General features: G+C 40.6%; 53 protein-coding genes and 1 other RNA gene (1 of these 54 running past the window's edge). 10 read left to right on the forward strand and 44 right to left on the reverse strand.

Translation table 11 applies throughout. The features are described 5' to 3' along the window. Positions 1–416: 416 nt before the first annotated feature. From hpf to K5Q22_RS07510, 3 genes are all read right to left on the reverse strand, one after another. A complete protein-coding gene (hpf, locus tag K5Q22_RS07500) occupies positions 417–959 on the reverse strand; it encodes a ribosome hibernation-promoting factor, HPF/YfiA family (RefSeq protein ID WP_014637536.1) in 543 nt (180 codons plus the stop codon). Positions 960–1,035: 76 nt separating this feature from the next. Then, entirely contained in the window at positions 1,036–1,701 is a 666-nt protein-coding gene (locus K5Q22_RS07505) for a ComF family protein (RefSeq protein ID WP_205014363.1), read from the reverse strand. Next, on the reverse strand, positions 1,694–2,986 hold the full coding sequence (locus K5Q22_RS07510; protein ID WP_205014362.1) for a DEAD/DEAH box helicase: 1,293 nt from the start codon (positions 2,984–2,986) through the stop codon (positions 1,694–1,696). Before K5Q22_RS07510 ends, K5Q22_RS07505 begins: the two co-directional genes overlap by 8 nt. Before the next feature lie 56 nt (positions 2,987–3,042). On the opposite strand from K5Q22_RS07510, the gene K5Q22_RS07515 reads away from it, so the two are divergent. Then, positions 3,043–3,675: a YigZ family protein gene (locus tag K5Q22_RS07515; protein ID WP_024406393.1), complete on the forward strand. Its 633-nt coding sequence runs from the start codon at positions 3,043–3,045 to the stop codon at positions 3,673–3,675. 90 nt (positions 3,676–3,765) lie between these two features. After that, the gene (cysK, locus tag K5Q22_RS07520) at positions 3,766–4,692 is read left to right on the forward strand and encodes a cysteine synthase A (RefSeq protein ID WP_002937015.1); all 927 of its coding nucleotides are present in this window, start codon (positions 3,766–3,768) and stop codon (positions 4,690–4,692) included. Positions 4,693–4,717: 25 nt separating this feature from the next. Here the strand turns inward: cysK and K5Q22_RS07525 are convergent, their stop codons facing one another. The 9 genes from K5Q22_RS07525 to fmt form a co-directional block, all read right to left on the reverse strand. After that, positions 4,718–5,089 (reverse strand): S1 RNA-binding domain-containing protein, encoded by a 372-nt coding sequence (locus K5Q22_RS07525; protein ID WP_205014361.1) that lies wholly within the window; start codon positions 5,087–5,089, stop codon positions 4,718–4,720. A 1-nt stretch (position 5,090) separates the two neighbouring features. Next, the gene (locus tag K5Q22_RS07530) at positions 5,091–6,491 is read right to left on the reverse strand and encodes a bifunctional Cof-type HAD-IIB family hydrolase/peptidylprolyl isomerase (RefSeq protein WP_024377222.1); all 1,401 of its coding nucleotides are present in this window, start codon (positions 6,489–6,491) and stop codon (positions 5,091–5,093) included. 49 nt (positions 6,492–6,540) lie between these two features. Next, complete coding sequence (locus K5Q22_RS07535; RefSeq protein WP_002937025.1) at positions 6,541–7,182, reverse strand: response regulator transcription factor; 642 nt, start codon at positions 7,180–7,182, stop codon at positions 6,541–6,543. Next, on the reverse strand, positions 7,154–8,170 hold the full coding sequence (locus K5Q22_RS07540) for a sensor histidine kinase (RefSeq protein ID WP_024384078.1): 1,017 nt from the start codon (positions 8,168–8,170) through the stop codon (positions 7,154–7,156). Before K5Q22_RS07540 ends, K5Q22_RS07535 begins: the two co-directional genes overlap by 29 nt. Beyond that, a complete protein-coding gene (liaF, locus tag K5Q22_RS07545; RefSeq protein WP_238138947.1) occupies positions 8,167–8,826 on the reverse strand; it encodes a cell wall-active antibiotics response protein LiaF in 660 nt (219 codons plus the stop codon). The genes K5Q22_RS07540 and liaF overlap by 4 nt, the downstream gene beginning before the upstream one ends. Before the next feature lie 323 nt (positions 8,827–9,149). Further along, positions 9,150–11,144 carry a Stk1 family PASTA domain-containing Ser/Thr kinase gene (pknB, locus tag K5Q22_RS07550; RefSeq protein WP_024406397.1) on the reverse strand — a complete coding sequence of 665 codons (1,995 nt, stop codon included), beginning with the start codon at positions 11,142–11,144 and terminating at the stop codon, positions 9,150–9,152. After that, on the reverse strand, positions 11,144–11,881 hold the full coding sequence (locus K5Q22_RS07555) for a Stp1/IreP family PP2C-type Ser/Thr phosphatase (RefSeq protein WP_004194145.1): 738 nt from the start codon (positions 11,879–11,881) through the stop codon (positions 11,144–11,146). Before K5Q22_RS07555 ends, pknB begins: the two co-directional genes overlap by 1 nt. A gap of 37 nt (positions 11,882–11,918) precedes the next feature. Then, positions 11,919–13,232 carry a 16S rRNA (cytosine(967)-C(5))-methyltransferase RsmB gene (gene rsmB, locus K5Q22_RS07560; protein WP_205014360.1) on the reverse strand — a complete coding sequence of 438 codons (1,314 nt, stop codon included), beginning with the start codon at positions 13,230–13,232 and terminating at the stop codon, positions 11,919–11,921. Further along, the gene (gene fmt / locus K5Q22_RS07565; RefSeq protein WP_205014359.1) at positions 13,219–14,157 is read right to left on the reverse strand and encodes a methionyl-tRNA formyltransferase; all 939 of its coding nucleotides are present in this window, start codon (positions 14,155–14,157) and stop codon (positions 13,219–13,221) included. The genes rsmB and fmt overlap by 14 nt, the downstream gene beginning before the upstream one ends. Before the next feature lie 219 nt (positions 14,158–14,376). On the opposite strand from fmt, the gene K5Q22_RS07570 reads away from it, so the two are divergent. Then, the gene (locus K5Q22_RS07570) at positions 14,377–15,210 is read left to right on the forward strand and encodes a LysR family transcriptional regulator (RefSeq protein ID WP_105133948.1); all 834 of its coding nucleotides are present in this window, start codon (positions 14,377–14,379) and stop codon (positions 15,208–15,210) included. A 19-nt stretch (positions 15,211–15,229) separates the two neighbouring features. On the opposite strand, the gene K5Q22_RS07575 is transcribed toward K5Q22_RS07570, so the two are convergent. From K5Q22_RS07575 to K5Q22_RS07615, 7 genes are all read right to left on the reverse strand, one after another. Continuing rightward, a complete protein-coding gene (locus K5Q22_RS07575) occupies positions 15,230–15,634 on the reverse strand; it encodes a flavodoxin family protein (RefSeq protein WP_205014358.1) in 405 nt (134 codons plus the stop codon). 77 nt (positions 15,635–15,711) lie between these two features. Then, positions 15,712–16,584, reverse strand: a complete 873-nt coding sequence (locus K5Q22_RS07580) for an aldo/keto reductase (protein ID WP_105133949.1) — start codon at positions 16,582–16,584, stop codon at positions 15,712–15,714. Between the two features lie 176 nt (positions 16,585–16,760). Continuing rightward, positions 16,761–17,306 carry a MerR family DNA-binding transcriptional regulator gene (locus K5Q22_RS09800; protein ID WP_239514874.1) on the reverse strand — a complete coding sequence of 182 codons (546 nt, stop codon included), beginning with the start codon at positions 17,304–17,306 and terminating at the stop codon, positions 16,761–16,763. Between the two features lie 22 nt (positions 17,307–17,328). Further along, entirely contained in the window at positions 17,329–19,719 is a 2,391-nt protein-coding gene (locus K5Q22_RS07600) for a primosomal protein N' (RefSeq protein WP_205014357.1), read from the reverse strand. 192 nt (positions 19,720–19,911) lie between these two features. Further along, positions 19,912–20,226, reverse strand: a complete 315-nt coding sequence (rpoZ, locus tag K5Q22_RS07605) for a DNA-directed RNA polymerase subunit omega (RefSeq protein ID WP_004194153.1) — start codon at positions 20,224–20,226, stop codon at positions 19,912–19,914. A 23-nt stretch (positions 20,227–20,249) separates the two neighbouring features. Then, positions 20,250–20,876, reverse strand: coding sequence for a guanylate kinase (gmk, locus tag K5Q22_RS07610; protein ID WP_024384084.1), 627 nt, complete (start codon positions 20,874–20,876; stop codon positions 20,250–20,252). A 147-nt stretch (positions 20,877–21,023) separates the two neighbouring features. Beyond that, a complete protein-coding gene (locus K5Q22_RS07615) occupies positions 21,024–22,637 on the reverse strand; it encodes a ribonuclease Y (RefSeq protein ID WP_024384085.1) in 1,614 nt (537 codons plus the stop codon). Positions 22,638–22,765: 128 nt separating this feature from the next. Here K5Q22_RS07615 and K5Q22_RS07620 point away from each other — a divergent pair, with 128 nt between their 5' ends. Continuing rightward, positions 22,766–23,248 (forward strand): S-ribosylhomocysteine lyase, encoded by a 483-nt coding sequence (locus tag K5Q22_RS07620; protein WP_004194159.1) that lies wholly within the window; start codon positions 22,766–22,768, stop codon positions 23,246–23,248. 221 nt (positions 23,249–23,469) lie between these two features. Here the strand turns inward: K5Q22_RS07620 and K5Q22_RS07625 are convergent, their stop codons facing one another. From K5Q22_RS07625 to K5Q22_RS07645, 5 genes are all read right to left on the reverse strand, one after another. Beyond that, on the reverse strand, positions 23,470–24,924 hold the full coding sequence (locus K5Q22_RS07625) for a cell division site-positioning protein MapZ family protein (RefSeq protein WP_205014356.1): 1,455 nt from the start codon (positions 24,922–24,924) through the stop codon (positions 23,470–23,472). 24 nt (positions 24,925–24,948) lie between these two features. Next, the gene (locus K5Q22_RS07630) at positions 24,949–26,100 is read right to left on the reverse strand and encodes a class I SAM-dependent RNA methyltransferase (protein WP_205014355.1); all 1,152 of its coding nucleotides are present in this window, start codon (positions 26,098–26,100) and stop codon (positions 24,949–24,951) included. Between the two features lie 53 nt (positions 26,101–26,153). Then, positions 26,154–26,518, reverse strand: an RNA gene (gene rnpB, locus K5Q22_RS07635) — RNase P RNA component class B. 138 nt (positions 26,519–26,656) lie between these two features. Further along, on the reverse strand, positions 26,657–26,992 hold the full coding sequence (gpsB, locus tag K5Q22_RS07640) for a cell division regulator GpsB (protein WP_004194167.1): 336 nt from the start codon (positions 26,990–26,992) through the stop codon (positions 26,657–26,659). Positions 26,993–27,062: 70 nt separating this feature from the next. Next, positions 27,063–27,602, reverse strand: a complete 540-nt coding sequence (locus tag K5Q22_RS07645; RefSeq protein ID WP_205014354.1) for a DUF1273 domain-containing protein — start codon at positions 27,600–27,602, stop codon at positions 27,063–27,065. Between the two features lie 65 nt (positions 27,603–27,667). Between K5Q22_RS07645 and recU the strand changes: the two genes are divergently transcribed. Genes recU through rsmG form a run of 3 tightly spaced genes read left to right on the forward strand, consistent with a single transcriptional unit; the run spans position 27,668 to position 31,212 of the window. Continuing rightward, positions 27,668–28,285, forward strand: a complete 618-nt coding sequence (gene recU, locus K5Q22_RS07650; RefSeq protein WP_024384089.1) for a Holliday junction resolvase RecU — start codon at positions 27,668–27,670, stop codon at positions 28,283–28,285. Beyond that, entirely contained in the window at positions 28,266–30,440 is a 2,175-nt protein-coding gene (gene pbp1a / locus K5Q22_RS07655; RefSeq protein WP_239514873.1) for a penicillin-binding protein PBP1A, read from the forward strand. The genes recU and pbp1a overlap by 20 nt, the downstream gene beginning before the upstream one ends. Before the next feature lie 58 nt (positions 30,441–30,498). Continuing rightward, positions 30,499–31,212, forward strand: coding sequence for a 16S rRNA (guanine(527)-N(7))-methyltransferase RsmG (gene rsmG, locus K5Q22_RS07660; protein WP_004195222.1), 714 nt, complete (start codon positions 30,499–30,501; stop codon positions 31,210–31,212). Positions 31,213–31,253: 41 nt separating this feature from the next. Here the strand turns inward: rsmG and K5Q22_RS07665 are convergent, their stop codons facing one another. The 9 genes from K5Q22_RS07665 to K5Q22_RS07705 all read right to left on the reverse strand — a co-directional run bounded on the left by K5Q22_RS07665 (position 31,254) and on the right by K5Q22_RS07705 (position 39,895). Then, positions 31,254–31,457, reverse strand: a complete 204-nt coding sequence (locus K5Q22_RS07665) for a cold-shock protein (protein ID WP_004195223.1) — start codon at positions 31,455–31,457, stop codon at positions 31,254–31,256. A gap of 159 nt (positions 31,458–31,616) precedes the next feature. Continuing rightward, positions 31,617–32,450, reverse strand: coding sequence for an energy-coupling factor transporter transmembrane protein EcfT (locus K5Q22_RS07670; RefSeq protein ID WP_024381722.1), 834 nt, complete (start codon positions 32,448–32,450; stop codon positions 31,617–31,619). Beyond that, positions 32,447–34,120, reverse strand: a complete 1,674-nt coding sequence (locus K5Q22_RS07675) for an ABC transporter ATP-binding protein (protein WP_205014352.1) — start codon at positions 34,118–34,120, stop codon at positions 32,447–32,449. The genes K5Q22_RS07670 and K5Q22_RS07675 overlap by 4 nt, the downstream gene beginning before the upstream one ends. Positions 34,121–34,237: 117 nt before the next feature. Beyond that, positions 34,238–34,390 (reverse strand): hypothetical protein, encoded by a 153-nt coding sequence (locus tag K5Q22_RS07680; protein WP_228380465.1) that lies wholly within the window; start codon positions 34,388–34,390, stop codon positions 34,238–34,240. 119 nt (positions 34,391–34,509) lie between these two features. Next, positions 34,510–35,493 (reverse strand): rhodanese-related sulfurtransferase, encoded by a 984-nt coding sequence (locus tag K5Q22_RS07685; RefSeq protein ID WP_024415006.1) that lies wholly within the window; start codon positions 35,491–35,493, stop codon positions 34,510–34,512. Between the two features lie 354 nt (positions 35,494–35,847). Then, on the reverse strand, positions 35,848–36,768 hold the full coding sequence (locus K5Q22_RS07690) for a hypothetical protein (protein WP_205014351.1): 921 nt from the start codon (positions 36,766–36,768) through the stop codon (positions 35,848–35,850). A 100-nt stretch (positions 36,769–36,868) separates the two neighbouring features. Further along, a complete protein-coding gene (locus tag K5Q22_RS07695; protein WP_024413688.1) occupies positions 36,869–37,414 on the reverse strand; it encodes an ECF-type riboflavin transporter substrate-binding protein in 546 nt (181 codons plus the stop codon). Positions 37,415–37,434: 20 nt separating this feature from the next. Further along, on the reverse strand, positions 37,435–38,283 hold the full coding sequence (locus K5Q22_RS07700) for an S-adenosyl-l-methionine hydroxide adenosyltransferase family protein (protein WP_004194192.1): 849 nt from the start codon (positions 38,281–38,283) through the stop codon (positions 37,435–37,437). An 895-nt stretch (positions 38,284–39,178) separates the two neighbouring features. Beyond that, the gene (locus K5Q22_RS07705) at positions 39,179–39,895 is read right to left on the reverse strand and encodes a YebC/PmpR family DNA-binding transcriptional regulator (RefSeq protein WP_205014350.1); all 717 of its coding nucleotides are present in this window, start codon (positions 39,893–39,895) and stop codon (positions 39,179–39,181) included. 160 nt (positions 39,896–40,055) lie between these two features. On the opposite strand from K5Q22_RS07705, the gene K5Q22_RS07710 reads away from it, so the two are divergent. Both K5Q22_RS07710 and K5Q22_RS07715 read left to right on the forward strand, forming a co-directional pair. Then, positions 40,056–40,367 (forward strand): PadR family transcriptional regulator, encoded by a 312-nt coding sequence (locus K5Q22_RS07710; RefSeq protein WP_004194196.1) that lies wholly within the window; start codon positions 40,056–40,058, stop codon positions 40,365–40,367. A 10-nt stretch (positions 40,368–40,377) separates the two neighbouring features. Next, positions 40,378–41,004, forward strand: a complete 627-nt coding sequence (locus K5Q22_RS07715) for a DUF2812 domain-containing protein (protein WP_024379995.1) — start codon at positions 40,378–40,380, stop codon at positions 41,002–41,004. Between the two features lie 71 nt (positions 41,005–41,075). On the opposite strand, the gene K5Q22_RS07720 is transcribed toward K5Q22_RS07715, so the two are convergent. After that, positions 41,076–43,244 carry a PTS transporter subunit IIBC gene (locus K5Q22_RS07720; RefSeq protein WP_205014349.1) on the reverse strand — a complete coding sequence of 723 codons (2,169 nt, stop codon included), beginning with the start codon at positions 43,242–43,244 and terminating at the stop codon, positions 41,076–41,078. A gap of 33 nt (positions 43,245–43,277) precedes the next feature. Next, positions 43,278–44,069 carry an endonuclease/exonuclease/phosphatase family protein gene (locus K5Q22_RS07725; RefSeq protein ID WP_205014348.1) on the reverse strand — a complete coding sequence of 264 codons (792 nt, stop codon included), beginning with the start codon at positions 44,067–44,069 and terminating at the stop codon, positions 43,278–43,280. A gap of 198 nt (positions 44,070–44,267) precedes the next feature. On the opposite strand from K5Q22_RS07725, the gene K5Q22_RS07730 reads away from it, so the two are divergent. Beyond that, positions 44,268–44,975: a UTRA domain-containing protein gene (locus K5Q22_RS07730; RefSeq protein WP_029186820.1), complete on the forward strand. Its 708-nt coding sequence runs from the start codon at positions 44,268–44,270 to the stop codon at positions 44,973–44,975. Positions 44,976–45,205: 230 nt separating this feature from the next. Here the strand turns inward: K5Q22_RS07730 and glgP are convergent, their stop codons facing one another. The 9 genes from glgP to K5Q22_RS07775 all read right to left on the reverse strand — a co-directional run. Beyond that, positions 45,206–47,470: a glycogen/starch/alpha-glucan family phosphorylase gene (gene glgP / locus K5Q22_RS07735; protein WP_205014347.1), complete on the reverse strand. Its 2,265-nt coding sequence runs from the start codon at positions 47,468–47,470 to the stop codon at positions 45,206–45,208. Next, positions 47,463–48,971 (reverse strand): 4-alpha-glucanotransferase, encoded by a 1,509-nt coding sequence (gene malQ, locus K5Q22_RS07740; RefSeq protein ID WP_024384099.1) that lies wholly within the window; start codon positions 48,969–48,971, stop codon positions 47,463–47,465. Before malQ ends, glgP begins: the two co-directional genes overlap by 8 nt. Positions 48,972–49,153: 182 nt before the next feature. Beyond that, positions 49,154–51,253 (reverse strand): ATP-dependent Clp protease ATP-binding subunit, encoded by a 2,100-nt coding sequence (locus K5Q22_RS07745; RefSeq protein ID WP_205014346.1) that lies wholly within the window; start codon positions 51,251–51,253, stop codon positions 49,154–49,156. Between the two features lie 414 nt (positions 51,254–51,667). After that, positions 51,668–52,078, reverse strand: coding sequence for a peptide deformylase (locus K5Q22_RS07750; protein WP_205014344.1), 411 nt, complete (start codon positions 52,076–52,078; stop codon positions 51,668–51,670). A 29-nt stretch (positions 52,079–52,107) separates the two neighbouring features. After that, on the reverse strand, positions 52,108–53,280 hold the full coding sequence (locus tag K5Q22_RS07755) for a peptidoglycan bridge formation glycyltransferase FemA/FemB family protein (RefSeq protein ID WP_205014342.1): 1,173 nt from the start codon (positions 53,278–53,280) through the stop codon (positions 52,108–52,110). Further along, on the reverse strand, positions 53,280–54,506 hold the full coding sequence (locus K5Q22_RS07760; RefSeq protein ID WP_105119935.1) for a peptidoglycan bridge formation glycyltransferase FemA/FemB family protein: 1,227 nt from the start codon (positions 54,504–54,506) through the stop codon (positions 53,280–53,282). The genes K5Q22_RS07755 and K5Q22_RS07760 overlap by 1 nt, the downstream gene beginning before the upstream one ends. A 294-nt stretch (positions 54,507–54,800) precedes the next feature. After that, the gene (locus tag K5Q22_RS07765; RefSeq protein ID WP_205014340.1) at positions 54,801–55,529 is read right to left on the reverse strand and encodes a MerR family transcriptional regulator; all 729 of its coding nucleotides are present in this window, start codon (positions 55,527–55,529) and stop codon (positions 54,801–54,803) included. 78 nt (positions 55,530–55,607) lie between these two features. Further along, positions 55,608–56,699: a nucleotidyltransferase gene (locus tag K5Q22_RS07770; protein ID WP_205014337.1), complete on the reverse strand. Its 1,092-nt coding sequence runs from the start codon at positions 56,697–56,699 to the stop codon at positions 55,608–55,610. 57 nt (positions 56,700–56,756) lie between these two features. Continuing rightward, a protein-coding gene (locus tag K5Q22_RS07775) for a hypothetical protein (protein WP_205014335.1) crosses the window boundary here: on the reverse strand, positions 56,757–57,671 show its end. It continues 3,156 nt past the right edge of the window; the window shows 915 of its 4,071 coding nt (coding positions 3,157–4,071); the start codon falls outside the window, past its right edge; the stop codon is at positions 56,757–56,759.

Consider the following 57,671-nt stretch of genomic DNA (forward strand, 5'->3'; position numbering starts at 1 on the left):
GATTCAAACTCAAGCTATCACTAGCTTTCCGTTTTATTGTTTTGTTTTGTCATTGACGATTTATCCTTAGATAAATCACCCTGCACGTTTGGTTCGTCTTCTTTAATTTTCAAAGGTCTTGTTCGTTGTCACGCTCTCGCGACAACTATTTTAGTTTATCATTTCTTAGAAACTTTGTCAACACTTTTTTGAAACTTTTTTTCGTTTCGCTGTTGACTAGTTCTTCAAGAGACAACTCAATTATTCTATCATCTTCTACTGAACTTGTCAACACTTTTTCGAAACTTTTTTTCATTCCGCTATTGACTAGCCCCTCAAGAGACAACTCAATTATTCTATCACGACTTATACACATTGTCAACCGGTTTTTTGAAAATGATAAAACAGCTGCAAAAACTGCAACTGTTTTATTATCTTTATTGACGTACCTCTAGAAGACCCAAATCTCCATCTTCACGTCTATACAATACATTTGTTGTACCGTCATTAGCATCTGTATAGATAAAGAAATCATGTCCGAGCAACTCCAATTGGAGGACTGCTTCTTCCATATCCATTGGTTTCAAGTCTACTTGCTTAGTACGAACCACTTTTACTTCCTCACCTGTTTGCTCAACAAGTTCATCTGTAAAGACTTGACCAGTTGCCACTTTTTGACGATGTTTTCGTTCAATCTTGGTTTTGTTACGACGAATTTGGCGTTCAATCTTATCTACTACAAGATCGATAGAGCCATACATTTCTTGTGAAATATCTTCTGCGCGAAGTGTAACTGCTCCAACTGGAATTGTTACTTCTACTTTTGCGCGCTTGTCACGGTAAACTTTTAGATTTACTTTAGCATTCAACTCTTGTTCTTCATTGAAATATTTCTCAATCTTAGCCACTTTCTCTTCTACATAGGTGCGAAGTGCATCTGTAACTTCAAGGTTTTCTCCACGAATACTGAATTTAATCATATTAGTACCTCTTTCTTGGCTTTCGCCTTTCTTCACTATTATTATACCACATTATAGGAATATTGCAACCGTTTTCTTATCGTGTTAGTGAAAATGTTTTGATTTCTTTCCTACCGATTTTCATGAAAAGTTTTACAGCAAGTTGGATTGTGGCTCCTGTTGTGTATATATCGTCGAATAATAATATCTTTTCTGGCACTTCTTTTTCATCTAATAGATAGAACATCTGTTTTGCTTCTAGTCTCTCTGCTCGATTTTTAGACGATTGTTTTTGGCTTTCATACTTTCCAAGAAGGGACTGATAGGGAATATTTGTAGCATCCAAAAGTCCTTCCACTTGATTAAACCCACGTTCTGATAGTCGTTTTTGACTAATTGGTATGGGAACAATTGTGTAATCAGAAAATTGGCTTAACGCTATTCTAAGCTTTTTAGCAAAAATATTTCTTAAAACATAGTCTCCTTGAAATTTGTAGCGACTAAAATAATGTGCCATCGCTTGATTATATTGGTACAAAGCTGTGTGGACAACTGGTTTCCCTTGATTCTGCCAGTACTGACAATCCTTGCAACTTTCCGATTCTCCATTTTTATAACAATGTGGACAGTGTTGCTCTGCTATTTCCTCAAAAGTCGAAAAACATTCTTCACAGGTGCCCGATTTTTCTTTACTAAAGAAGATGAGATCTGAAAATCTTGTTTTATTTTTCATAGCTTGATCGCACAATAGACAATTAGACATAACCAGCCTCCTTGTTCATCTGTTTAATTTCAGCGATTGCCTTTTCAATGGCTCCTGTACTTCCTTCATGATAAAACTGGAGTAACCCAGTCGGACGTTCCATACCCCTGCCGACCCGGCCTGCAATCTGAACAAGACTTGACGCTGTGTAGAGGTAATGATTGGCTTGAACAACAAAGACATCTACACATGGGAAGGTTACCCCACGTTCAAGAATAGTAGTCGAGATTAATACTGTGATTTCTCTCTTTCGAAACCCCTCAACGATTTCAAGGCGATTTTCTGTTTGACTGGATACAAAGCCAATTGTTTCTTCTGGGAATGTTTTTTTCATTATCTTGGTAAATTCTTGACCTTTGGAGATTTCTGGGACAAAAATGAGTAAGGGAAAGCTCGACTTTCTCTGTTCTTCAATCGCTTTTTTCAACTTTGGGACTAGTCTATTTTTCTTTAGAGTATCATCGAATTTACTAAACCAGACTTTTTGCGGGACAACAAGCGGATTGCCATGAAAGCGCCTTGGCAAACTAAGACGGCTTAATTTGCCCGTTCTGACTTTTTTATCCAATTCATCTGTTGAAGTCGCCGTCAGAAAAACTTGAACACCGGCTTCCTTGACCGCATTGTCTGCTGCTCGATAGAGCATGGGATTATCTGCATAGGGAAAGGCGTCTACTTCATCAATCAAAACCAAATCAAAGGCCTGATAAAATTTTAATAACTGATGTGTGGTTGCTACAACTAATGGAGTTCGGAAATAGGGTTCAGACTCTCCATGTAGTAAACTAATTGGAACTGAAAAATCATTTTGCAGACGTTTATAGAGTTCGATACAAACATCGATTCGAGGACTGGCTAAGCAAACCGCTCCGCCTTTATCAATCACTGAGGCAACGGTGTGGTAAATCATTTCTGTCTTACCTGCTCCTGTTACTGCATGAACCAATGTCGCACGATTATTTTCCACGTTTGCAACTAGTCCATCTGAAATTCTTTGTTGCCAATCAGTTAGTTGACCTTTCCACTTTAAACACTTAGTGATTGGAAAATCTTTCTGAGGAAAATGATAGAGTTTTTCGTCTGACCGCACTCTGCCTAGAAGCAAGCAGGCTCGACAGTAATAAGCATCGTTTGGCAATTTGTTTTCTTCTTCAAAAGTTGTTCCACAGCGAAAGCAGTTATTCTTTTTTGTAATACTTGGCACTTTTTCTGCTATTTCTCTTTCTTTTGCTGTCAATTGGTATTTGGTAAATAATCTTCCATAATAATTTTCTAATTCTTTCATCGCTTATTTATTCGGAATTTCTTGTCAGTTTTAAAAAAAATTAGTACAATTTGGTTATGAAAGAATTTAAAACAATTAGAGAAGATGGTATTGTTGAAGAAGAAATTAAAAAGTCACGATTTATCTGCTTTATGAAACGAGTGACCAGCGAGGAGGAAGCTCGCGACTTTATCAACAAGATCAAGAAAGAACATTACAAGGCTACTCATAACTGCTCTGCTTTTGTCCTTGGAGAAAATATGGAAATCAAGCGTTCCTCAGATGATGGGGAGCCGTCTGGTACTGCTGGTGTGCCAATGCTGACGGTTTTAGAAAATCACGATCTGACCAATGTCGCAACGGTGGTTACCCGCTATTTTGGAGGTATCAAACTAGGGGCAGGCGGACTTATTCGTGCTTACGCTGGAGCAGTGGCTAATGCAGTCAAGGAGATCGGTGTTGTGGAAGTCAAGGAGCAGGAAGGTATTTCCATTAGTATGTCCTACGCCCAATACCAAGAGTTTGCCAATTGGCGAGCTGAGCAAGGTCTGGAAGAATTTGATACCCAGTTTACTACTGAAGTTTCAACCATGATTTTTGTCGATAAAGAATTCCTTGAACAAACATTAGCAAGTCTTACTGACTTTTACCACGGAAAAGTATTCGCGGAAAAAGCTAACTCTCGAATCGTTGAGGTACCTGTCTATTAAAAAAAAGCTATCGGCGAGATAGTTTTTTTATATTATCCTTTTTTGACTTTCTACTATATAATGTATAATAACATTATTTGGAGGTGCCATATGGCTATTTATCAAAACATTACTCAATTAGTTGGAAAAACACCTGTTATTAAACTCAATAATATCGTTCCAGAGGGAGCAGCGGAAGTTTATGTGAAATTAGAGGCCTTTAACCCAGGTTCTTCTGTAAAAGACCGGATCGCCTTGGCTATGATTGAAGATGCTGAAAAGGCTGGTACCATCAAACCTGGAGATACTATTGTTGAGCCAACAAGTGGTAACACTGGTATCGGTCTTGCTTGGGTTGGAGCAGCAAAAGGTTATAAGGTGATTATCGTCATGCCTGAAACCATGAGTGTTGAGCGTCGTAAGATTATCCAAGCTTATGGAGCTGAACTCGTCTTGACTCCTGGTAGCGAAGGGATGAAGGGGGCTATCGCCAAAGCAAAAGAGATTGCTGAAGAAAAAAATGGCTGGGTTCCTTTCCAGTTTGCTAATCCATCCAATCCAAAAGTTCACGAAGATACAACAGGACAGGAAATTTTGGAAGACTTTGGAACAACTGGTTTAGATGCCTTTGTATCTGGCGTTGGTACTGGTGGTACCGTTTCAGGTGTTTCGCATGTTTTGAAGACAGCAAATCCAGATATTGCTATCTATGCTGTCGAAGCTGATGAATCAGCTGTCTTATCTGGTGAAGCACCTGGGCCGCACAAGATCCAAGGTATTTCAGCAGGTTTTATTCCAGATACTTTGGACACTAGCGCCTATGATGGCATTATTCGTGTCAAATCCGATGATGCCTTAGCTACAGGTCGTGCTATCGGTGGAAAAGAAGGATTCTTAGTTGGTATTTCTTCAGGTGCAGCAATTCACGCTGCTATCGAAGTCGCTAAGGAGTTGGGAACTGGAAAAAAAGTGTTGGCAATCTTGCCTGATAACGGAGAACGTTACTTGTCAACAGCTCTTTACGAGTTTAATGATTAAAAAGAAAGAAGGTTAGGAATGCATCCTATACCTTCTTTTCTTTGTGTTCTTTGAGATAGCCTTTAGCTTCCTCAATCCATTTCGGAAGTTGTTTTGCTAAAGGGGAAAAACCAATTTTATTCCGTTCATTTGTAAAACGATGATGACGCGGAATTTTTTGTTGTTCTTCTTCTAAGGTCCGGATTGATAAACTAGCCTTTTCAGTATATTCATCAAAGTCAACTACCTGTACCAAAACCTCTTGCCCCAATTTTAAATGATCATAAATATTATCAACAAAACCTGTTTTGATTTCCGAGATATGGATTAGGCCCGTCGTCCCATTCTCTAATTGTACAAAGGCTCCATACGGCTGAATGCCCGTTACCGTCCCCTTGAGTTTATCTCCGATTCTCATCTTAATCCTCTATTTCGATGGTCTCAATTACAACATCTTCATGTGGACGATCTGCTGAATCTGTTGCAACCGCTGCGATAGCATCCAAGACGACGAAGGATTCTTCATCAACTAGATGACCAAACACTGTGTGGCGTTGGTCTAGATGTGGTGTTCCGCCATTTTTGACATAGGCTTCTGCAACTTCTTTAGGCCAACCGCCTCGTTCTAATTCTTTCGCATTGTATGGGAAGTTTTGGTTTTGAACGATAAAGAATTGGCTTCCATTTGTATTTGGTCCTGCATTGGCCATTGACAAGGCTCCTCTGAGATTAAAAGCTTCCATTGAAAATTCATCTTCAAACGCAGTACCATAAATAGATTCACCACCCATGCCTGTTCCGGTTGGATCGCCACCTTGAATCATAAAGTCTTTGATAATACGATGGAAGATAATTCCATCATAATAGCCATCTTTAGAAAGAGCTACGAAATTTGCTACAGTTTTGGGTGCAATTTCAGGGAAGAGCTTTACTGTTAACTTACCGTGGTTAGTCTTGATATGCGCAACTGGCCCTGTAACATTTTCCAAATCTAATTGCGGGAAATATTTTTCTTTTTCTACCATACCTAATTTCTCCAAGGCATCAAAAATGCCATCTTCTTCTACTTTTTTTGTGATATAATCTGCATGCTTTTGCAGTTCTGGATGCGAATGCCCCATAGCGATACTAATTCCTGCATAATCGAATAACTCAATATCGTTGAGTCCATCTCCGAACACTAGGACATTTTCAGGTTTCAGGCCTAGTTTTTCAACAACCTTAGCAACACCAGTTGCTTTGGAAGAGCCTTTTAGCACAATGTCCGATGAAATAGCATCCCAGCGAACACTACGCAATTCCGCTTGCAACTCTTCTGGAAGTTCTACTTCGTGACCATCTTTCTCGAAAGTTAACAATTGATAGATGTCATTTTCTTTATAAAAAGTTGGGTTTGTTTCCAAACCTTCATAAATCAAGTCAATTACTTGACTAATGCGGTCAGTTCGTGCAGAAAGTGTCCCTTTTTGACTACCAAGCATACCATATTCGATTCCAATTTCTTTAGCCCAATTTAATACAGATTCTACTAAATTTTGGGGCATTGGCTGATGGTACACTACCTGACCTTTGGCATCTTCTACGTAAGAGCCGTTAATCATAGCGAAAAAGTCTGGCTTTAAGGCCTTGATTTCTGGCACTAAACCATAAGGCGTTCGTCCTGACGCAATTCCTGTTAAAATTCCCTTTTCTTTCAGTGATTTGAAAACCTGCTGAATTGATTCAGGAATGTAGCCTGTATTCTTCACACGTAGCGTGTCGTCAATGTCAAAAAAGACTATTTTTATTTTTTTTGCCTTATATCTGAGTTTTGCATCCATATAATTCCACTATCCTTTGGTTGAAAATTAACTAATTTTCATTATACCACTATTGGTCCTCTTGCGCCACCAAACCATGCTGGAAAGCATAAACAACTGCTTGAGTACGGTCGCTCACAGCTAGTTTGGATAAGATATTGGAAACATGGGTTTTAACAGTTTTTAAGGAAATGAAGGACTCATCTGCAATTCGTTGATTATCATATCCCTTGGCTAACAGCGTCAAGATTTCACGTTCACGAGCTGTTAAGTCATCATGTAAATCTGGGTGGCGTTTATGGTGCTCTACTTTTTTCTCTACTTCTGTCTCAATAGCATATTCTCCAAGAGCTACCTTGCGGATGGCTGCTAAGATTTCGTCAGCACTTGACGTTTTCAACATATAGCCACGAGCTCCTGCTTCCAGCACAGGATAGATTTTTTCATTATCTAGGTAGGAGGTCAGGATGACAATCTGCGCTTGCGGCCATTCCTTCAGCAAGGCCAGGGTTGCTTCCACGCCAGTCATCTTGGGCATAACCAAGTCCATCACTACAACATCGGGTTTAACTTCTAATGCTTTAGCCAAACCTTCCTCGCCATCACTAGCTTCTGCAACTACTTCAACATCTGGCTGTAAATTTAAGTAACTTTTCAATCCTAGACGAACCATCTCATGGTCGTCAACTAGCATCACTCGAATCGTATTCATCTTCTTTTCCTTTCAATAGTGGGATACGAATATCGATCGCCACTCCCTTATTTGGGGCTGTGCGAATTTTTATCGTTCCAGCCATGTCTTCAACCCGCTCACGTATGTTTTGAAGACCGTAACTTAATTCATCATCTGCACCTTGTTGGAAGCCGATACCATCGTCTGTCATTTTCAACTGCAGTTCTGTTTCCTTCTGCAAGAGGTAAACATCCAAATGCTTGGCCTTGGCATGTCGCAAGGTATTACTGATAATTTCTTGCGCAATGCGGAAGAGATGTTCTTCAATTAGTTTCGGTAGCTCCTCTACTTCATGTTGGAAATGAACGATAATATTACTTTTGTCGCTAACTTCACGCAAAATCAGCTCAAATCCTTCAACCAAGGTTTTACTTTCAAGTTCACTTGGGCGTAGATGTAATAATAGGATGCGTAGATCTCTTTGGGCAGACTCAATCATGTCTTTCACGAGCATCAGCTGTTCCTGCAAGGTTTCCTGCGGAAGAGTGGATAGATTGGACGATAATCCTGACAAAATCATGCTCGTTGCAAATAACTCTTGACTAACCGTATCATGCAAATCCCTGGCAATCCGTTTCCGTTCTCCCTCAACAATCTCTTCTTTCTTGACTAAATCTTGATTGTCAACCAGCTGCACCTGACGCGTGAGATTTCTGACCTTATCAGACAGCTGGAGCAAGAGTTGATCACTTTCGGTATCTGTTCGAATACTTTTATTCTTCAAGATAGCTTGTAACTTCGTCCGCATAACCTGAGTGGAGGCTAGGCTGACAGTTTGTACCATTACAGCTAGAAAAAGGGTCAAAACAATAACTAGTAGAATGAGAGTAAACACGAGCTGCTCCGTTGAAATCCAGAGCGTAACATCTAGCAACGAATAATTTAAAAGTGGGAGGGTGGAAGCAATCACCACAAAAACAATAAGACAGGCAAACCAGGCGAGGAGTAGGTAGGTACGTTTTCTCATACGCGAACCACCTCCACGTCTCCCAGTATATTGTTGGTAACGACTTTTACACGTTTGTGTGATTCTTGATAATCGGGACTATTGACCGCTATACTTTCATTCCGCAAATCCCAGTATGATTCACCCAGGAAACTTACTCGTCCATAGATACTAGTTGCTGAAAGTGCAACCTCAACATCAATTGGAACAATAATTTTTGTCCGTCCAAACGTTTTACGAATTACAACAATATTATCTCTGCCAACTAATACAGTCTTATCCAAATCAACTACATCATTGCCAAACAAGCGTACAATGTTAATATCTTCAAAACCAAACCTATCTTGAGAGTGGTCGTGATTGCCAAACCATCTATTTTTCTCTTTTTGAACCTGTAGAGAATAGTCATTAAAAACAATGTGGGTATATTGGTTTCTCTTTTCATAACGTGAAAAGAAATTAATCAGCATGTAGACGACTAATAGCATAATCCCAATAATGAAGAAGGGATTTAAAACAAAGACCAAAAATAATAGAGATAAGGAGCTGACCAGTAAAACACTGTTGACTTTTCTTCCTAGGAAGTACCAAATGATGAGTAATAAGGCAGAGAAAAGTAGCAGGGTCCGACTGGCCTCATTGGCTACCACATCAAAGGCTGCCATCGTAAAAATCATACTTTCTATTAGTAGAAAAAATTGAACTTTCCGCATCTTCTCCATCCTTTCTATACTATTGTAACAAAAAATAAGTAAAAGAACTCCATCCAAAGTAGGAAATATTAGTTCAAAGCAACGAGATGCAGGCTGTACTTGGGTACGGCAAAGTAAATTAACAAGACAAGCAAAATAAACTAAACATACTACAAACTATGCAAATCACTCCTAGCCCATCACCCTTGATGGACAGAAGGAAACAATTTTGGCATAGGGGACCGCTCACAAGCTACGCTCTCTAATCAAGAGAAAAAGGTTCGGCATCTGCCCAACCTTATTCATCTTTATTGTCCGCTATCTGTTGAAGTACTTGTGCTAGTGGAACTTCCTGTTGAGGAATCGCTACTGGTACCGGTTGATGCAACGGAGACATACAAGGTAACTGTTCCATCAATTGTTGCGCCAGCAGCAGGATATTGTCCAATGACGATGTCACTTGTCGTTGAATAATAGCTTCTATCTTCTTGTTTTTCAATACTTTCCACATTGACACCCAGTGCTTGTAATTGACTACGTGCCTGTGAATAGGTGTAATTGCCAGATGTTAAATCAGGCATAATCAATTCTTTTCCTTTTGAAACAACTAGATTGATGATAGAACCTTTTGTCAACTCTGTATTGGCAACAGGATCTGTACTGATAACCTGACCCGCAGTAACAGATGAGCTATATTCCTGAGTAATAGTTCCAATACTGAAGCCTGCTGTCTGAAGAATTTGAGTAGCATTCTCCTGAGTTTTTCCAACAACGTTTGGAACAACTTGTGGCGCTACTCCTTTGGAAACATAAAGGGTAATTTTCGCCCCCTTCTCAGCAGAACTATTTGCTCCTGGATCTGTTTTGATAACGAGACCTTGGGCAACTTTTTCGCTATATTCTTCTTTTATTGTCACTTGGAAACCAAGAGCCTCCAATTCCTGCCGTGCAGTATCAGAATCCTTATCTGTCACATCTGGAATAGATACCATCGCAGCCGTTGCTACTACAATATCAATCTTACTTCCTTGACGTCTGGTCGTCTTTGCAGCCGGAGAGGTCCGTATTACCAAGCCTTCATCTACAGTCGCTGTCGCTTCTTCTGTGATGTTTCCAACTTCCAATCCTGCCACTTCAATCATTTCTGTAGCTTTTTCAACGGTTTGACCAGATACATCAGGAACGGTAACTGTTCGTGGAGTGTTGAAAAATATGAGTCCAGCCGCTATGACTGTTAACAAAATAGCCCCTATCAAGACTTTGTAGCGTGTACGCATACCTGACCTTGGTTTTGAAACAGGCTTATTTCCCGACTTCGCCACTTCTTTCTTACCAGCCCCCTTATCCGTCGCAGAAGTTTGGGCAGAACTATTTGTATGCGGTACTTTCGTTTCAACATTGGCTTGGGAGAGTTTCGGCAAGGTTTTTGTATCAACCTTGTTCCCTTCTAGTTCAACCCTGGGTTCATTCCGACGATCCATGGATAGAGCCGAAGCTAAATCTGCGTACATTTCTGCAACCGACTTATAGCGCTCGTTTAATTTTTTAGCCGTTGCTTTTAGTACAACATTTTCTAAAGCCTGAGGTACGTTGGCATTCTCTTCTCTAACAGATGGGAGAGGTTTTTGGAAATGCTGAAGAGCGATCGTCACAGCACTATCTCCATCATAGGGAATGCGACCCGTCAACATTTCAAAAAGGATGATTCCCATCGCATAAATGTCACTTTGAATGGTAGCTTTCGAACCACGCGCTTGCTCAGGTGAAAGATAGTGAACAGAACCCAACATGGAGTTGGTTTGTGTCAAACTCGTTTCAGCGAAGGCAACTGCAATACCAAAGTCTGTTACTTTAGCGACTCCATTGGAAGTCAAAAGGACGTTCTGAGGTTTCAAATCTCGATGGACAATTCCTCTCGTGTGCGCCATTCGCATAGCAAGGAGAATCTGTCCCATAATTCGCACCGCAACATCGTTGGAGAGTGGTGCATTTTCTTTTATATAACGTTTTAAATCGAGGCCATTGACATATTCCATAGCCAGATACTGTTGACCATCTTCTTCGCCGATGTCCGAAATACGAACGATATTGGGATGGTCAAGTTCTGCCATGGCACGCGCTTCACGTTGAAAACGCTGGATAGCAATTTGATCTGTCTGATAGTTGGTCCGAAGAACTTTAACAGCAACCTCTTCTCCATCTAAAATCAAATCTCTTGCTAGGTAAACATCTGCCATACCGCCTCGACCAATTTGCCGAACGATTCGATACCGACCGGCAAAGATCTTACCGATTTGAATCATTACCTAGCCTCCTCCGTAATGTGAAGCAAACCTACTGTAATATTATCTAGACCGCCTGCATTATTAGCAAAACGTACAAGTGTTTCTACCTTGCTTTCAATCGAAACATCACTCAATACAATATCACGAATGTCCTCGGTTGGTACCATATTGGTTAAGCCATCGCTGTTAATAAGGACGTAATCTCCAACCTCAAGAGTTTTCAAGGCAATGTCTGGTTCAATTGGTTCGGCTTGTCCGATGGACTGCGTTACAATATTTTTTTGAGGATGACGCTGTGCTTCTTCTTCTGTGAGCTGACCAGCTCGAACAAGGGCACCTACCAGCGAATGGTCGTTTGTTAGACGTGTATATTCACCATCTCTAATCAATCCAACTCGTGAATCTCCAACATGGGCATAGATCATTTGGTTGTCGATGACAACAACTGCTTCAAGCGTTGTTCCCATCCCCTTGTATTCTTCTGTCTGTCCAAGTTCATGAATCTTTTGGTTTTCAGCGTCAATGATTGCAACCATCCATTCACGGACATCATTTAAGGTCACTAATTGAGTATCAACCCAAGCAGCTCCCAAATCTGTTGCTGCCATTTCACTGGCAATATGGCCGGCACGGTGACCACCCATTCCATCAGCTAACACGACCAAATCAATCCCTGCACGGTTTTTGTAGCGATTGATATAGTCTTGGTTGTTCGAACGTTTCTGTCCTACATCAGTAAGTAATGCAATTTCCATAATTTTTATCGTTGCTAAGCAACTTCCTCCTCTTATTCTAGGATTTTCGTCTAAGTTGACCGATGAAAAATCCATCTGTCTTATACTGTTCAGGGGTTATCAACAAGCAGCCATCCACCATAATATCTGTTTGAGGGTGTTCTAGTGTCACCTGCTCAAAATTGGGATGGTTTTGCAGAAATTCTTGAATAACCTCTTGGTTTTCCTTAGCAATAATCGTACATGTGCTATAGGTTATTATACCACCAATTTTCAAGCTTTGGCAAACACTGTCCAGTATCTGCAACTGGATAGTCTTTAGAGAATCAAAGTCCATCGCTGCCTTGTTATAACGAATATCTGGCTTACGGCGGATAAGTCCAATACCTGAACAAGGAGCGTCTACCAATATCTTATCAAAGGTATCAGGGCCAAATGTTTCATGAACACGACTGGCGTCCAGACGTTTGGTCTCAATCTTATCTTCTAGACCTAAACGAAGTGCGTTTTCTTCAATCAGGTTTAGTTTATGATCATATAAATCCAACGCATAAACTTTTCCATCCGTAAGATAGCTTGCCATATGACAGGTCTTTCCACCCGGAGCTGCACAGGCATCCAAGATGATTTCATCTCCTTGAATATCCAAAGTCGGAGCTACCAATTGACTGGTCTCGTCTTGAATAGTGATAAGCCCTTCCTTGAAATAATCTGTCCCCGCAAAGTGTCCATGAGATTTAACCAACCCAACTGGTGATAACTGCGAGCGTTGGGCGCCTAGCTCCTCTGCCAATCGCTCCACTTGTTGACCATCTGTCACGCGTACGCTGGCCTTATTCCGATCATGTAAGCTTTGGAAAATCTTCTCTGCACGTTCATCGCCATATTCTGCAATCAGGGTTTGGATCAACCAAACTGGCACAGAATACTGAACAGATAGACGTTTGTTCTTTCTTTTAATATCTGCTGGTTTCGGCAACGAATCCTGACTAAGCTTGCGCAAAATAGCATTGACAAATTTGTCAGTTCCAGGCTTTCGCTTGGCAACATTAACTGCCTCATTGACAACTGCGTGGGGGGGCAATTTGTCCAAATATACCAACTGGTAGAGGCTCAACATGAGGAGATAGTAGACCCAAGTGTCCAACTTTTCTCTATCTTCGATAAAATATGCCAAATACCACTCTAGGGTAATTTTACGAGAAACCGTCCCATAAACCAACTCGGTCGCCAAGCCCTTGTCCTGTGCCGATAAACGAGAAGATTCTAGGGCCTTATTGAGAGCGATGTTCGAGTAAGCACCTTGATCAAAGACTTGTTCCAATACAGATAAGGCTAGACTTCTTGCTGTTTCATGTTTATTGACCACCAAATTGATCTCCTACTGCAATATCTCGACCTGCACCATTTAAAAAGTCTGCAATGGTCATTTTTGGCTTACCAGCTGGCTGGACAGTTTTCAGAGAAAGGGCTCCCTGACCTGTCGCAATGATCAATTCTTTCTTGCTTCGAGCAATGACTTGACCGACTGGTCCTTCACCTTCTGTTTCTACAGCTTCTTGAATTTTAAACCGTTCCCCTTGCCAATAGGTGTGGGCAACGGGCCACGGATACATACCGCGAATGTGATTGAAGAGTTGACGAGCTGTCTTATTCCAATCCAGTACCTCTTCTTCTGGCTGGATATTTGGTGAGAAGGTTACCTGTTCTGGATTTTGAGCGACTGGTTTCAAGTCACCAGCAATATAGGCTGGTAAGGTTTGTAATAATAAATCCCGACCAACAACAGCCAACTTTTCAAACAAGGTACCGACATTGTCGCTTTCTTCAATAGCAATGCTATCGCTGGAAATCATGTCACCGGCATCCATTTCCTTGACCATTTCCATGATGGTTACGCCGGCACGTTCATCACCGTTAATCAAAGCGTAATGGATAGGAGCACCGCCACGGTATTTAGGAAGAAGAGAAGCATGAACATTGACTGCAAAATCAACTGAGTTCAATAATTTGGTTGGTAGGAATTGCCCAAAAGCTGCCGTCACAATCCCATCTGCTCCTAAATTCATCAGCTCATCCATTTCTTGGCTACCAGATAGCTTTTCAGGTTGAAAGACTGGTAAATGGTATTCCAAGGCTACTTCTTTCACAGGTGTCATTTGGATGACTTTTTTTCGTCCAACAGCTCGGTCTGGCTGGGTTACAACTGCCAGTATGTTATAATTTCCATCAGCTAAGAGCCCTCTTAAGACCGTCGCTGAAAACGCTGGCGTTCCCATAAAAATCAACTTTGTCATATTCGTGTTCTCATCTCCTTTTCATTTTCTGATTCATATCAATTATACTATCCCCTAATTATATCATTTTTGCTTATTTTTTCCTTAATTAAAGGTTTTCCAGCTGGAAAAAAGTAAGTACAAAGATACCCTTCTTCCATTTTACACACGTTAGAAAAAGTAGTAGAATATGTAGCAAGCAACTAGTATTCAAATATCGAATAGTGAAAAGGAGACCAGATGTTACAACTTCAACAATTAGAACAGCTCATCGCCTTTGCAGATCAGGGGACCTTGTCCAAAGCAGCAGAAGTTTTATTGATTTCTCAGCCCTCGCTAACGCGCAATATGCAGAGCTTGGAAGATGAATTAGGAGTTCAACTCTTTCAACGAAGTAAAAATAAGCTTGTCTTGACAGAAACAGGGGAATACACTGTCAAACAGGCAAGAAAATTGTTGAAGCAAGGTCAAACCTTTCTCGAAAATGTCCAACGCTTTTCGATGCAGGCAACTACCTTGTTTGGCGGCATCTGTGCTCCCGGGGTTGAATGGGAACTACGGTCCAGACTTGCTGAACAAAAAATCAACCAAGAAATTCATCTGGATTTACAAGAAAATGAAGCATTAATTTCTGGCCTGTTGGACGAACACTATCAATTCATCGTAACAGATTTTCTTCTAAATGAAGACGGTATCCTATCAACTGGGTTCTTCATGGAGCAACTCTACCTCTCTGTACCTCCTGCTCATCCATTTGCTTTGCGAGAAGAGATACAACTTTCTGATCTTGCTGATTTGACCATGCTATTACGGTCTGATTTGGGAATTTGGCAACCACTCGTTGATAGTTTGACTGAGACAAAATTCATTGTTCAAAAAGATTGGGATGCCTTTGAAGAATTGGTTTCAGCTTCTGCTCTGCCAAGTTTCTCTACAAACATCACCCAACAATCGTCAGAAAATGATAGTCAGAGGGTCCATGTTCCCATTTCTGATAAGGAAGCCACAAAAACTTTCTATATCTCTGTCTTAAAGAAAAACAAAGCTATTTTGTCACAATTAACAGAAAACTAGACACTTCCGTCTAGTTTTTTTAGCTATTCACCATTCCCTGATAATCCATTCCATAAAGTCCAGCATAGCGACTCATAGTATAGTCCCCCATGTCTAACACTTCTTGTGTTGGAGCAGAGCCTTGAAAAGTTTTTTTTCCAACCAACTCGTCTGTCACCACATCGTATTGGCGATCCAAAATTTTTCGGACCAAACCATTAATACTGTGCCAATAAACGGGCGAGCCAATGAACAAAGTATCCGCAGCAAAGACTTTTTGGATAACCTCCTCGAATTGATCGTCCGAAAAATCTTGACCGTAATCATAAATTTTGTAATCTACTAAATGTAGGGTTTCATATTCCTGATTAGCAAGTAATTTTTGAGCTAGTGCAACTGTATTCCCATTTTTATTTGGACTGCCATTGATAAATAAAGTTGTCATTGCCTTTCTCCTTTTATAAAAAAAATACTCTGTACTGTTCAACAATTGAACAATCGCAGAGTATAGTATCTTTTTTCTTAGAACGATTTGCCGACAAATCCAGCAATAATTTCGACAGCTTTTGCAGAGTGATGATCTTCAAAAAGTGTTGTATTTGTATTTAGAGTAGTGATTTTTTTCATGTCTTCAGCTGATAATTCAAAGTCAAAAATATCAAAGTTTTCTTGAATGCGAGTTGGCGTGACGGACTTAGCCAATGAAACTAGGCCTGATTGCAAGTGCCAGCGCAACATAACCTGAGAAGTCGTTTTCCCATATTTTCCAGCAATTTCAACTAATACTGGATTTGAGAAGACATCGAATTGACCAGCAGCCAAGGCTCCCCAACTTTCCGCAACGACACCTTTTTCTGCCATATAGGCACGTTCTTCATCCCGTTGGTTAAAGACATGGAGTTCGATTTGGTTAACTGCTGGGGTTACCTCATTAAAGACAGCGAGGTTGGCCAGTTGGTCTGATTTGAAATTTGATACACCAATCGCACGAATCTTACCTTCTTTGTAGAGCTCCTCCATAGCACGCCAAGCTCCAAAAATATCTCCAAATGGTTGGTGAATGAGATAGAGGTCTACATAATCCATGTCCAGTCGCTCCAAGGATGTGGTAAATGCCTCTTTAGCTCCCTCATAAGAGAAATCTGAAACCCAGAGCTTAGTAGTGATGAAAAATTCCTCACGTGGTAGGCCTGAAGCTTTGATCGCTTTGCCAACAGCGACTTCATTGCCGTAGATTTGAGCAGTATCAAAATGACGGTAGCCTACTCGAATCGCTTCTTCAACAACTTCTTGACATTGCTCTAGGTCTGGAATTTGGAAAACACCAAAGCCAACCATTGGCATTTGAATTCCATTGTTTAAAGTGACTGTAGGTTGATTGAATAACTGTGACATAACTTACTCCTTTTCACATTCAGTTAGTGATGTGATTTCTTATTTTTTTATAGTCTTATTGTACTAAAAAATGCTAATCATGTATAATACTTCTTTGTTATACAAGTATTCATTTTTTGCATACTGATTATTTCAACATAATAGACTCAGAAGTCCAACCTCTGAGCCTTTTACCATTATAGATTTTTTTCAAAGAATGGCAAGATAGCATCAAAAGCTAGATCTACAAATGGATGAAGGTCATACATATCAAAGTGACTGGCTTCTGGTACTACAACCCATTCTTTTACCTCACTTTTAGCTGCATCAAAAATTTCACGAGAAGCTGGCTGGCTCCAAGCATTTTCAGCAGTTACAACCAAATATGGTTTTCTCATATCTTTCATGATATTTGTGACATTGTAATTGATGAGTTCCAATTGACTCCAAGCTACAACTTGGTTGCTCCAACGAGCACGAAGGGCAGCTAATTCTTCAGCAGTCAATTCAAAATCAAAAACAATTACTTTACCTGGCTCAAGGCTAACCGCTTCTTTTCCTTCTTCTTGATACCAGTCTTGACCTAAGGTACTGAGTTTTTCATATTTCTCCACATGGTAAAAACGAACCCCACTCTCATTTTGAGAATAGGGTTTTAGGAGACCAATACGATCATAGTGCCGCAGGGTTTCGGAAGTTACCCCGCTCTTTTTTGCAAATTGATTGATTGGTAGTAGGCTCATAAGTTTCTTTCTAGTGAAGGTATCACATCATATTCTGCGGTTCATTGTCAATAATCAGCCGCAAATCTTGATTTTCTCTCTCCTGTGTCCAATCCAAAATCTGGTTCAAGACCTCTTCCAAACGATCTTCATGCCGGTATTTCAAGATAATCTGGTAGTGGTAGAGATTATGGGTTCTGGCAATGGGCTTGGGTGTCGGTCCCAAGATTTGAATTGCATCTGTTAAGTGTTGACGGAGAAAGGCAACAGTTTCATAGGCTTTTTTCACGACAAATTCTTCAGACTTGTGCGAAAAAGTTAAGCTAACTGTAAAATAGTAAGGCGGATAGCCAAGATTTTTCCGAATGCCCATCTCATAACGATAGAAACCTTCATAATCCTGCTCTTTGGCAAAAGCAATGGCATAATGATTGGGGTTGTAGGTCTGAATCAAAACCTCCCCTTCCTTATCCGCTCGACCAGCCCGACCAGCTACCTGAGTTAGCAACTGGAAGGTCCGCTCAGAAGACCGAAAATCAGGCAAATTGAGGGCCGTATCAGCATTGAGCACCCCGACCAGCGTCACATTGGGAAAATCCAAGCCCTTGGCAATCATCTGGGTTCCCAGAAGAATATCCGCTTCGCCTCGACCAAACCGTTCGAGCAAGTCCTCATGAGCACCTTTTTTCTTGGTCGTATCCACATCCATACGCAAAATTCTAGCTTCTGGCAAGAGCTCCTGCAATTCATCGTAGGCCTTTTGCGTACCCGTCCCATAATAACGAATAGAACGACTTTGGCAGTTTGGACAGGTCTGAGGAATTCCCTTTTGAAAACCACAATAGTGGCAATTCATCGTTTTTGTGTCCATGTGGAGCGTCAGGGAAATATCACAGTTGGGACACTGGTCAACACTCCCACAATCACGACACATGACAAAAGAAGAATAACCACGCCGATTCAACATAAGAACGACCTGTTCCTTACGAGCTAGCTTTTCTCTAATCTTATCAATCAGAACAGGGGTAAAATTACTAGCCTCCTGCTGACCGATATAATCACGGAAATCCACAACTTCCACTTCTGGAATACGAGCCAAGGGATTGGCCCTCTGGTTAAGAGTCAGTCTTCCATAGACTCCTCGACTAGCCCGAGCTCGTGTTTCAAGACTCGGTGTAGCAGACCCCAAGACCAGGGTCGCTCGATTATAATCAGCCCGCAACTTTGCCACATCACGCGCATGATAGCGTGGATTGCTGTCCTGCTTGTAGGTCGCCTCATGCTCCTCATCAATAATGATAACACCCAGGTTTGTCAATGGTGCAAAAATAGCCGAGCGAGCTCCGACAACCACCTGGGCATTTCCAGCCTCAATCTTCCGCCACTCGTCATACTTCTCTCCATCAGACAGACCCGAGTGAAGAATCGCCACCTGCTGGCCAAAACGAGAAATAAAACGATTGGTCATCTGAGGGGTCAAGGAAATTTCAGGTACTAGCATAATAGCCGTTTTCCCCATTTTTAAAACCCTATCAATAACCTGGAGATAGACTTCCGTCTTCCCAGAACCTGTCACTCCTTGCAGTAGAAATGTCTGACTTTCCTGACCGATAGAGGCCACAATCTCACGAACCGCAATGGCCTGCTCTGGATTCAAATCCAAGGCCTGTGTTTTTTCCACCTTATCAAAAACTCCCTGAGTCCGCGACACTTCCTCTTCCCAGACTTCTATATAGCCTTTTTCTTGGAAATAGCGGAGCGTATCAGCTGAATAGTCCGATTTTAAGTTTGAAAGGAGCTGGTCTTCAGAATGTTCCAGAAGAAATTCCCTTAACTGCTGCCGTTTTTTAGCCCGATTGCTAATGTCTGCTTCTCGTAATTTCTCCAGACAAACTCGGTACCATTTTTCTGTCTTGATTTGCTTCTTATCCTTGGCCACATAGTCTACCAAGATTTTTCCTGACTGGGCCAGACGCATGATTTTCCCTTGCTCTGTCACGTCCAAGTCAGAAAAACGAATCTGCTCCTTATCACCAAACAGACTAAGCTGCTCTGCCATTTCCAAACCAAGCCCTGGACGGAGCAATTTGTCATAGGTCGAATTGAGCAAGCTGGGTAGCATGGATTTTAAGAGAGTAATTTTATAGGAGAAGACCGACTTCCTCATCTGATCCGCCAACCAAAATTGCTCTTGATTGAGAACAGGACTATAATCCAAAACCTCGGCAAGCTCTTTCAAGTCTTGTACCTTATTTTCATCATCTTCATCAATCAAGTCAACCACAATCCCTTGAATCAGCCGATTTCCCTTACCAAAGGGTACATGGACACGCACGCCAACCATGAGCCCCTCTTCCAACTCAGCTGGAACGCGATAGGAATAAGCTTGATCTGTCTGCATCAAAGGGACGTCTACAATAATCTGTGCTAACATACCATCTCCATTTATTTTACCTTCTAATACCACGACTGATGCGAACAAGGTTCACTTTATGTATAACCTCCAACTATTAGTTGGAGCAAATATTAAAAGATAAACTAAATGACCTAGCTCCTTTCTGTCAAAACTTTCATCATTCCGAAAGTGAAAAGAAACCCGGATGGCAATCCCAACCGAGTCTTGTTTCTAAATCTTTTCGCCTTCTTCTTTTTCTTTAGCAATTTGAGCTTTGATTTTACGCTCTTCTTCTTCCGCCAAACGTTTAGCCTCTTCGGCACGGCGACGAACAGCCTCACGTTTCGCTTCTGGGTCTGGGTGGATGACTACATTACCTGATTCAATTTCTTCCAAGGCGCGTAGGGTGGATTTCACTGAGGTAAATTCTTGAGTTGGTTTGGCACCTGCTTCCAATTCATGGGCACGCTTAGCCTCAAGAATAACCAAAGAATACTTAGATGGTACCTTATCCAACAAGGTATCAATTGACGGCTTCAACATCATAATACGATTCTCTCTTCTTTCTTTTATCGTTCTGCTATCTGTTCACGAATCATTTCATCGTAGCGACCAATCACTCGGTCTACACGGAAATGTTCTGCTTCGATAATACGCTTGACACGCTCAGCAGCCAACGGGACTTCATCGTTCACAACTGCATAATCATACTCACGCATCAAGGCGATCTCTTCCTTGGCACGTTCGATACGTTGAGCAATAATTTCCTCACTATCCGTTCCGCGACCAATCAAGCGATCTTGCAACTCCTCCAAGTCAGGTGGTGTCAAGAAAATGAACACCCCATCTGGAACCTTTTTCTTCACTTGGAGGGCACCCTGTACTTCAATTTCTAAAAAGACATCAATTCCCTTATCAAGAGTTTCATTGACATAGGTCAGAGGTGTTCCATAGTAATTTCCAACGTACTCTGCATATTCCAACATTTGACCCTGGCGAATCAAATCTTCAAATTCCTCACGACTACGGAAGAAATAGTCAACTCCATCAACTTCTCCCGGTCTCTGTGGACGTGTCGTCATGGATACAGAATATTCAAATTTATTATCAGAGCTTTCAAAAATTTCCTTTCGAACTGTTCCTTTTCCAACACCAGATGGGCCAGAAAAGACAATGAGTAAGCCTCGCTCTTTCATGATATCTCCTTTTAAATCTTTCATTCTAGTGTAACAAAATTTAGCATGAATTTCAACTGCTTTTAAATACGATTAGAATATTTTCTGTTCTCAATCCTAAACGAACTTTGAGCCAGTAGAAAAAGAGCCCTTCGGACTCTTCTACATTTACTTAGCAACATCTGTTGCTCTTGTTTCACGGATAACTGTGATTTTGATATTTCCTGGATAATCCAGATTATTTTCAATTTTCTCACGAACATCATGGGCCAAGATGGTAATCTGATCATCAGTGACCTTGTTAGGATGAACGATAATCCGAATTTCACGACCAGCCTGAATAGCATAGGATTGTTTAATCCCTTCAAAACTGTTGGCGATTTCTTCCAAGTCTTGCAGACGTTTGATGTAGGCTTCCATAGATTCACGACGCGAACCTGGACGAGCAGCGCTCAGAGCATCTGCCGCAGCCACAATAACTGCAATAGTACTTGTCGCTTCTACATCGCCATGGTGACTAGCAATCGCATTGATAACAATTGGATTCTCTTTATATTTCTTAGCCAATTCTGTACCGATTTCAACGTGGCTTCCATCCACCTCACGGTCAATAGCTTTACCAACGTCATGTAGGAAACCAGCTCGACGGGCCAAATTCACATTCTCGCCCAATTCAGCAGCAAGTACACCTGCTAATTTAGCAACTTCGATTGAGTGGCGAAGAACATTTTGTCCGTAAGAGGTACGGAAATGCAAACGTCCCATGATTTTAATCAAGTCTGGATGGAGGTTTGGTGCCCCAACTTCATAGGCAGCAGCTTCCCCATACTCACGAATACGGTTATCCATCTCTACACGGTGTTTCTCAACCAACTCCTCAATACGAGCTGGATGAATACGACCATCTTGAAGCAAGGTCTCCATGGTCATACGGGCAATCTCACGGCGAATCGGATCAAAACCTGATAGAACAACCACTTCTGGTGTATCATCAATGATAACATCGATACCTGTGAGACTTTCAAAGGTACGAATATTTCGACCCTCACGTCCAATAATCCGTCCCTTCATCGCATCATCCGGTAAATGAACCGATGTAATCGTCTGCTCAGCCACATATTCACCTGATATGCGTTGCATCGCTTGGGCTAACAAGTCCTTTGCCATCTTGTCAGAACGTTCTTTTACTTCACGCTCTGCTTCCTTGATACGAGTCGCAATTTCATGCGTCAATTTATCACGTGTATCGGTAAGGATGATTTCCTTCGCCTCTTCTTGACTGAGGGCCGCCACTCGTTCTAACTCCAAAGCTTTTTGTTCTTCGAGTTTTACAACTTCTTGTTCACGCTCATCAATGTGCTTAGCTTTATCGGTCAGACTTTGTTCCTTTTGTTCCAAAGTCTTTTCCTTGTTGGTCAAATTATCGTCTTTGCGGTCCAAGCTGGTCGCCCGCTCTGTCAAGCGTGATTCGATTTGCTTCAACTCTTGACGTTCTGACTTAAATTCTTCTGCAATTTCTTCTCGGTACTTACGAGCTTCTTCCTTAGCTTCCAAGAGTAATTCTTTTTTCAAGGTCTGGCGATCGCGCTCAGCTGTTTTTAGAATAACCTCAGCTTGCTCTTCTGCTCGACCACGAACATTACTAGCTTCTTGTTCTGCGTTTAAAAGTGTCAATTCTGCAGTTTCTTTTGCAGATTTCATCTTCAAAGAAATGGCAAAGTAACCTAATACTAAACCAATGAGAGCAGAAACAAGGGTCACTACTACTGTAATGATATCCATATTTCTACCTCTTTTTTATAATTCGATTTTCACAAAATCTGTATCTATTTTATCATATTTGAAACGATTTCACAATTCCAAATTGTCAAATATGGTATAATAAATTCATCACTTATTTGGAGGAAAACATGAAAAAAGAAGTCACTGTCGAAAGCTTCGAGCTAGACCACACTATTGTAAAAGCACCTTACATCCGCTTAATTTCTGAAGAAGTCGGACCCAAAGGAGACATTATTACAAACTTTGATATTCGCCTTATCCAACCCAACGAAAATGCAATGGATACAGCTGGTCTACATACCATCGAGCATCTATTAGCTAAACTAATTCGCCAGCGCATTGATGGGCTAATCGACTGCTCTCCTTTCGGGTGTCGGACAGGTTTCCACATGATTATGTGGGGAAAACAAGACTCTGAAAAGATTGCTCAAGTCATCAAGTCGAGTTTGGAAGAAATTGCAGAAGGTATCACTTGGGAGGATGTTCCTGGGACAACCATTGAATCTTGCGGTAACTACAAAGACCACAGCCTTCATTCAGCTAAAGAATGGGCCAAACTAATCCTTTCTCAAGGAATCTCTACTGATGCCTTTGAAAGAAAACCAATCTAACAAAAAAAGCGGATAAACCGCTCAGAACGTAGACAAACTCCTAAAAATATAAAAAATTGAAGAAGTTTGCGAAAGATAGCAAGTCATTAAATTCTTAGAAACATTGATATTTCGGCGTTTCTGAGAGTTTTTTTATTTTCAACATAAAGAAAAAAAGATTGAAGAAAACTGTCCAAAATGGACTTTTTCTTCAATCCGAAGCGGCTAAACCGCTTTTTTGTTTAATAATCCAAGGCATCAGAATGACCAGCACCATTGCCGACAAAGTAGCCTGTCTTACAATTTATAGAGAACAAGTAGGTCCCATCTGGTTTAAACATATTGTAGTAGCCATTGCCGTTGATAATATTGACTTTTTCCAAGATATATTGATTGCCTGTTATATACCCACGTTGTTGCGAGATAGTCACAATATTTTCAAGAATACCTGGATTGAAATTCCATGCTTCATTGTTTACATCATCAATCATTGCTTGATTATAAGGAACACGACTGCGGTCACGTTGCAAGACGACACCTGCTGGCACGGCAATACCAAAGTCGGTTGTTGAGCCTGAAACCGTTGTTGAAGCGACTTCTGTTGTCGCTGGTACACCAGTAGATACAGTTTCATCAGCACCTTGGTTGCTTGTGACTGCAGCCTCACTTGCTACCGTAGCCGAAGCGACTTCCTGTTGTGAACGACCAAAATTCACGACCGATGCCAATAGACTGTCAACCGCACTAATCCCTGTCGTTGTCGCAGAAAGAGATTCTCCTGATTTAACCGTCGCCGTTGTATCAATTTCACCATTAACAACGACTTCTTTATCAAACTGACCATTAATGGCCTGAATGGCTGCAATAGCTTTTTCAAGATGATCATACTGTTCTTTAGCTTTGGTATAACTGTCCGAATTCTTATTCAATTTTTCCAACAGCACTTTCAGTTCTGCTAATTTACCAAACTCTGAATTTTTTAGCTTGGTCAAACTACTGTCCGTAAAGAAACTATTATAGAGCTGTTCAAAAGCGGTCACATTCGCATCTGTCGAACTTGATGCTGTCGATGACGTCTGGCTTGTACTTGTTGAACTTGAAGAAGTCGCAGTATTCGATTTGTTAACCGAATTCATCCAAACCAGCGCCGTCGCCATTACACCAATCATTGAAAGCCCTACTGCTGACCAGAAGTAAAATTTCTTTTTCTGGTCCCTATCTGCGCCCTCACTATGGTCCAAGTCTTCGGCCTCATCTTCTTCCAATTCTAAACTAGAATCATCTGCCACTGGAGATAACCCCTCCATTGCTACAGTACTTGCAATCACTGTTTCTTCCAAGGTTTCCATCGGACTTACCGAAAGTTCTTCTACAATAGGAGCAATCTCCTCACTAACTTCCGTAAGAGAAGACTCATTTGCTTCTACCTCTTCCGCGCTTTCATGTCCTTGATTTTTTTCCTCATCAGCCACCTCAACTAAAGGAAGATGGTTGATTTTGGTTTCAAATTTTTGAGATTCAATTTCTGCGCGATGTTGCTTGATATAACGATCCAAGAGACCATCATCTTCTGTCACACCCGCTTCAATTTCCTTATGTTTTTTGACTGCTTCTTCGATTGTTAAATCTTTCGCCACTTCAAAATCTAAAACTTTCTCCTCATCCAAAGGAAGATGATGACTATTTTTTTCTCCCACGATGTCCTCCTATCCTTGCACTTCTTACACTTGACGTTTCACTCGTTGACCAAAAAATTGATAAAGATCCACTTTTAGGGTACCATTATACAGTTTGCGCTTCTTATCCGCTTGCTGTCCAAAACGGGTTTCAAACAACTCATCACTAGTTAGAATAAACTTAGACCATGTTTTGAGTGGTTCAAAAGTCTGCCCCATTTCTCGATACAGGGTAACAATGGCTTCATCATCCAACAAACGTTCTCCGTAAGGTGGATTAGAAATAATGACACCATTAATTTTATCTGTACGCAAGTCTTGCACACGCATTTGCTTGAAAACAATATCCTGCTCAACTCCTGCCGCAAATGCATTCTTCTTCGCAATTTCAATCATACGAGCATCAATATCTGATCCAGCAATATCTAATACCAAATCTGCCTTGATAGAAGCTTGTGCTTCTTTGCGTAATGCAGCCACCAATTGATCCTCAACCCACGGCCATTCCTCAAATGCAAAACTTCTCTTCAAACCTGGGGCTATATTTTTGGCCAACATAGCTGCCTCAATACAGAAAGTTCCCGATCCGCAAGTAGGGTCAATAAGCGGTTTATCTGGATACCAATTCGATAATTGCAAAATAGCAGCTGCCATATTTTCTTTGATTGGGGCGCCACCTTTTTCCACCCGATAACCACGTTTGAACAAACTAGAACCAGTCGTATCAATCATGACTGTCGCCACATCTTTCAAAATCGACACTTCAATTTTAAACTCTGCCCCCACCTCTTGCAAGGGAACCCCTTCGGGACGAGAGAAGTGTTTCTGCAGTTTCTTAACAACTGCTTTCTTAGAAATAGCCTGCACACTCGGTTCATTATGCAATTTCGATTTGACACATTTGGCCTTGGAAATAGGGAACTTGCAGCCTAGAGGCAAGTAATTTTCCCAGTCCAAGTTAAAAACTCCTTGGAACAACTCTTCAAAAGTCTTTGCTGGAAATTGTCCAACAATGATTTTAATTCTATCAGCTGAACGCAGCCAGATATTGGTTTCGATAATGGATTTTACATCTCCTTGGAATCGAACACGGCCATTTTCCACTTGACATTCATAGCCGAGATTACGAATTTCTCGACCCACAACTGCTTCCAGACCTGCTGCTGCCGTTGCAATCAACTCAAATTGTTTTTTCATTTTTTTCCTCTACAATAAAAGCTAGCAGAGCTAGCTACCTATTTTATGCAATTTTCTGTAAGCCATGTTTTGTTCCGGTGGTACTAGGTTCTACCACCTTCGATAACCATCTGTCTACTGTCTAAACAGTCAGGATTTCTGTTCATTTCCATCCATCCCATGCCCCGACCAAAGTTTGGGTTGCTAGCTTGAGGGGTTTACCGCGTTCCATTTTTTACGTTTCCATAAAAACTTCGTCACTGTGGCACTTTCAGATCTACTCTGGCATATCAAAAGACTTAGCCATTTTAACCGCCGTAACGCCTAAGGGCGTCCCTAGGCTTATTGATTCGCCTAGCACAAACACTACTGGCATCTCAGCCAGTGCTAGCATGGACTTTCCTCATGGTAGAAAACTACCACGCGATTATCCAAAAATTGCACCTTAATTATCTTAGAAGTTGTATCTACAAAGCAAGCCACTTTAAATCAAGGAATATCTCTGACACAAATACAGAATATATTTGTGCACAAGAAAATAACTGCGAATAAAGTGTCAGTTTAGGTGTACAATTTTCTATTCTTGATCCTGAACGATTTGTTTTCCAAATACTTCTTTCTCCAGACGATTCAGACGGCGGAGAATATCAAAGTTTGTCGCTGAAGATGGACGTTCTGTACGCAATACGTCGTTTGATTCTTCAGTAGGAAGAGTTGTTTTGGGAGAATTTGCTGCCTGCGCTTTCAATCGAGCAATTTCACCTTTTAATTCCTTGATAATCGCTTCATAAGCATCGTAGTCTTTCATAATATCATCAAGAAAATCGTTCACTTCATCTTGATCATAGCCACGAAAACCAATTTTAAAATCTTGCTCAAAAATATCTTTTGTCGTAAATTTAATACTTGCCATCTCTCTCTCCCTAATCTAAAACGTCACTACTCCTATTATATTAAAAAAAATAGGGAAAAATCAAGTCAAATCACTCAGAATTTGAAAAATTTTCAGCCTCCTCACTCAATTCTTCAAAGGTAAGCGTTTTTCTATTATATCCTTCTTTCTTTAAGACCATGTGATATAAATATTTCAAATTGGTTTCATTTTCAGAATCGTAAAACAAATAACAACCTGTCGTATTATCCAGCAGAAACTGGTTATAGTCTCTAAATTGCCCTGGGTTTTCATAGCGTGGATAGGCATACTTTACAAAATCAACCTGCTTAAACCGTGCTAACTTTGCTTGGTTAGCCTCATTCCACTGTTCGCCATGATTTTCAAATGGAAATATTGTTGCAATACTCAGTTGATACCCCTCGGCTCGTAAATCTTCTAAGACTTCTAAGGCCCAGTATTCAAAGCCCAATTGACCTGTCAGTATAAACCAGCTAACACCCTCTTCTAAAAAACGAATAAAATTCCTACGAATTGCAGATTTAATAATGTGCAGTCGAGGATCTTTTTCTGAAAAAATTCCCAGGTCTGTATGTCTATAACCTGTTACCAAAAGGCTCTTAGTATCCATTTCTTGTACTCTTTTCGCTAATTATGGTATAATATGCTGATATTATTTTATCAAGAAGGAGTTCTATGGTCAATTATCCTCATAAGGTGTCAAAAAAAATCAATAGAACCAGTCCTGTTTCATCCCAGCGAGTAAACTTTGCTAATCGCGGAATGTCTTTTGAGGCTGCTATCAACGATAGCAATCAATATTACCTTGCGCACGATATTGCTGTCATTCACAAGAAGCCAACTCCCGTGCAAATTGTAAAAGTTGATTACCCCAAACGGAGCCGTGCTAAGATTGTCGAGGCATACTTTCGACAGGCATCTACCACAGACTACTCTGGTGTTTTTAAAAGACATTATATTGATTTTGAAGCGAAAGAGACACGCCAAAAAGCATCCATGCCTATGAAAAATTTTCATGCGCATCAGATTGAACACATGAAACAGGTTGTAAAACAAGGTGGCATTTGTTTTGTCCTTCTTCACTTTTCAACATTAAAAGAAACCTATCTCTTGCCAGCCACTCATTTGATCGAATTTTATCAAGTAGACATGGGTAGTAAGTCGATGCCTCTAACCTTTATTCGACAATACGGCTTTGAGATTCAAATGGGGCGTTTCCCCAGCATCCCATATCTGGAAATCGTTGAAAAAAATCTATTAGGTGGTGAATCTTTTGAAAACTACAACAATTAAAAAAGCTCTTCTAATCACTGCAAATATTTTACTTGCGGGGGCTATCATTGCCTGCCTGGCCGGAGCTGCATTGGTTGTTTACTACATCCAAAGCGCTCCAGAATTGACAGAAGAATCTTTGACAGCAACTGTATCAAGTAAAATTTACGATAAGAACGGAAATCTTATTGCAGATTTAGGAGCAGAAAAACGTTCGAGTGCTAAGACTGAGGAAATTCCAACAGACTTGGTAAATGCGATTGTCGCAATCGAAGACCAACGCTTCTTCAATCATAGAGGGGTTGACGTGATTCGTATTGCAGGTTCCCTGATTAATAACTTGAGCGGAGGACGTTTGCAGGGGGGGTCGACACTTGACCAGCAGTTTATCAAGCTGACTTATTTCTCGACATCCGTAGAAGATCAAAATCTAAAACGGAAAATTCAAGAGGCTTGGCTGGCTACTCAATTGGAACGTCGCAATACCAAACAAGAGATTTTGACCTACTACATCAACAAGGTGTATATGTCAAATGGTAACTACGGTATGAAGACTGCTGCTCTTGCTTTTTATGGAAAAGAGTTAAAAGATTTGACTCTTCCTCAATTAGCTCTTTTAGCAGGAATGCCTCAAGCGCCAAACCAATATGATCCTTATACCAATCCAGAAGATGCAAAAACACGTCGCGATTTGGTATTGGCTGAGATGCTGGAAGAAAAGTACATTGATAATACCCAGTATGAACAAGCTGTTCTAACACCTGTAACAGATGGTTTACAACCATTATCTAATGCAGCTGCTTATCCTGCTTATATGGACAACTATCTGAAACAAGTCGTTGAAGAAGTTGAAGCAAAAACAGGTTACAACTTGCTGACAACAGGGATGGATGTCTATACGAACGTCGATCCTGCCGCCCAGCAACAACTTTGGAACATCTACAATACAGATATGTATGTCAGCTATCCAGATGATTTATTACAGGTAGCTTCAACGGTTGTGGATGTTTCTAATGGTAAAGTCGTTGCACAATTAGGTGGTCGTAAACAAGAAACAAACGTCTCATTTGGTACCAACCAAGCCGTTGAAACCAACCGCGACTTTGGTTCTACAATGAAGCCAATCACAGACTATGCTCCTGCTTTTGAAAACGGCATTTATACATCTACAGCAGATTTAATCTTAGACGGTCCTTATAATTATCCAGGCACAACAACTCCTGTCAATAACTGGGATAAACAATACTATGGGAATATCTCTGTTAAGACTGCTATTCAGTATTCTCGAAATGTTACAGCCGTTAAAGCATTGGAAACTACAGGTTTAGAAAATGCCTTGAAATTTTTGAATAGCGTTGGTATCGATTACCCAGATATTCATTACTCTAATGCTATTTCAAGTAATACATCCGACACTGGTAGCCAGTATGGGGCAAGTAGTGAAAAGATGGCTGCTGCCTACGCCGCTTTTGCCAATGGCGGCACATACTACGCTCCGCAGTATGTCAATAAAATTGTCTTTAGTGACGGAACAGTAACAGAATACGCTCCTCAAGGGACTCAAGTCATGTCTGCCGAAACAGCCTACATGATGACCGATATGATGAAGGCTGTTATGTCTTACGGTTATGGATTAAACGCTTCTGTTAGTGGAGTTCCTATGGCAGGTAAAACAGGTACATCAAACTATACCGATAGCGAAACGGATACTATTCTAGCTTCAATTCCAGAAGCAAATTATAGCTACATGGTCGTTCCTGATGAAAACTTTGTTGGATATTCTAGTCAGTATGCAATGGCTGTTTGGACCGGATATACCAATCGTATGACTCCTATCCTTGATAACAGCATGCGAATTGCAACAGATGTCTACCACAATATGATGCTCTTTATGCATTCGGACTATACTGCTACCGATTGGGAGATGCCAAGCGGACTCGTACGTTACGGTTCCAACTACTATCTCAGAGGTAGTCGCTCACTCTCCAATGCTTATAACACGTACACTAGCTCTAGTACAAGTTCTTCTAGTTCGACTGAAACTAGTGAAACAACCGAAGCGGCGACAACATCAAGCGAAACATCATCTGGAACTTCAACCGAGACTGCAACTTCTTCAACTGAAACTGCAACAACAGGAAACAATCCTGCGACGGGACAGACAGATGGTCAATAAGAAAATTCCCAGACTCTTCTGGGTTTTTCTTTTGCTTAAATTATGATAAGATAAGATTATGAAACCTGAAGTATTTTATAAAACCTTGGCAGACCAAGGTATTCAATTAACTGACCAACAAAAACACCAATTTCATCGCTATTTCCAACTATTGGTGGAATGGAATGAGAAAATCAATCTGACAGCTATTACTGAAGAAAGCGAAGTCTATCTGAAGCATTTCTACGATTCTATCGCTCCAATCCTGCAAGGCCATATTCAGAACGAACCTCTTCGGCTTTTAGATATTGGAGCTGGAGCTGGATTTCCTAGCCTACCTATGAAGATTATCTTTCCGCAACTAGATGTTACCATCATTGATTCTCTTAATAAACGAATTAACTTTTTACATTTGCTTGCCGAAGAACTAGAGCTCGAAGGTGTTCATTTCTATCATGGTCGTGCAGAAGACTTTGCACAAGATAAGAACTTTCGTGCACAATTTGACCTTGTCACAGCACGCGCAGTTGCCCGCATGCAGATTCTTTCTGAATTGACTATCCCTTATTTGAAGCTCAACGGAAAATTAATCGCACTCAAGGCGTCCAGCGCAGAAGATGAATTGACCCAGGCAAAAAATGCACTCAATCTCCTCTTCGCAAAAGTCATCGAAAACCACGACTATACTCTTCCAAATGGCGACCCTCGAACACTAACCATCGTCGAAAAGAAAAAGGAAACTCCAAATAAGTTTCCACGCAAGGCTGGTATGCCAAATAAAAGACCCCTTTAAACATAAGAAAAGCGAGTTTCACTAAGAAACCCGCTCTTTTATTATCCAATTTTTGTAATATTGGTTGCTTGAAGACCACGTTGGCCTTGCTCCACTTCAAATGTCACTTTTTGACCATCTTCCAAAGATTTAAAACCATTAGACTGAATTTCAGAAAAGTGTGCAAATACATCTGGACCGTTTTCTTGAGCAATAAAACCAAATCCCTTTTCTGCATTAAACCATTTAACTGTACCTTGTACCATTTGTGTTACCTCTTTTTATTTATTTGTAAAACTTATCAAGAGGAAAAACAAAAGATGAAACTGATACTTAAACTCTAAACTTATTTACACTCCCTACTGTAACAGTATATTTCCTATATGTCAACGATAAAGGGTTGATAGGTCCAATAAACTCAATAATCATCGCCACGGATTATAGAATCGACCCTGATTAACAAAAAACAGATAGATTGTCACAACTACTAGAGCAAGAATAAATAGCAAGACAGCGTAATCTATTCTCTGTAGAGGCTGTTGGGTATACCATGTTCTTTTTTTATTCTTTCCAAAACGCCGCAATTCCATAGCCGTTGAAATCGTATCAATCCTCTCCAAGGAGCTGAAAATCAGAGGAATGACAAGGGATAGATTCCCTTTTATACGATCCATCAATTTTCCTTTCCTGGACAATTCCAAACCACGCGCTTCTTGAGACATTCGAATCGTATAAAACTCTTCTTGAATATCTGGAATATAACGCATGGTCAAACTGACTGCGTAAGCAACTTTGTAGGATACCCCAATTTGATTCAAGCTGGAAGCAAACTGGCTAGGATGAGTGGTCATGAGAAAGATAATCGCTAAAGGAACTGTACAAAAATACTTCAAGAGAAGATTTACCAGATAAAATGCTTGCTGACTCGTCAAGGAATAAACTCCCAGACCTGATAGCAAGGGAGTGTCTGCTCCGTAAAGTTCCACTCCATACCGTGGTGCAAACAAGTGAACCATCAGGGCATTCATTGCAGCAAAAATGATCGTCAGAATTAAAACAAGAGAGATTTCTTTATAACGAATCCCTGACATTTTGAACAAGGCTAGAGAAAATACTGCGATAAAAAGAATCAAGCGGGTATCGTAAGTAATCATAGCAAGAATGGAAACTATGAGAAAAAAGAGTAATTTACTGACAGCCGATAAACTATGAATAAAGCCAGTTCCTGGATGATAACCAATTAGTTTTTGTTGACTCATCTTCCTCTCCTTTCTTCCTGCATATAAAACGTCGTTAATTCTAAGGGATTAACTCCCAACCTCTCCGCCAAGTGAAAAATTGATGTTTCTTTTAAATTGGCTCGCTCAATCACCGTATCATCAGATAAAATTTCTGCTGGACTTGCATCTTCAATAATCTGCCCATCCACCACAACAACAGCTCTATCTGAATAATCTAGCATGAGTTGCATGTCATGGGTAATCATGACAATGGTATGCCCTTGAGCATTTAATTGGTCCAAAAACTCCATCATTTCCCGATAATGCCGTTGATCTTGTCCTGCTGTTGGCTCATCTAGCAAAATAATTTCTGGATTGAGAACCAAGATAGATGCTATCGTTACCCGTTTTTTCTGCCCATACGAAAGTGCCGAAATCGGCCAATTACGAAACGGATACAGGCCACATACCTTCAAGATATGGTGAACTCGGTGTTTGATTTCTTCTTCTGTCATCCCTCGCATGCGCAAACCAAGGGCAACCTCATCAAAGATCATCGTTTGGCTAATCATTTGGTTGGGATTCTGAAGAACATAGCCAATCCGTTCTGCTCGCTCTTTAACAGAATCTTCTTTGATTGACTGCCCCTTCCAGAGAATCTCACCCTTACCCTGAATAAAACCACAAAGCACCTTGGCTAAAGTAGATTTCCCAGCACCATTTTTTCCAACAATAGCTAGACGTTCCCCCTTATGAATCGTCAGTCGAATGTCTGTAAGAACTTGTTTATTAGGATAGGAAAAATGAAGATGCTTGACTTCTAACAAAGCCTCTTTCTCTCCATTTTCAAAGTGTAGAGTCGGTAGGGATGCTATATTCAAAGCCTCAATATCAATTTCCCAAACTGAGGAGAGATGTTCTGACTGCGCAATCGGATATCCTAAGGCGCGAAGAGTCGATAGATATAAGGGTTCACGGATGCCGTTTTCCTGTAACAATGAGGTACGTAATAAATCATCAGGTCCTCCATTGAACAAAATCCGACCGTCATTAATCAATACAACTCGGTCCACCTGACGATACAGTACGTCCTCTAAACGGTGTTCGATAATAATGGTTGTGGTCCCTTCTTGCTTGTGAAGACGGTCAATCAAATCAATTGTATCTTGGCCCGATTTGGGATCTAAATTAGCAAGTGGCTCATCAAACAACAAAATAGGACTCTCATCAATAAGAACTCCGCCCAGACTGACTCGTTGCTTTTGACCTCCAGATAAATCTTGTGGTCGATGTGCCAGCAAATCGGTCAAAGACAGTCTTTCTGCCCAATCTCCTACTTTTTGCTTCATCACCACCTGGCTTTCCATGTCGTTTTCCAAAGCAAAAGCTAGGTCCTCGGCAACTGATAAGCCAATGAATTGACCATCTGTATCTTGAAGAACCGTTGATACGAGCAAGGACTTATCATAAACTGAAAGATTAAAAGCTGCCTGACCATCCAATAGTAAACTTCCGCTATGTTCTCCCTTGTAAATATTTGGAATAATACCATTAAGACATTGTCCAATCGTCGACTTTCCTGAACCAGATGGGCCAATAATCAGAACTTTCTCTCCCTGATAAATCGTTAACTGAATATCTTTTAAAGTGGGTTCCTGTTGCGCTTGGTATCTAAATGTAAAATCTTTAAACTCAATGATTTTTTTCATAGGACTATTATAGCGTAAATTGACTCTGAAAAAAAGGAAGAATCATCAGTTTCTCCCTTTTCAAATACCTTCATCCATGATTCTAGAGCAGATGAATTCTATCTTCTTACCTCACAATCACATTAAAATGATCCCCATCAAGGTCCGTAAAACTTGCTCCATAAAAGCCGTGGCATCTGTCGAGCGATCTGCAATTGGTCCACCATTTGCTTCAACACGCTCGATAAGTCTATCCACTTCTTCCCTACTCGCCACATTAAGCGAAATCAAGACTTCATCTCCTTCTCTTTTCTAATTGATAGGCTTCGTATAGAATGGACTGAAAAAATATAAAGAATTCTGATTGCACAAAAAAATTGCACTGATTTTTCAATGCAATTTTGGTATTACTAAGCATTTGCTGGAGTCAGAGTTTCCCCAATCGCTTCCAAGCGTTCTGCCCATTCTTGACGAGTCAATTCGTTTTCAGAAATGTAACGGTTGCGCTCATGAGCACGGCATTCAGCTGAACAGCCACGAACATACTTGTGCTCATTCTCTTCTGATGTCAAAATACGACGGTTACAGAATGGATTGCCACAGTTGACATAGCGCTCACATGGTGTGCCATCGAACCAGTCCTTACCAACGACAACTGGGTTAACATGGTTAACATCGACCGCGATACGCTCGTCAAAGACGTACATCTTACCATCCCACAATTCGCCACGAACTTCTGGGTCTTTACCATAGGTTGCGATACCACCGTGGAGCTGACCGACATCCTTGTAGCCTTCACGAACCATCCAGCCTGAGAATTTCTCACAGCGAACACCACCAGTACAGTAAACAACTACGCGCTTGTCCATAAATTTCTCTTTGTTATCACGGACCCATTGTGGCAATTCACGGAAGTTGCGGATGTCTGGGCGGATGGCACCACGGAAATGCCCAAGGTCGTACTCGTAGTCATTACGTGTATCCAAAACAACTGTATCTTCGTCCAAGAGAGCTTCTTTGAACTCTTTTGGTGACAAGTAGGCACCTGTTGTTACAAGTGGGTCAATATCGTTGTCAAAGTCGTTGTCTTCCAAACCAAGGTGAACAATTTCTTTTTTATAACGAACAAACATTTTCTTGAAAGCTTGCTCATTTTCTTCATCAATCTTAAACCACAAATCGCTGAACAATGGGTTTGCATGAACGTAGTCCATGTACTTTTGAGTTGTTTCATAGTCACCAGAAACAGTACCGTTGATTCCCTCATCAGCAATCAAAATACGTCCTTTGAGTCCGATAGACTTACAGAAAGCTAGATGCTCAGCAGCATAGGCTTCCGCATTTTCAATTGGGACATATTTATAATAAAGTAATACACGAATGTCTTTTGACATGATTTCTCCTTCTCAATCTTTGCAATAGATGATAAAACTCTGTCATTTCTAATAAATGATACCTTACGATTATATCGTTTAGCCCCTCAAAAGACAAAAATCTGAACTGAAAATTTAGAACCTCTATTCGCAGCTTCAGTGCTTATATGTAAAAAATACGGCTGGGCAAAAAGACCGACCTCGCTTCTCAAGGGTCGTGTCAACATCTCAGCGCAGTGGTTGATTGGCAGATTTGTTCGTGTTTTACACTCCAAATCTGACCTAATCAACTGTGCGGGGGCGGGAAGACGAACTCTTTTTTTGACCAGTCGAGTTCTTTCCCGCTCCCATTTATTGAAGGTTCGCTATAACTTCTTAGTCGTCTAATTCTATTTTCAGCTGTCGGAGTTTTTCCAAGGTATCATGTCCGATAAGTTGGTCCACTTTTCGCTTATGGCGTCTGGCAATATTTTCCTTCCATTTATCTTCAATAGGATTATGTGGCTTCTCGATTTTCCTTTGCTCTTTGATTTCTCTTGCCTCCTGCCACTCCACTCCTTTAATAACTTCTTCCCAATAGCTGGAAATGGCAGAGCAGAGATAGAGTTGGACCTTCTTCAACCAGTGTCCAAAAAAAGTTTGCGGAGCATTTTCCTCCACTAGCCGATAGGTCCTTTGGATTTCAATAAGTTGACTTTGATATTTTTCCCACTGGAGCATAGCTTTACTCGGCTTTTTTCGATAAAGTTGACGCTGTTTGATTAGAGCTATATACGGTGCAACAAAACGACTCGTCCGTATCTTGATAAAATTTCTGGAGGAGCGAATGGCCACCAGCATGCCTGAGGCCAATAGGCGTTCAACCTCCCTTGCCTGATGATCTGGAAAACGGTAATGGACTTGCCACCCCACTTCTTCAACCACTAAGCGAATCTGCATCCTACCATTTTGCCAACTCGCCTCCACCTCTTGCTTTTCATCCCATAACTTTTGAAAAAAGAGAAGAAGGTAGTAGCCTTGTTTACTAAGTTCATACCAACTGTTCGTGTGGTAAAGGTAGGTCCGAATCGCTCCCTTCATATAAAATTCGCCATGGAAATCATAAAAAGTTGGCTGTTTATATGTAGATTGTGATGGGTGGTTACTAACTCGGAAAACCTTATAATAATAACTATTCCAAAGAATGCATCCATAAATTGATTTCGTCGTTTTCGATTGATAAAGACTTAAAACTTCCTCGTCAGGATTGAGTATAGAATGAATAATCGGTCCCAACTTTTCTTCTGTCCAGACCATACTTCTCCCCTTGAACACATGTTTTCGTTTGTTTTATATTATTATATATGTATTTTTTGTATTGAAAAACCCTAGAATTTTTTCTAGGGAAAATAAAAACTTAATCTTTAGACAAGCTACCTGTCTTCGTTTGAGATTTTGCATAAACAGCCAAAAGGAGTGTCCCTGCAATAGCAACTGTAATACTGTTTACAATACCTGCTACAAGTCCCTGTGCAAAGACCTTATTCGCCGCCTCACTGTAGATAAGAATATCTAAAACTGGGGCAATGACTCCCCAAGCAAGCACATTCGCCGCAATCTGAACAAGGTTAAAGAAAAGAATATCTTTCCCTTCAAAAATCCCTTCTTGAATACGCAGACGTTTTTTGGTAAGACCAACAACCAAACCAAAGACCCCTGATGCCAAAATCCATGACCACCATGGACCGTAAGTCAACGAATCCTTAAGCGTGTGACCAATGAAACCGACCAAGAAGCCAACCACAGGACCAAATACAACTGCCAATAGCGATTGAACAGCGTATTGAAGCTGGATAGAAGTATTTGGGACAAAGGTTGGGATATTGATTAAATGACCAATAACCACAAAGAGGGCTGCGCCGATACCAGTAGCAACGACTGTTTTGATTGAATTATTTTTCATAACTATCTCCTAAAATTTCTTTAATTACTAATACGTTTGATTTCAATATGCCAGTTTTGACCTACACCGACATTATAAGCCTTGGCAAATGAGCCCTGATTAATCGCAACACCTACACGATAGAGGGAATTGATATAAATCAATGGCTGTCCGATGCGTACATCCGCAAAGGACTTGCCGTAGGTTACTTGGTTTTGATACACAAGCATGTCGTTATTGTATATGGTCACTTCAAAGCGATCTTCAAACTGCGGTTGCAAGGTGTAAAATTCTTCCCTCGTAATCGAGGTCCAAAGCGAGCCGAATCGAACATCTAGAATATCAATTGCACCTTTTACATAATCTGAACCAACTTCCGTTGGGACAGTTGGAATTTCCACAATCTTATCCACGCTTAATTCTGGACCAACTTCTTCAAAGCTAATGTGTCCAGAAGCCAATTTAGCTCCCGTATAGGCATAAACATCTCGACCATGGAAGGTGTACGAATGTTCTGTATTGGCACGGCGATTGGCCACCTCTGAAATTTCTCGAACCGCCTTTATCCCCACATATTTTTTGATGAAGGATAGCGTCCCATTATCTGGCGTTACAATATAGTGATTTTGTTCGGTCAAAGCTACTACACTCTTACGTTTTGAACCAACTCCTGGGTCAACAACCGAAACAAATGTTGTCCCCTCCGGCCAGTATTCGACCGTTTGAAAGAGGCGATAAGAACCTTCAAAGATATTGTACGGAGTAATATCATGTGTTAGATGGTGAACAACTAAATCTCTCGATTCTTGGAGAGCAACACCAATCATCGCTGAAACTGCACCATCAACTAAACCAAAATCTGATTGTAAAACAAGTAAATTATTTGACATACATTCTCCTAATCTTATTACCGTTCTATGATAACAGAAAACCCGTAACCATTCAAATAGATATTTCCAAAGCCTGGCTATAGTTTTTCCTTATACCTCATCTGTCAAGCACTCTACTATCAGCCACCGAAAATTTTTCCATCGTACCTTCTTCGAACTTAAGATAAAATCCCCCACTCTCTAGTTCCAACCAACTATCGTCTTTGAGCAATTGGATACAAAGAAAACTGCCTAGCGCAGCTCCAATCTCCAACCTTCTAGGACTTCCCACGTAAACTGAGAATCGTCTGCCGACGATTTCTATTTCTAACCTTCTAATAAAAATGACTGTCCCACGGAATTTACAACCTTTTAATATAAAAAAAGTGCTACTAATTTTTTCGGTAAAAAGAAAACTGCCTACCGGCAGTTCCAATCTCCAACCTTCTAGGACATCCTACATGCAATGAGAATCGTCTGCCGACGATTTCAATTTCCAGCCTTCTAATAAAATTGACTGTCCCTCGGAATTTACAACCTTTTAATATAAAAAAGTGCTACTCTATTTTTAGATAAAAAGAAAACCAGCTGCCGCTGGTTCTCATCTCCAACCTTTTAAGCCAAAAATTGTCCTCATGGACATCTAGATACAAAGAAAACTGCCTACCGGCAGTTCCAATCTCCAACATTTTAGGACATCCTACGTGCAATGAGAATCGTCTGCCGACGATTTCTATTTCCAACCTTCTAATAAAAATGACTGTCCCCCGGACAGTTAGATACAAAGAAAACTGCCTGCCGGCAGTTCCAATCTCCAACCTTCTAGGACATCCTACGTGCAATGAGAATCGTCTGCCGACGATTTCAATTTCCAGCCTTCTAATAAAATTGGCAGTCCACTGGACTGCCAATTTTATTAGAACCCATCTACATTCGTGTAGATTTTTTGGACGTCTTCGTCGTCTTCGAGGGCGTCGTAGAGTTTTTCAAATGTTGCGAGGTCATCGCCTACAAGTGATACTTCTGATTGTGGAATCATTTCAAGTTCAGTAACGTTGAACTCTTGAATTCCTGATTCTTTGAGTGCCACGATTGCCTTGTGCAAATCCGTTGGAGCTGTATAGACAGTGATTGTGCCGTCTTCTGCTTCTACATCATCGACTTCAACATCTGCTTCTAAGAGCAATTCGAAGATGGCATCTGCATCATCACCAGCAAATACAACCACACCTTTTTTATCAAACATGAATGATACGGAACCAGATGCACCCATGTTTCCACCGTTTTTACCAAAGGCAGAGCGAACATTGGCTGCGGTACGGTTTACGTTTGATGTCAAGGTATCAACGATAATCATAGAACCATTTGGTCCAAAGCCTTCGTAACGACCTTCCACGAAGGTTTCATCTGTGTTTCCTTTTGCCTTGTCAATGGCCTTGTCAATGATGTGTTTTGGAACCTGCGCTTGCTTAGCACGGTCGATAACAAATTTCAGCGCTGAGTTTGTTTCTGGATCTGGGTCACCCTTTTTCGCTGCTACATAGATTTCAACACCAAATTTGGCGTAAACTTTTGAGTTAGCACCGTCTTTTGCGGTTTTCTTGGCTACAATATTGGCCCATTTACGTCCCATGGGGAACCTCCTACATTTTATAAAATCGCTTTATTATACCATAAATGGCAAGGATTGAGAAGATTTTTAAAATCTTCTTCACTATACAGTTGACATGTATAGTTTTCCGATATACAATATATAGCACAACTGTACATTTGAACTACATAGGAGAAGCCAAATGAAAAGGAACAAGCACCTCCCCTTAACGGAGACAACCTACTATATTCTATTAGCCCTCTTAGAACCTGCCCATGGCTACCATATCATGCAAAAAGTAGAGGATATGAGTGATGGTGATGTGAAAATTGCTGCAGGAACCATGTATGGAGCGATTGAGAATCTTTTGAAACTAAAATGGATTTGTTCCGTTCCAAGTTCCGATAAAAGAAGAAAAGTCTATCAAGTAACAGCAACGGGACAAGAGATTATTAAACTGGAAACACAGCGTATTCAAAAACTACATCATATTGCCAAAGAATTAGGTTTTTAAGGAGGAAGCTATGATAAGACACAAATTATTCACCAGTTTACAAGAGGAAGAACATTGGATTAATTCGATTCAATCCGAAGGTTATCAGCTTGTCAAAGTAACTCCATGGACAGCAGCCTATCATTTTGAAAAATGTAGTCGACCCCCTCATCCCGTACGCCTTGATTTTCATGAACATATTGCAAAAGGAGAATATTCAAATTACCTCTCTCTATTTGAAGACTGTGGTTGGCAACCTATACAAGGTAGTCGTAGATGCGGCATCCATTATTTTCAACAAACAATCGAAGCTTCAAGCACAGAAATTTTTTCTGATACCGAATCGAAAAAAGCATTCTATTCACGCTACCAAAATTATGCCTACTCCTATTTCGGATTATTTCTGACCTTATTTTTTATCCATTACCAAGTTGGACTCCAAAATGGATACACACTTTGGAATCCTAAATCCTGGTACCTAACTCCAGGACTATGGGAACGGACTGGTACCAGTTTTTGGTTTGGTTTTCTCTTTGAAACCCCATTCGCATTGTTTAGAAGTGGCATCATTCCGTTATTTTTCCTTGCTTGGTCTATTTATTTCCTCCATATCGCTGAAAAAGGTAAAAAAGAAGCGAAGAAATTAGAAAAATACTGATGGCATACTATCCAAAAGAAAAAGATTGAAAAGAATTGACTGCAATCATCTTTTCAATCTTTTTTTACTTTTTACAACTCTACTTTAGCAACTTGGCTATCTTGACTGACCTGTCCAAGATTTTCAAGGCTGACAGATTTGATTTCAGCTGTGTTTGTGAAAGCAACGACGATGGTTGTTTCACGTCCTGCTGAGCGAATAGCTTCAAGGTCTGCAACAAGGAGCAAGTCTCCTGCTTCAACGCGTTGGCCATCTGTTACCTTAGCTGAGAATGGAGCACCGTTTAGCGCAACCGTATCTAGGCCGACGTGCACCAAGACTTCTACACCCTTTTCAGACAAAATACCGACAGCGTGTTTGGTTGGGAAGACACTGGTTACAATACCTGAAACTGGTGCGTAAACATTGCCGGAGCTAGGCTCAACGGCATAACCGTCGCCCATCATTTTTTGTGAAAAGACTGGATCTTTCACTCCTGTGATGGCAATAGCTTGCCCTTCAGCAACAGAGTAAACTGTCTCCGTCACGCCTTTGAACTGAGTCTCAGGAGCAACTTCTTCTGTCGCCACAATTTCTGTATGAGGAATAGCTACGCCTGATTCTAGCAAGTCTTGAATGTCTGATTTGAGAACATCTGCTTTTGGTCCATAGACTGCTTGAACACCTGAGTCTTTGATAATCAAGCCCATAGCACCAGCCTGTTTCCAAGCATTTTCATCTCCAACTTGTGCCACATCTTTAACACTAACGCGAAGACGAGTCATACAAGCATCCACATCTGCGATATTATCACGACCACCAAGCAAGTTGATGATTTGAACCACTTGTGAATTGGCATCTGCAGTATCTACGTTTGAGTTTGAAACCACATCCGTTGTTTCTGTATCATAGTTACCATTGCGTCCAGCTGTTGCTAGGTTGAATTTCTTAATCATAAAGTTGGCAATGAAGTACATACCAACCGCAAAGAGGGCTGTTACCCAGATAAAGTTAATAACATCCATACCGATACCAGCTTTAATCGCCATCGGTGTACGTGTAAGGAATTCGATATTACCAAATGAGTGCATACGCAAGTTGACAACGTCAGCCATGGCAAAAGCCGCACCTTGTACAAAAGCATAAACGACATAGAGTGGCATTGCTGCAAACATGAACATAAACTCAATTGGTTCTGTTACACCTGTCAAGAATACTGCAAGTGCTGATGAAATAAACATACCTTTGTACTTATGTTTTTTATCTTCATCCACATTGCGGTACATAGCGTAAGTCAATCCCATCAAAATCCCTGATGAACCAATCATTTGACCAACTTTGAAACGGGCTGGAGTAATGTTTGCAAGAAGGTCATTGTACTGAGCCATATCACCAGCGTCTTTGAGGTTGATCAAGTCTGTAATCCAAGCCAACCAGAGCGGATCTTGTCCAAATACTTGTGTACCTGCTTGTGCACCTGTCAAGATGTCATAGGTACCACCAAGTGACGTATAGTTCATTGGAATGGTCAACATGTGGTGAAGACCGAATGGAAGAAGCAAACGTTCCAAGGTACCATAAACAAAAGGTGCAAGAATTGGTGCTGTATCCTGTGAGCTTGCAATCCATTTACCAAAGCTGTTGATTCCTGTTTGAACAACTGGCCAAAAGATAGCTAATCCTAGCGCTACAAGAACTGAGCGATAGATAACCACAAATGGTACGAAGCGTTTACCGTTAAAGAAGGTCAAAACATCAGGTAATTTGCGGTAATTGTAGTATTTGTTATAGGTTGTTGCCCCTACAAAACCAGCGATGATACCAACGAAGACACCCATGTTCAGAGCAGGTTGACCCAAGATATTGACGAAGTAGCCTGAAACTGGAATCTCTGTTCCAAAAACAGTGGTTACGGTTGCCGCTGCATCTGCAAGCATGTCAGTCGTCACACCAAAGAAGTGGCCAGTAATCAAGTTAATCAAGATAAAAGCAAGACCTGCCGAGAAGGCACCGCCAGCTTTTTCCTTAGCCCAGCTACCACCGATAGCCAAGGCAAAGAGCAAGTGAAGGTTTCCGATAATCCCCCAACCGATTTGGGCGATAATATTCCCAATACGAATCAAGAGTTCTGATTCTGGGCTGATTAACGGAATAGAGTTTCCGATAGAAACCATAAGACCTGCTGCAGGCATAACTGCAATCACGACCATTAAACACTTACCGAATTTTTGCCAAAATTCGAAACTAAGAAATTTTTTCATTTTTTCTCCTTTATTTTTTGGCTCTGTGCCATTTTATACATTAATTTCAACTTCCACACCAAAATGGTCTGAAATAATCGGACGATTCTCTCCATTGAAAATCACTAAGCTGGATAAAACTTCCTTTTTCTGATTTAAGAAAATGTAATCCAATCGTTTTTCCTGACTGTGACCAGCCCAGCCATCGATAGCCTTTTCAACCGTAATCCCCTGGTCTTTTTCCATCGCTAGATTGTACGAATCATAAAGTCCAAGCTCTGTAATCGCTTCGTAGGCCTCTCGATCTGAGAAGGCATCGGTATTAAAATCTCCCATGAGAATCTTCAAACGTCTATTGCCAGTCCGTTCCACAATCGTACGAATGTTATCAAGCTGGTCTTCCTCTTCACTCCCTGGAAGATTGATGTGACAAGAATACAGGTCGATCAACTGGTCTTGGTATAAGACCGTCAAGCCCATAATTTTTCGTGATAGGATGGAATCAACAGATTTATTCTGACTACAATAAAATGGATCCACTTCATAAACTGGCAACTTGGTAAGAAAGGCAATCCCTTCTTCGTACTTATCGTAGCCGATATGTGAGTTGCTCCAATAATATGAATAGTCAAATTGTCCCAAGGCTCTTAATTTTTCTAATAAAATCAAGCCATAATTATCCGCCTTCAAGTCTTTCGCTACCAAATCAGCAGTTATGAGCTGATTGACTTCTTGAAGAGCGATGACATCATAAGCCTTTTCAGCTATTGTTTGGGCTAAAACATCTAGTTTTTCATCCTGCCTTTCTTCTAACCAGGCATGGACATTAATTGTTAGTAATTTCATTGCTCCCCCTCTCTCTGAAAATGCGTAACCGTTTTCTTTTATAGGAATAGTATAACGTAAACGTTTGCATTAGTCAATAGCTTTTCCGTAATATTTTAAACTTTTACGTAAAAGTTGTGTATTCTACTAAATAAAATAGATGTATTGCCCCTTTCTGGCTCTTTTATGATACACTAATGGGTAGAAAGACAGGAAACTATGAGTAAGTATAAAAAAGTTTATCAAGATATTAAGAAAAAAATTGAAGAGCAGGTTTGGTCAACTGGACAGGCCCTACCGACAGAAAATGAATTAATGGAAGTGTATTCCTACTCCAAGGACACCATTCGCAAAGCACTATCTCTTCTTGAAATGGATGGTTATATTCAAAAGAAACAGGGGAAATCTTCTATTGTTATCGAACACGGTCTAATGAAGGACCAGTATCTTTCTGAAATAAAAACAGCGGGCGAATTGAACAAAAAATCACAGCACCAAATTCAGACCCAACTTACTTCGCTTTATATTATTCAAGGCCAAGAAGATTTAATGTCAACTTTCGAAGTTGATGATAAGGTAGATTTCTATCGAGTGAGTCGGGTACGGACAATTGATGGTGAGCGGTTGGAATATGACATTTCCTATTTCGACCGTAGGGTCGTCCCTTATCTCAGCAAAGAAATTGCCGAAAGCTCTATTTACCGCTACTTAGAAGAAGAACTCCATTTAACAATTTCTCATTCCAGACGTGAAATCTCCTTCCGTTTTGCAAACGAAGAAGAAAAACAATTGATGGACTTAGGAGACTATGATATGGTCGTCGTGGTCACTAGTATCACCTATCTTTCAAATGGTCAAGCTTTCCAGTATGGAACAATTAGTTACCGTCCAGACAAAGTTAGCTTTGTTTCTATGGCGAAACGGTAAAAGGAAACTTTCGATTTTTTCGACCAAGTGTACAAAACTTCTAGAATTTTATAGTTATAAAAAGAATGTCTCCGCTTTTTTGCAGAGACATTCTTTGCATTTATATACTAAGGAGAGCACCAATAATGGTAAAAACTGGTAGTTTTTTTATTCTTCAACACATAGGAAGAATTGATCTGATAAGTTTTGGAGTGGTTCAATCAACTTTCCTACTAATTGTTGGAATTCAATTAGTTACTGTGCCAGATGTCTTGGTTGTACTGTTCAATAGTACGGTCTGAAGAGAAGAATCCAGCTTTAGCAATGTTATGAACAACTTTCTTGTTCCATGAATCTTGATCTTCGTAATCTGCAAAGACTTGTTCTTTTACTTCGATGTATTCAGCCAAGTCAATCAAGGTCATGAACCAGTCTTTCGAAATCAATTCATGGTGCAAGCGTGCAAGACGTTCCTCGTTACCAAGTGCCTTCACTTCATCGCTAACGATAAAGTCGACTGCACGTTTGATATTAGCATCGCCATTGTAGTAGTCAGCAGATACATATCCAGCCTTATCGTACAAGTCGATAATGGTATCTGAATCCTTACCAAATGTATAGATGTTGTCCATACCAGCCAACTCAGCAATCTCAACGTTGGCACCGTCCATGGTACCGAGTGTCAATGCACCATTCAACATGAATTTCATGTTACCAGTACCTGACGCTTCTTTAGAAGCCAATGAGATTTGTTCTGAAATATCAGTTGCAGGGATGAGTTTCTCAGCAACTGTCACATTGTAGTTTTCTACCAAGTGAACATTGAGGTATTTATTTACTTCTGGGTCATTGTTGATCAACTCTGACAAGCAAAGAATCAAGTGAATGATGTCTTGTGCAATGATGTAGGCAGGTGCCGCTTTACCACCGAAGATAACAGTGATTTTACGTTTCGGTAGGTTTCCATTCTTGATTTCAAGGTATTTATGGATAACATACAAGGCATTCATTTGTTGGCGTTTGTACTCGTGGAAACGTTTGATTTGTGTATCAATGATAGAATTTTCATCCAGCTCGATACCTTTATTGTCTTTAAGGTAACGTTTGAGAGCCAACTTATTGTTGAACTTGATTTCAGCCAACTTAGCATGAACTTCCTTGTCATCAGCAAAGGCAAGCAATTTTTCAAGTTTAGTAGCATCTGTCAAGTACTCATCACCAATCAATTCTTTGATGTAGTCAGCGAGGTCTTGGTTGGCAAATTCCAACCAACGGCGGAAAGTGATACCGTTTGTCTTATTGTTGAATTTTTCTGGGTAAAGCTCGTAGAAAGCTTTCAATTCAGAGTTTTTGAGGATTTCTGTGTGAAGCGCAGCTACACCGTTCACTGAGTTAGAGAAGTGGATATCCATGTGAGCCATGTGTACACGACCTGATTCATCAATGATTTGGACTGCTGGGTCTTTGATTTCTGCACGAATAAGGGCATCCAATTCTTTGATGATATCAACCAAGTGTGGCACCACTTCTTCAAGGAACTCAAGTGGCCATTTTTCAAGTGCTTCCGCCAAGATAGTGTGGTTTGTGTAACCAGTCATATTCTTAACGATGGTGACTGCTTCCGCAAATTCAATACCATGTTTTTCAGTCAAAAGACGAATCAACTCAGGAATCACCATTGATGGGTGAGTATCATTGATTTGAACATACGCGTATTCAGCCAAATCATGCAAGTTTGAACCACGTTCAATAGCTTCATCAATCAAAAGCTGAGCAGCGTTTGATACCATGAAGTATTGTTGGTAGATACGGAGCAATTCACCATTCTTATCAGAATCATCTGGGTACAAGAAGAGTGTCAAGTTTTCTTTAATATCAGTCTTGTCAAATGAAATACCATCTGTAATCAAGTCATAGTTTACTGACTCAATATCAAACAAATTGAGGTAGTTCTTAGTCTCTTTTTTATAGCCAAGAATATCAAGACGATCCAATTTTGATTTCAAAGTGAAATTTTTGAATGGAACATCATAGCTGATAGTTGTTGGAATCAACCAAGAATCATTTTCAATCCAGAAGTTTGGCTCTGCTTCTTGCTCATTTTTCTTAAATACTTGACGGAAAAGACCACAGTGGTAGTTCAGACCAACACCTTCACCGTTGATAGCAAGTGTTGACATAGAATCAACGAAACATGAAGCCAGACGTCCCAAACCACCGTTACCAAGTGATGGTTCTGGTTCAACGTCTTCAACTTGAGCCAATGATTTACCAGCTGCTGCCAATTCTGCTTGAACGTCTTTGTAAACACCCAAGTTGATCAAGTTGTTTGACAAGAGTTTACCGATAAGGAACTCAGCTGAGATATAGTAAACTTTACGTTTTCCTGTGTTTTTTGGTTTTGTAGCTGCAGCTTCTTTTACGTAGTTTAACAATTGAAGATAGATTTCTTCATTTGTCAAATCAGCTAATTTTTTCGAAGTGTTTGTTTCTGCAAATGTTGTAAATTTAGTCATGGTTTTCATTTCCTCGTTGGTATAGTAATGTCATTTTTGTCAAGAAGTCTTTGCGTTCTTGGGTCAAGTCTTCAGCTTTCATGCGCCATTCCCAGTTTCCACCGATAGTTGACGGCATATTCATTCGACTTTCTTCACCCAAGTCTAGGACATCTTGCATGGTTGCAATAGCTGTATCACTCACTGTTGCAAACAGCATACGGAGCATAGCTTGGCTAACTTTTTCAATCGGCTTACGGTTGCTGTAGGCGTCCACGTATTCTTGTTGTTCTGGATCAAGATTGTTGTACCAGCCGTTGACAACCTCATTATCGTGAGTTCCAGTGTAGGCAACTGAATTTGGAATGCAACGGTGTGGAGCATCAATGCTCTTACCTGTTACATCAAAGAAACCAAATTCTAAGATTTTCATGCCTGGATAGCCACAATCTGCAAGCAATTTGCGAGCTTTAGCGTCAATGTTTCCAAGGTCTTCTGCAATGATTGGAAGGTCTCCAAGTGTTTCTTTGACAGCCTTGAAGAGATTGTAGCCAGGACCTGGTTCCCAAGTTCCAACTTTTGCCACCTCTGCCTTACCATCAACTTGCCAAAAGTCTGAGAAACCTTTGAAATGGTCAATCCGAAGGACATCATAAAGTTTGAAACTTTCATGAATACGATAAATCCACCAGTTATAGCCTGTTTTTTCATGTTCTGGCCAATCGTAAATAGGATTTCCCCATAATTGACCATCTGCCGAGAAGTTATCAGCTGGTACACCTGCTACATAAAGCGGCTTGCGTTCACTGTCCAATTTGAATAGTTGGGGTTTTGTCCACACTTCAACGCTATCAGCAGAAACATAGATTGGCATGTCTCCGATGATTTTGATGTGGTGTTTGTTGGCATATTCTTTCAATTGCTTCCATTGGCTGAAGAAGAAATACTGGGTGACTTTGTAGTAGTCGATTTGATTTGCCAATTCTAAGCGGTACTTATCAAGTGCTTCCTCGTTGCGAGCTACAACTTTTTTATCATCCCATTCTTGGAGAGCTTTATTACCAAAGTATTCCTTGATAGCCATGAACTCCGCATAATCTGTCAACCAGGATGAGTTAGCCTTTTCAAACTCTAGAAAAGCAGCCTTCTTCTTATCATCTTGTAAAAATGCTTGAACTGCCTTCTCCAAAATTGGTCGGCGAACTTGATAGATAAGAGCATAGTCTACTTTTTCAGGATTATCTCCAAAATTTACATCTTGGAAATCTTCTGTTGCCAACAAGCCATCTTCAACCAAGAGGTCAAAGTCTATCAAGTGTGTATTTCCTGCAATAGCAGAGAAAGACTGGTAAGGAGAATCTCCATAGCTTGTAGTTGTTAGTGGTAAAATCTGCCAGTAGGTTTGCTTGGTTTCCACCAAGAAATCTACAAAATCATAGGCAGACTGTCCAAAAGTACCAATACCAAACTTACCTGGAAGTGAGGTAATATGCATCAAAATTCCACTGGTACGATTTGTCATAAAAACGTTTTCCTTTCTGTCGGTTACGAATATAGTTTAGCGCAAACGTTTGCACTTGTCAAGGATTTTATAAAAAAAGTTTTAATATGCTCTAAAAAGCCTATTTTATAGCATTTGTTAGCGAATAACAAAAAAGAAAAAATCAGATATTTCTATCCGATTTTTCGAATTCTTCACTATTTTTAAGCAAAGCTTTGCTCTTTTATTTGGATGCTTCCATCAACCACATCCGCTTCCAGATATTTGACATCAACATGATCCAAATAGTAATCTGTTACCTTGTCTCGAATCTGATTTTCAATCACACGGCGCAGAGGACGAGCTCCCATTGCCTTGTCATAGCCTTCTTCCATCAAAAATTCTTTCGCTGCTTCCGTTACCGTTAATTGGATGCCTTTCTTCGCCAGGGTCTTATTGACCTGGGCCAAGAGTAATTCTACAATGGCTTTGAGATCATCTTTATCCAAGTGCTTGAATTCGATAACTGCGTTAAAACGATTAAGGAACTCCGGACGGAAGAATGGGGCGATGCGGTCCATGATGTCTTGATTTTCTTCACCTTCTGCCATTCCATAACCAAAACCAGCATTAGAAGTCGCGATAATAATGGTATTTTTAAAGTTAACTTGGTTGCCCTGTCCATCAGTCAAATGCCCATCATCTAGCACTTGCAAAAGGAGGGTAATCACTTGTGGATCTGCTTTTTCAATTTCATCCAAGAGGACAATGGAGTAAGGATTGCGGCGGACACGCTCGGTAAGAGTATGGGAATTGTCATCATATCCAACGTAACCAGCTGTGGTACCGATTAATTTGGAAACAGCTGTCCGATCGCTGTATTCCGACATATCCAAACGAATAATGGCATCTTTGTTACCAAACAAGTCAAGCGCTAACTGTTTGGCCAACTCTGTCTTACCCACACCTGTCGGACCGACAAAAAGGAAGGAACCAATCGGGCGGTTGCCGTCATCAAAACCTGCACGATTTCGACGAATGGCACGAGATACTGCTTCCACCGCATCGTCTTGACCGATAACGTTAGCTGCCAGACGATTTTTCAATTCCTTGAGTCGTTCAATATCAGAAGCTCCCATTTGAGAAACTGGGATCCCTGTCATTCGCTCAACCGCCTGAGCCACATCATTGACGGTAGCTACCACTTTCTGTTGCTCCGTATGATTATCAATCTGTTTTTGTAGCTTATCAATACGGACTTTTTCATTCAAGGCTTTTTCATAATCCTCTTTTTCAGCTGCTTCCAACTGCAACTGTTTTGCCTCAGCCATTTCTGCTTCTAAGGTCTGAATATCTGTCACAGGATGTTGTGCAGCCAAGTGAGCAGCGGTCACATCGACCAGGTCAATGGCCTTATCAGGCAAGCTACGTTGTGGAATATATTGGACGGAATAATCAACCGCAGCTCTCAAAACCTCATCTGGCAATTCAATATTGTGGTGGGCTTCATAAAGCGGCTTAATCCCTTTCAAAATCTGGTAGGTATCTTCTGCAGACGGAGCATTGACCTTGACTTCGTTGAAACGACGAGCCAGAGCAGCATTCTTGTGAATAGTATTGCGGTATTCGTCCTGTGTAGTCGCACCAATAACGGTCAACTCCCCACGTGACAGGGCAGGTTTGAGAATATCTGCTAAGCCCTTGGAACCTGAGTCTCCACCAGTGCTGCCAGCTCCCAAAATCTGATGAATTTCATCAAAGAAGAGAATGATATTTCCAGCTTTTTTGACTTCATCGACAAGATTCTGCACATTTTCCTCAAAAGCCCCACGATACTGAGTCCCTGCTTCCAAGCCTGAAATGTCGATGGAGATGATTTCCTTGTTCTTAATGGCTGCTGGCACATCACCATTGACAATGGCTTGAGCCAAACCTTCTACTACCGCAGTTTTACCGACACCCGCATCACCGACCAGAACAGGATTGTTCTTGGTACGGCGAGCCAAAATTTCCGCTGTTTCTTGGATTTCCTTGTTTCGTCCAATGACTGGATCCAACTTACCTTCACGCGCATCTTGTGTCAAATTGCGACCAAGTTTTGCCAGAATTCCGTCTGACTTTATCTGACCTTTAGCCTGTGTTTGAGCCACTTCTTCTGTCTGTGGCAGGCGACCAGTCTGACGATAAATGGCAAATTCCTCCGGTGTCACTTCACGCCCATTGATAGAATAGCGACGTCGTTCTGTACTGTATCCACCCATGTTGCCCATGAGTTGATTGAAAATATCGTCCATATTGTTAAAATTATTGAAATTGTTGTTCATAGTTTTTACCTCGTTTATAAATTCTATTGTTTTTGACTTTTACTGACCTTTGTTTTAAAAAAATAGCTAATAGGGTATAATCCTGTCTTTCATATTAACCTCCTCAGAAGTTTGTCTTTTACTGATCATTTAGTCAATTAGTCAGTCAAACCGTTATCGTTTGACCTATGCTGACCTTTTGTTCAAAGAATTCGTAAGGTCCTTTACCTTACGAATCTTATTTTACATCATTGGTCAGTAAAAGTCAATAGTTTTGTTTGACCTTTTTTGACTTTTTTATAGTCGAATGAATTAGCTTTCAGACAAGGAACTGAGGCGCAGGCTATACTAAAGTATGGCAAGTCGAAAGTGACGATATATCAAAGTTAATTCAAATGACTAAAAAAATCTACCTGACGGTAGATTTGGTAGCTACTAGATGATAATCCCTTCCAAATGATCCAGTTCATGCTGAACAATCTGAGCTTGGAAGTCTGTCAGCTTTAGGCTCTGCCTTTTCCATGAAGCATCAAAAAACTCCACTTCAATCTCCTGATAGCGTGTCGTCGGGCGGGTACCTTCCAGCGACAGACAGCCTTCCTCTGTCTGATAGGGCTTGGCCTTGCTGATGAGGACGGGATTATACATGACCAGGTTGGTAAAACCCACGTTGACGATGATAATCCGCTTTTTGACGCCAATCATGTTGGCCGCCATGCCCACGCAGGCGTGAGCGTTGGCTACCAAAGTATCCTGCAAATCCTGACCGACCTGCACATCTAACTGAGTCGCAGGCTCAGACTTCTGCTGCAGGAAGAAAATATCTTTCATAATAGGTTGAATCATGGGAACCTCTTTCGATAAAGTATATAGTATTATTTTACTATTTTTTTGATAATTTGAATTATTTTATGCTTTATCGGATGAGGATAATAACGAAAAGTACCAGCTTTTCTCAAAATATAGCCATTAAAGTTCTGTTTAAATCGAAGAACACCATCTGAGCTGTCGAATATCCCTTGAATACCAAGGAAATTATAACGCTTAAGATTTCGTTTGATGGCACGTTGCATCGCCTCATATTGAAGTAAGAAAGGTGCAGATAGGCTTTGAAACTCTGAATATGAGCCACCAAAAAGATAAGTTGCCTCATTCATATCATAAATTATCAGTGCACATGCCAAAAAAATAGGAGCTGTCTGAGTTTGATTTAAAATATTTTGAACCACCTCCTGTTTTTTCAACAATTTCTGCACTTGCTGTGCATACTGTTTTGAATTTCTATCACTTGTTTCTATTTCCTTTTCAATTTGCTTTAGACTGGCTTTCGGGTCAAGTTCTGCAACTAAAAAATCTGCCTGTGTACCAAAGCTTTCAAAAAGACTGTTATAGTAACCACTATCTCTATCTTCAAAGCCTTGTCTAGCTCCAGTTTCCTCAATTATTTTTTTGAAATCTGAAAGCTCCTTATGATTGATACTACGAATCCTGATACCGTAACTTTCTGCATTTTTTATGTTTCGTTTACTATTTTTATTGTAGGATTGCAATAACGACGTTGTTGAATACCCTTGCAAATCCTTCACATAATGCCAAACAGGCTCTCCATTTGGATAACCTGTTTGTAAGCCATCATGTTTAAATCCAACTTGCACTAGCTTCTCAATTAGTTGAGTATCTGCTTCACTAATTGGACTCCCTACACTATCAAAGAGTTGATAGGCTTGGGAAGGCTTGACCACCAATTCAAGTACGCCTTCACGCTTCGCATAGTTTTTTAAAGATTGATAAAATTCCTCTAAATAAACATGATCGGTAACCAGCGGTCCAGAATTCAATTCCATATACAAACCACCAACCATCTTCTTACAGAAAAGCAAAGTAGAAATAACGATCTCTAATTGTGAATTTTTAAAACCAACATAGCGAACATTGTATCCTCGCTTGGATAGTAATCCAGCCATTTCAATGGATTGAAAAAATGATTTTTCATTTACTTGTTGACAATGCTTTAAAAATTCTTCTTTAGTTATTTGACAAAAAGTCATTATTTTTTCTTCCTTAATTTTTTTCTAATTTCCAGTAAAACTTGAAAAATCTTATATAATATTGGCGAAACAATAAGGTCGAACTCCCCAATATACTCTTCTACTACTGGATTCAAATGTGATTTAAAGTGATAAAGGCCTCCGTCTAAAGTTGGCTCTATTCCTCCTAAATTTTGCCATTTCACACCTCGTTCGAAAGCATACTTTGCTGTCTCCACCCATGTTAGTAAAGCAGGCTGATAATGTTTAAACTTTTCATCCATACCAGCATAGATATTTTCAGATGTTCCTGCAAAATTTATTGTCAAAGTACCAGCCAATGGAACTAGCTTACTCCCGTTACGAGTCAGAGAATTTATCATTTCTAATTCTGTATTTATTCTTCGGGTTTCTTTTTTATAATTTTCAATCTTCGATTGTCTTGTAGTGGAGGTAAAGGTCATGGCCTCTTTTACTAATTTTTCTTCAAGATAAGATAACTGTTCATATCTCTCTGCTAAATCCAAATAGGCAACTACAAGATAAGAATTTTCTGGATAGGCATTCAATATTTTTTGATAATACTCTCTCCCCCGCAAGCGAATAGATTTGCGCTCCTCAGTCTTTTTTAATAGCTCTGAAAAATCTCTTAACAATTCCTCACGACCAATTCGGATCTCAATACCTTTATTACGCGCCGACCGAATATTTTGTCGAACTCGTTTATTTAGTGATTCCTCTGAGAAGGATTCGCTATATAATACTGCATGACAAGTAGGTTGGATTGTAGCCGACATGGTCTGCACTCGACCAGACCAAATACCTCCCAAATCAACAATCCTATCTTTGACGGCAAGTACATTTAATTCTTCTTCCCTATCTCCTGTTATAGTTTTACTAGATAGTCGAATAAATGGATCGAATTTTATAACAACACTGCGTTCTCGGAGGGCAAATTCTTTAATGGACTTAAATACAAATGATACTAATTCAGCATCTTCATAATCCATTACAGGACCTCTTGGTATATAAATCATCGTAAAACCAAATGGTACTACCAACCTTCTGATAAGAAGAGAAGCAACTGCCACTAATTTCCCATCTTTAAAAAAGCCTAGTCTCTCATTTCGCCACTCACTTTTTACGGTTGCCCACTGACTACTCTGCAACAGGTTAGCCTGTGGCGATTGCTTTACAAATGAATCATGTTCCTCAGCAGAAATGCCTATTTTATAAGTGTAAAACATTAATTATTCCCCTTGTTCATAATTACTTTTAACGCTAATTAGGAAGGGCTTGCCCGTAGTGTCAAGCCCTGCTATACTAGTATAGCAATCGATTTTGTCAAGTATTTTTACTCAATCATAAAAAAATAATAATGTTTTATTTGTGCCACCAAATCACACGTGCATATATATAATCGTTTTATTTTGCTTCTAATATTTTAAAATTTAGCAATGTACCTCCAAGTCATAATTAAATTGATATGTACATAGCCAAGATGAACATAAAAAAGCCTAGTTCTCACTAGACTTTCCTTATTATTCTTTGCAATAAATCGCAATAGCTTGACTGACAAATGCTGCTGTTCCTGGTCCACCTGCTCGGTCGATGTTGGCTGAAAATCGCTCGTCCTCAACATACATAAGACCTAGATTTTGCAAGATTTCCTTTGTGCAGGTGTAGAAATTTTCCGTGATATAGGCCTGCAAGTTGGCTACCTGAGCCTGCACATCTGGATGAACGGCTCCCAAGCTCTGCATTTTCCCAAAAGCTTCAAAAATAGCCTGCATCTCTTGGGCAAACACCCGGTCCTTACTGGCATCGTATTTCTCTTCAAATTCCGCAAAGGCTGAGGTATCCCCCCAACGCTCCTTGGCCTCCGCCTTGTAGGCTTCTAGTTGACTGCTGTCAAATGCGTGAAAATCCATGACTTCTCCTCCTTTTTCTGTGAGCAATCTGGCGTGATTGATGATGCGATCCAGCCGTTCCCTTTTGAGCTCTAAAAGGGTGATATGGTCCCGCAAGACCTGCTGACGATTGACTTCCGTCACGTCCAGAAGCTGCTGAATGTCTTTGAGAGGAAAATCCAACTCACGAAATAAGAGAATTTCTTGCAGACGAGCCAAATTCTCCTGATTATAGTAGCGATAACCATTTTCAGCCACAAATGCTGGTTTGAGCAAACCAATCTGGTCATAGTGGTGCAAGGTCCTCACCGTCAATCCTGTCAACCGACTGACCTGCTTAACTGTCCAATTTTCTTTCATAGAAATCTCCTCTCTATGCCCAGTATAAGGGATAACGTAAGGTGAGAGTCAAGAATTTTATCAAAAAACTTTTACATCTCACTCCACCCTCACCGGCACGCGCCCATAGGTCTGCTCTGCTATTGCGCCAGCGCCCAGTTGATAGACTGCATCCGCCTGCTGGGTCAGGCTGTCCCAGGGCTCTTTTCCGATCCGCGTCACCAAGCCCACTCGCTCCTTGACGGTCTTGAGATAGGCCTGGCCTCGAGCTGAAAAGCCCAATACATGGACCGCTTCTGGCAAGGGAGTTTCCACCGCATTGACCAAGATGTAGGTCAGCACCCGCCGCACCCGCGCCTTGGTGTAGCGCTTGGTCGCAACGGCATCCACTAGCTCCTCCACGGTCGCTGCGCTCCCAATGGCAGAGCGGATACGACTGGCTAGTTCTTCGTTGACCTGAAAGACCTGACTGAGATCTCGGTGGGTCGCAATCTGGTAGCGGAGCAGGGGAAAATAATTTCTCCAACTTACCTTGGTCGCCTCTTCAAAAAGACTAGCAGACGGCAAAAAGTCACGCACCAAGTCCAACTGGTCAGCACCCTTTCGGATAGCCGTCGCCGAGGCGTAGGTCGTTTCCACCTCTTCCGAGTGAAAACCAGCCCCCTGCCGCTGAACAGGACCAAGCTGAATACCTGTTCCAGCCACCGCCTTAGCGTAAGCCAAGCCCAGAATATGATTGGGTGTATCACCTGTGAAGGTCAGCCCAGCAAACTCCTGCCACATGGCCTGGGTCTTCTGTGGATAAGAGAGATTGTCTGGCAAGTTTTTCACAAAATTTTCCATCTCTTCCGACTTATCCACATAGATATCTGCGATTTTCTGGTAATCCAGCATTTCTTCCGTACCGAAAACCAGTTTTTCCACACCTAGCCTGTGTAAAATGCTGATGGCTCCCTTTGCAAAATGGTCAGCCGACTGGACCGACACCAAAAAGGGCATCTCGACAACAAGATCTGCCCCGTGTTCCAAAGCCATCTGAGCCCGTGTCCACTTATCCACAATGGCTGGCTCACCCCGTTGCATAAAATTACCAGACATAACCACAATTTTCAAGCCTTCCGCCTGTTCCAGCAGGTATTTATGCCCTGTATGAAAGGGATTGTATTCTGCTACGATACCAGAAATAGACATGCATTTCTCCTATTTTTTGTATTTAATTCGACAACTCTATCATAGTCTAACATAGGTCTACAAAGGTATAGTTTTATCCTTGTAGCTATTTAAGCGGATTCCGTTACTTTGTTCCGTAATTGAGCTTACTAATTTCCTACTCTTTAAGTATCTTGCAAATGCCAAGTTTATTGTTGTTTTTTGCACTTGTCCCCATCTAGTCCCTGGTTTATTTAATGTTTTCAATACCCTATCCCACTCATCAAATACATTGAGTTTCTTCAAGGCTGTAATATTTTCTGAAAGAGTAAATAAATGCAAATACCTAGAAAACTGTTCTCGCTTCTCATTCTCATCCAAATTAACTGTATATACATAGTAATTATAAATTAATTCCGTTAATGTATCTGATTGTTTTTCAGCGATTAGTTCTCTCATTAAATTATCGCTGATTTGAGCATAATGCTCCTCAGCTATAGTATCAAGATTTTCAATCGCAAGTTCTCTAACAAGTTCTTGCAAGTCCAATAAATGATTATCATAGAATTGACTGCTGATGATGTAACTCAAATCCTCTTCATCAAATTGATTTTGCAAAATATGAGCAGTCAATTTTTCTGAATACTGTTTATTTTTTATACTAATTTTTAAAACATGGTCTGCAATGTCAGTTTTCTCATCATCCGAAATAGTGTCATCATCAAGCAATGCTAGCAGCTCATCTTCCTGATCTATTTTACTTTCAGTATCTAGATATTCCGATAAGTGTTTCTTGATTAGGTATAGTGTATCCTCTGGATAATTATCTCTGAAAAATTCAATGTTCTTAGAATTAAACTGAATAATTTCCAAATCAATTAATATTCTAAGCTTACTTGATTCTATCCCAATCTTATCAAATGTATTGGTATAGTACCAACCAAGTGTGCTAAGTATGAGTTCATATTTGGTGTCATCTAACTCCATACATTCGACAGTTTTGGTGAAAAAGTT

The sequence above is a fragment of the Streptococcus sp. 2018162 genome, from assembly GCF_019754175.1.
Lineage (GTDB): Bacteria > Bacillota > Bacilli > Lactobacillales > Streptococcaceae > Streptococcus > Streptococcus hashimotonensis.

What these genes read in the sequence shown, in the direction of transcription:
- K5Q22_RS07535 (WP_002937025.1), bottom strand. Translation starts at nt 7,182, where the DNA reads ATGAATACGATTCGAGTGATGCTAGTTGACGACCATGAGATGGTTCGT.
- K5Q22_RS07600 (WP_205014357.1), bottom strand. Translation starts at nt 19,719, where the DNA reads ATGTTAGCACAGATTATTGTAGACGTCCCTTTGATGCAGACAGATCAA.
- malQ (WP_024384099.1), bottom strand. Translation starts at nt 48,971, where the DNA reads ATGACAAATCGTACCAGTGGAATTTTGATGCATATTACCTCACTTCCA.
- K5Q22_RS07615 (WP_024384085.1), bottom strand. Translation starts at nt 22,637, where the DNA reads ATGGATATCATTACAGTAGTAGTGACCCTTGTTTCTGCTCTCATTGGT.
- K5Q22_RS07770 (WP_205014337.1), bottom strand. Translation starts at nt 56,699, where the DNA reads ATGTCTATTTCTGGTATCGTAGCAGAATACAATCCCTTTCATACAGGG.
- K5Q22_RS07505 (WP_205014363.1), bottom strand. Translation starts at nt 1,701, where the DNA reads ATGTCTAATTGTCTATTGTGCGATCAAGCTATGAAAAATAAAACAAGA.
- K5Q22_RS07525 (WP_205014361.1), bottom strand. Translation starts at nt 5,089, where the DNA reads ATGAGAATCGGAGATAAACTCAAGGGGACGGTAACGGGCATTCAGCCG.
- K5Q22_RS07725 (WP_205014348.1), bottom strand. Translation starts at nt 44,069, where the DNA reads ATGAAATTACTAACAATTAATGTCCATGCCTGGTTAGAAGAAAGGCAG.
- K5Q22_RS07675 (WP_205014352.1), bottom strand. Translation starts at nt 34,120, where the DNA reads ATGAAAAAAATCATTGAGTTTAAAGATTTTACATTTAGATACCAAGCG.
- glgP (WP_205014347.1), bottom strand. Translation starts at nt 47,470, where the DNA reads ATGACTAAATTTACAACATTTGCAGAAACAAACACTTCGAAAAAATTA.
- gpsB (WP_004194167.1), bottom strand. Translation starts at nt 26,992, where the DNA reads ATGGCAAGTATTAAATTTACGACAAAAGATATTTTTGAGCAAGATTTT.
- K5Q22_RS07705 (WP_205014350.1), bottom strand. Translation starts at nt 39,895, where the DNA reads ATGGGACGTAAATGGGCCAATATTGTAGCCAAGAAAACCGCAAAAGAC.
- K5Q22_RS07760 (WP_105119935.1), bottom strand. Translation starts at nt 54,506, where the DNA reads ATGTTTTACACTTATAAAATAGGCATTTCTGCTGAGGAACATGATTCA.
- K5Q22_RS07570 (WP_105133948.1), top strand. Translation starts at nt 14,377, where the DNA reads ATGTTACAACTTCAACAATTAGAACAGCTCATCGCCTTTGCAGATCAG.
- K5Q22_RS07630 (WP_205014355.1), bottom strand. Translation starts at nt 26,100, where the DNA reads ATGAAAAAACAATTTGAGTTGATTGCAACGGCAGCAGCAGGTCTGGAA.
- K5Q22_RS07720 (WP_205014349.1), bottom strand. Translation starts at nt 43,244, where the DNA reads ATGAAAAAATTTCTTAGTTTCGAATTTTGGCAAAAATTCGGTAAGTGT.
- rsmG (WP_004195222.1), top strand. Translation starts at nt 30,499, where the DNA reads ATGAAACCTGAAGTATTTTATAAAACCTTGGCAGACCAAGGTATTCAA.
- K5Q22_RS07580 (WP_105133949.1), bottom strand. Translation starts at nt 16,584, where the DNA reads ATGTCACAGTTATTCAATCAACCTACAGTCACTTTAAACAATGGAATT.
- K5Q22_RS07510 (WP_205014362.1), bottom strand. Translation starts at nt 2,986, where the DNA reads ATGAAAGAATTAGAAAATTATTATGGAAGATTATTTACCAAATACCAA.
- rpoZ (WP_004194153.1), bottom strand. Translation starts at nt 20,226, where the DNA reads ATGATGTTGAAGCCGTCAATTGATACCTTGTTGGATAAGGTACCATCT.
- K5Q22_RS07710 (WP_004194196.1), top strand. Translation starts at nt 40,056, where the DNA reads ATGAAAAGGAACAAGCACCTCCCCTTAACGGAGACAACCTACTATATT.
- K5Q22_RS07765 (WP_205014340.1), bottom strand. Translation starts at nt 55,529, where the DNA reads ATGAAAGAAAATTGGACAGTTAAGCAGGTCAGTCGGTTGACAGGATTG.
- K5Q22_RS07695 (WP_024413688.1), bottom strand. Translation starts at nt 37,414, where the DNA reads ATGAAAAATAATTCAATCAAAACAGTCGTTGCTACTGGTATCGGCGCA.
- recU (WP_024384089.1), top strand. Translation starts at nt 27,668, where the DNA reads ATGGTCAATTATCCTCATAAGGTGTCAAAAAAAATCAATAGAACCAGT.
- K5Q22_RS07690 (WP_205014351.1), bottom strand. Translation starts at nt 36,768, where the DNA reads ATGGTCTGGACAGAAGAAAAGTTGGGACCGATTATTCATTCTATACTC.
- K5Q22_RS07730 (WP_029186820.1), top strand. Translation starts at nt 44,268, where the DNA reads ATGAGTAAGTATAAAAAAGTTTATCAAGATATTAAGAAAAAAATTGAA.
- K5Q22_RS07670 (WP_024381722.1), bottom strand. Translation starts at nt 32,450, where the DNA reads ATGAGTCAACAAAAACTAATTGGTTATCATCCAGGAACTGGCTTTATT.
- K5Q22_RS07700 (WP_004194192.1), bottom strand. Translation starts at nt 38,283, where the DNA reads ATGTCAAATAATTTACTTGTTTTACAATCAGATTTTGGTTTAGTTGAT.
- fmt (WP_205014359.1), bottom strand. Translation starts at nt 14,157, where the DNA reads ATGACAAAGTTGATTTTTATGGGAACGCCAGCGTTTTCAGCGACGGTC.
- K5Q22_RS07685 (WP_024415006.1), bottom strand. Translation starts at nt 35,493, where the DNA reads ATGTCAAAAGACATTCGTGTATTACTTTATTATAAATATGTCCCAATT.
- K5Q22_RS07575 (WP_205014358.1), bottom strand. Translation starts at nt 15,634, where the DNA reads ATGACAACTTTATTTATCAATGGCAGTCCAAATAAAAATGGGAATACA.
- K5Q22_RS07555 (WP_004194145.1), bottom strand. Translation starts at nt 11,881, where the DNA reads ATGGAAATTGCATTACTTACTGATGTAGGACAGAAACGTTCGAACAAC.
- K5Q22_RS07665 (WP_004195223.1), bottom strand. Translation starts at nt 31,457, where the DNA reads ATGGTACAAGGTACAGTTAAATGGTTTAATGCAGAAAAGGGATTTGGT.
- K5Q22_RS07515 (WP_024406393.1), top strand. Translation starts at nt 3,043, where the DNA reads ATGAAAGAATTTAAAACAATTAGAGAAGATGGTATTGTTGAAGAAGAA.
- K5Q22_RS07620 (WP_004194159.1), top strand. Translation starts at nt 22,766, where the DNA reads ATGAAAAAAGAAGTCACTGTCGAAAGCTTCGAGCTAGACCACACTATT.
- K5Q22_RS07540 (WP_024384078.1), bottom strand. Translation starts at nt 8,170, where the DNA reads ATGAGAAAACGTACCTACCTACTCCTCGCCTGGTTTGCCTGTCTTATT.
- K5Q22_RS07755 (WP_205014342.1), bottom strand. Translation starts at nt 53,280, where the DNA reads ATGACTTTTTGTCAAATAACTAAAGAAGAATTTTTAAAGCATTGTCAA.
- K5Q22_RS07745 (WP_205014346.1), bottom strand. Translation starts at nt 51,253, where the DNA reads ATGAACAACAATTTCAATAATTTTAACAATATGGACGATATTTTCAAT.
- liaF (WP_238138947.1), bottom strand. Translation starts at nt 8,826, where the DNA reads ATGATTTTTACGATGGCAGCCTTTGATGTGGTAGCCAATGAGGCCAGT.
- K5Q22_RS07715 (WP_024379995.1), top strand. Translation starts at nt 40,378, where the DNA reads ATGATAAGACACAAATTATTCACCAGTTTACAAGAGGAAGAACATTGG.
- K5Q22_RS09800 (WP_239514874.1), bottom strand. Translation starts at nt 17,306, where the DNA reads ATGAGCCTACTACCAATCAATCAATTTGCAAAAAAGAGCGGGGTAACT.
- pknB (WP_024406397.1), bottom strand. Translation starts at nt 11,144, where the DNA reads ATGATTCAAATCGGTAAGATCTTTGCCGGTCGGTATCGAATCGTTCGG.
- K5Q22_RS07750 (WP_205014344.1), bottom strand. Translation starts at nt 52,078, where the DNA reads ATGATTCAACCTATTATGAAAGATATTTTCTTCCTGCAGCAGAAGTCT.
- cysK (WP_002937015.1), top strand. Translation starts at nt 3,766, where the DNA reads ATGGCTATTTATCAAAACATTACTCAATTAGTTGGAAAAACACCTGTT.
- K5Q22_RS07645 (WP_205014354.1), bottom strand. Translation starts at nt 27,602, where the DNA reads ATGGATACTAAGAGCCTTTTGGTAACAGGTTATAGACATACAGACCTG.
- gmk (WP_024384084.1), bottom strand. Translation starts at nt 20,876, where the DNA reads ATGAAAGAGCGAGGCTTACTCATTGTCTTTTCTGGCCCATCTGGTGTT.
- K5Q22_RS07530 (WP_024377222.1), bottom strand. Translation starts at nt 6,491, where the DNA reads ATGGATGCAAAACTCAGATATAAGGCAAAAAAAATAAAAATAGTCTTT.
- hpf (WP_014637536.1), bottom strand. Translation starts at nt 959, where the DNA reads ATGATTAAATTCAGTATTCGTGGAGAAAACCTTGAAGTTACAGATGCA.